This is a genomic window from Gemmiger formicilis, from assembly GCF_016900095.1.
Classification (GTDB): domain Bacteria; phylum Bacillota; class Clostridia; order Oscillospirales; family Ruminococcaceae; genus Gemmiger; species Gemmiger formicilis_A.
The window spans coordinates 57,672-115,342 of sequence record NZ_JACJJP010000006.1 but is presented as its reverse complement, the minus strand read 5'-3'; the positions used below and the strand labels follow the sequence as shown (position 1 = coordinate 115,342).

Sequence of the window (57,671 nt, the reverse complement as noted above, 5' to 3'; positions counted from 1 at the left end):
ACCGGCATCGGCTGCGGCGGGGCGGTGATCATGTCCACCCAGCAGGGCGCCGGCCACCAGGCCGTGTCCAACCGGGTGCGGGGCAACATTCTGCTGGCGCTGCTGGCGGCAGGGGTGCTGTGCACCGCCGTGACCCTGGCCTTTCTGGACCCGCTGCTGCGGCTGATGGGCGCCCAGGGCGAACTGCTGGACTACGCCCGGATCTACGGCCGGGTCATGCTGGGGGGCGGCATCCTGCAGGTGCTGTCCTGCGGGCTGACCCCCCTGCTGCGCAACGACAACCGCGCCGTCACCGCCATGGTCATCATGGTGGGCGGTCTGGTCGTCAACCTGAGCCTGGACTTTACTTTTCTCGCCTTCTTTGGATGGGGTATTGCCGGGGCGGCGGCCGCCTCCCTGTGTTCCCAGCTGTTCACAGTGGTGGCTTGTCTGGCGGTGCTGATCACCCGCAAACAGAACCCCCTGCGCTGCGACCAGCTGCGGTTCCATGCCCGGGTCTGGCCCAAGATTCTGCTCAACGCCATCTCCCCCTTCGGTATCTCCCTCACCCCGTCGTTGCTGATCCTCTACCACAACGTGGCCTGCCTGCATTCCGGCAGTGAACTGGCGGTCAGCGCCTACGCCCTGATCTCCTCCACGGTGGGGTCCTACCGCATCCTGCTCATCGGGGTGGCCGACGGCATCCAGCCCCTGGCCAGCTTCGCCCACGGGGCCGGGGATGTGCGGGCCCTGTGCCGCATCCGCAACAAAGGGATTCTCACCGCCATCGGCCTGAGCGTGGCCCTCTTCCTCTTTACCGTGGCCACCGCCCGGTTCTATCCCGCCCTGTACGGGTACACTGGGGAGGACGCCGTGCTGGGCGTCCACGCGGTGCTGCTCACCTCCTGGCAGCTGATCTTCACCGGCCTGGTCCGGGTGACCAACTCCTTCTTCTACGCGGTGGGCAAGATCCGGTATTCGCTGTTTATGATTTACTTTGACCCGCTGGTCATGACCCCGGTCACCATTGTGCTGCTGCCCCGTCTGCTGGGGCTGGACGGCATCTGGCTGACCGCCGTGGTCACCCAGCTGATTTTGGATATCGTGGCGGCCGGCATGTTCGTGCACCACGACCGGGAGCTGCGGGCCGCCGCCCGCCGGGTTCCGGAAGGAGAAAGGAGCATACAAAGGGCATGAAAGCCGTTGTGATTCAAGAACATATCATCCAGCCGGACATCACCCCCAAGGATTTGCAGGAGCACTGGATGGCCCTGAAGCAGCTGCCCGGGGTGGATGAAGTGGAAATCGTTGCGCCAGGGAACTATCCCAGCGTGGAAGAGCTGGGACGCCTGACTGGCGACGCCGAAGCGCTGTTCGGGGTCTGGATCGGGCCGGACCTGCTGAACCGGGAATTCCTGGACCAGCACCCCCATCTGCGCTATGTGGCCACACTGGGCCACGGGTGGGAAACCTTTGACACCGACCTGACCAGGAGCCGGGGAGTGACCGTGACCAACACGATCTACGGCGCCCAGACCATTGCGGAATACGCCTTTGCCCTGCTCATGGAGGTCTGCCACCACATTTCGGTGCAGGACCGGCGCATCCGGGACATCGACTGGACCCGGCCGGAAAACGGACCGGAGTTCTGCAAGGCCATTATTCCCCAGGTGGAACTGTACCAGAAGACCATCGGCATTGCGGGGCTGGGGGAGATCGGCTACGCCCTGGCCCGCATGGCCAAAGGGTTCGGGATGCATGTGATCGGGTTCAGCGCCCACCGCAAGACCGGGGAAAAATACGCCTTCATCGAGCAGGTGGACACGCTGGAGGAGCTGCTGCAAAAGAGCGATATCGTCTCGCTGCATCTGCCCCACACCCCCGCCACCGAGCACATCCTCAACGCCCGCACCATCGCCATGATGCGGGACGGGGCCATCCTGATCAACACCGCCCGGGGCGCGCTGATTGACGAGCAGGCCCTGGCCGACGCCATGGTGGCCCACAAGCTGCGGGCCGCCGCCCTGGATGTGCTGACCGAGGAGCCGCCCCGACACGGCACGCCGCTGCTGACCGCCCCCAACGTGACCATCACCGGCCACATTGCCTGGCTTACCCGGGAATCCCGGCTGCGGGCCATCGACATGGCGGTGGACAACTTTGCCTGTTACCTGCGCGGGCAGCCCAAATCGGTGATCGGGTAAGGGCGCAGGCGCCATCATTCTATCAGAAAAGAGGGAGTTTATCATGGAAGTAAGTGAACTGTTGCGTGAAAGTATCCGGCAGAAGCCCGCCAGCAAGCGCGGTGCCCGGCAAAAGCGTTCCAGCCCCAAGAATATGGTGCGCATGAACCTGAACGAGAACGCCTACGGCATGTCGGACCTGGTCAAGTCCACCCTGATGCAGGATGTGGCGGAAAACTACATGTACCAGGACTTTTACGCCTACGATATCCGCAAAAAGCTGGCCGACCTGTACCACCTCAGCCCGGACAACATCCTGATCGGCTCCGGTTCCAGCGCCGTCATCGACATGCTGGGCGAGGTGTTCATCAACTACGGGGACGAGATTCTCTACTGTTCCCCCACCTATGAGGCGTTCCCTGATATGGTCAGCGACAACGGCGGCAAGCGGGTGGAAGTGCCCCTGACTCCCGACTGGAAATACGACCTGGACGGCATGCTGGCCGCCGTGACCGACAAGACCAAAATGGCCATTGTGGTCAACCCCAACAATCCTACCGGCACCTATCTGCCCTCCGCCGAGGTGGAAGCCTTTGTGCGCAAGCTGCCGCCCCACGTGCTGGCCGTGGTGGACGAGGCCTACTTTGAATATGTGGACGATCCCAACCATTACAGCCTGATCCGGATGATCCAGGAAGGGTACGACCGCCCGCTGATCGTGCTGCGCACCTTCTCCAAGATTTATGGGTTGGCCGGGCTGCGCATCGGCTACGCCGTAGGCGACCCCGACCTGATTGACGAGATGATGAAAGCCTGCCAGGCCTGGAACGTGAGCCGCATTGCCTCCCTGGCCGCCACCACCGCCCTGGATGAGCAGGAGTACGTCCAGAAGGTCAAGGCGGAGAACGTGAAGAACCGCAAGATCGTGTACGAGGGTCTGCTGGCCCTGGGCTGCTATGCGGTAAAGCCGGCGGCCAACTTCATCTACTTCGACACCCACCGGGACCCCAAGGCCGTCTCTCAGGGAATGACCGAGCACGGCATCCTGATCAGCACACCCAATGCCTGCTTCAACCGGGTGACCGTGGGCACACCGGAGCAGAACCGGGACTTTCTGAAGGCGCTGGGGGACGTGATGAAGGCACTGCCCCTGCGGGACGGCGAAGCCCCCGACAAGGCTGTGTGACAAAGGAGGTTCCACCATGGCAAACTATTACATCACCATCAACCGCCAGTTCGGCAGCCTGGGCCGTCCCATCGCCATCAAGCTGGCCGAGATCCTGGGCATTGAATACTACGACCGGGACATTGTGGAGGAGACGGCCAAACAGATGAACATTCCCCTGTCCCAGGCCAGCGAACAGGAGGAAACCATCGCCAGCCGGTTCGGCCGGATGGCCTTTCCCCTGGGCCAGGGCAGCACCGAAAACCAGCAGCAGATGTTTGACGTGCAGACCAAGATCATCCAGGACCTGGCCGCCAAGGGTTCCGCCATCTTTGTGGGTCGCTGCGCCGACTACGTCCTGCAGAACTATAACTGTCTGCGGGTATTCATCTACGCTCCCAAGGCCAAACGATACCTGAACTGCGTCAACTCTTTGGACATGACCCCCACCGAGGCCAAACGGATGATTGACCGGGTGGACAAAGCCCGGGACCGGTACTGCAAAAAGTACGCCCGGCACCTGCCCTCCGACCCGGAACACACCCACCTGATGGTCGACAGCAGCCTGTTCGGGGTGACCGGCACTGCGGAATTGCTGGCCACCGTGGCCCGGGAATATTTCATGACGGACCTCTCCTGAGGTCCGCCCCGCCCCACACCGGGCGGTCAAACCGGAACCTGCACACTCCACTCCCCGGAATGTGCGGGTTCTTTTTGTGCGGCCCCGGCCCTTTGACCGCAGCCGCCGCCCCGGCTATAATGGATAGAAAAAGGGGGCTTGTCTATGCAACGGTTTACGGCAGGCGGCAAAACCGTGGAGGTGTTTGCCGCCGGGGTGCCCAAGGCACCGGCGGTTTATCTCAACACCTTTCCGGAGGAGGGACAGCGGATTTTTCAGCTGCTGCAAGGGGACGGCTGCCCGCCCTTCACCCTGGTGGCGGTGAGCGGCCTGCAATGGAACCACGATCTGGCCCCCTGGGACTGCCCTGCCGCTTTCCGCAGCGGCGATGCCTTCACCGGCGGGGCCGACGACCACCTGCGGCTGCTGACCGGCGAGATTCTGCCCCGGGCCGAGGAAATTGCCGGCACCCCCGCCTGGCGGGGCCTGGCCGGGTACTCTCTGGCCGGGCTGTTTGCGGTGTACGCCCTGTACGGCACCGACGCCTTCTCCCGCACGGCCAGTATGTCCGGCTCCCTGTGGTTTCCCGGCATCCGGGACTACCTGTTCACCCATACCCCCAGACGCTGGCCCGACCGGATGTACTTTTCCCTGGGGGACAAGGAGCACAAGACCCGCAATCCCCTGCTGCAATCCATCCGGCAGAGCACCCTGGAAATCCGGGACTTTTACCGGGACCAGGGTATCCGGACGGTCTTTTGCCCCAACCCCGGCAACCACTTTTCCCAGGCGCCCCAGCGCACCGCCGCCGGTATCCGGTGGCTGCTGGAGGAATAACCACGAAAAAACCAGCCTCACCGCAGGGTGAGGCTGGTTTTCTGTTTTCGGGGCATGGTGTCAGGGCTGTATGCCCTGCAGAATCTGCCGCATCTGCCCCCAATCCGTCCAGCTATGGTTCAGCACCACAAAGTAGCCGTTGTCGGCGGGCCAGCAGACCACGCTGTGCCCGGCAAGATCCTCCTCGGTCATATCCTCCACCCGGGAAAGCAGGCAGAAGTCCTCCTCGATGCCTTCCTTATCGTTCTGGGTCATGGTGCCGTCGGCATTGTCGCCGATGATCATGGCCCGGTGTTCCGGCGGATACAGCACCACGGTGAACTCCGCCGTTCCCTTCCGGACAGTGCAGGACCAGTACCCTTCAGCCGGATTCCAGGTCGCCTCGCACCCTTCCGGCAGGGACGGAAGGGTAAACCGCCGGAAATGACCGTCGCCCCCGTCGGTTTCGGTCAGGTATGCCTTGCCCCCCAGTACCTTCACCGCCACCGTGGGCCACACCGCACAGGCCACCGTTGTGAACAGCAGACAGGCGGCCAGGACAGCCGCTGCCACCTGTTTTCTCCGGCGGAAGGGCCGGTCCGGCAGCAGCGGCAGGGCGGCCGTATCCCCCGCCAGCGCATCAAACGCTTGCAGCTCCGCCTGCCGCTGCACCGCACAGGCTTGTTCCATCCGTACCGTAAATGCATCTTTCATTCCGACAGGCCCTCCTTTTCCAGACTCGCTTTCAGTTTCAGCCGGGCACGCCGTGCACGCTGGCGCACCGTGGCCGCCTTGATGCCCAGTACCCCCGCAATCTGCCGGCTGTCCAGTCCTTCCCCGTACTGCAGCTGCAAGATACTGCGGTCGGTTTCTTCCAGGGTTTGCATAGCCGCCAGCAAAGCCCGCACCTGCTCGTCCCGTTCGGCCAATTCCTGGGGCAGCGGCGCAGAATCGGGCACCATCCCCATCGTCTGGGTGTCCATCAGGCCGGGGAATTTTTTCCGGCGCATGTTGTACGCCGTGTGCCGCACCGCAATGACCACCAGATGCCGGAGTTTTTCCCGGTCACCGGTGTCCAGCCGGGGCAAAGCGCACAGCCGCAGCCAGCTTTCCTGCACCGCATCCTGGGCCAGGGCGTCATCTCCCAGAATCCGGCCCGCCAAAACACACAGACGGGCGTAGTCCCGCACAAACACCTGGTACAGCGGGGAATTTTCCATGCAGCCACCTCCTTTCACCTACTATAACACCCCGGAATCCAAACTGTGACACCGGCGGGAGAATGTCTTTTGCCCGAAGGGTGGTCGGCCATATTGTAACTATTGACATTACATCAAAGGCATGGTATACCGCACTCCGATGTAACAAATAAAATTATATTTCCATCCGGTTCCGATGTACCGGATGGGGAACAACGCAGGGAGGTTACGCCATGAAGGCAGTCCAGATAGACAGATATGCAAAAGAGACCCGCACCCGGCTGCGGGATATTCCCAAACCGGAAGCGGGCCCCACCGAAGTGCTGGTCAAGGTCAAAGCGGCGGCGGTCAATCCGCTGGAACTGTTGATCCTGACCGGCAGTGTGCGTCTGATTCAGGATTACCCGATGCCCCTGACCCTGGGCAACGAATGTTCCGGCGTTGTGGAAGCCGTGGGGGCACAGGTGACCGATTTTCGGGTGGGAGACCGGGTTTACTGCCGGCTGCCGCTGGCCGGAATCGGCGCTTTTGCGGAGTATGTGGCGGTGGACCACACAGCCCTGTCCCCCATGCCGGCGGGGTATGATTTTGCCACGGCTGCGGCCATCCCGCTGACCGGGCTGACCGCCTGGCAGGGCATTACCGAGGAGCTGGAAGCCCGGCCCGGCCAAACGCTGCTGATTCCCGGCGGCTCGGGCAGTTTCGGCCAGATGGCGGTCCCCCTTGCCAAAGCGCTGGGGCTTCGGGTCATTGTAACCGGCAACGATCGCGCCCGGGAAGCCATTCTGGCCGCCGGGGCCGACGAGTACCTGGATTACCGGAAGGAGAACTACTGGGAGATACTGTCCGGGGTGGACTGCGTCATCGACACCCTGGGAGCCGGAGAATTTGCGCGGGAACTCTCGGTGCTGAAGCCGGGGGGCCGGCTGCTGAGCCCGCGGACCGGCCCCAACAAGGCCTTTGCGGTGCGCAACCGGTTCGGCTTTGCCAAGCGTGCCCTGTTCACCGCCGCAGGTGCCCGGTACGACCGGGCCGCCCGGAAGCAGGGCAAATCCTACCGGTTTATTTTCGTGCGTGCCGACGGCGCCCAGCTGCGGCAGGTCACCCGCATCGTGGAGCAGCAGCACATTGTTCCCCCCGTCGACCCCCATCCCTTTACCCTGGAAACCGCCGGGGAAGCCCTGGCCCTGGTGCAGAACGGTCATACGGCCGGCAAGGTGATGCTTCGTCTGTAAGCAGACCGGACCCACGGAAATTTCATAAAAAACAGAAAAGCCCGCCCTTTGTCAGGGCGGGCTTTTCTGTTATGGATTTTGGATGGAAACGGAACCCGACGACGTTTCCAGAATCAGGGTGCAGCCGCTTCCCTGCCGGGACCAGGAGTCTACCCCCACACGCTGGCCGTTATACCGGATGCTGTTTCCTTCGGCCGTGACGGTGGGGTCTGCGGCTGTCACAAAAATGTTGCCGGAGACCATGTCCACCCGGACCTGCTCGGTCACCGTTCCTTCGATCCGGGCACTGCCGGAGGTGGCATCCATCGCCAGGGTGTCGGCCGTGCCGGTAAAGTCCAGGTCTCCCGACGTGGTGTTCAGCAGGACCGCATCGGCCTTTCCGGTAAAGTTCAGCCCGCCCGAGGTCGCATCCACCTCCAGCTGTCCGCACTGTCCGCCGAACCGCACCGTGCCGGAAATACTGTCCACCGTCACATTGTCCGTCACAACGCAGTCCAGCACGGAATTTCCCGCAATGTTGTCCACCCGGAGAGAATCACAGGACAGGGCCGGCATATCCACCCCGCCGCAGACCGTAGAAAACCGCAATTCGCCCAGATCGGCATCGACCGGCACGGTGATGCAGACCTCTCCGACCCCCGTGGAGCCGCTCTGGTTGGACTTGTTGTGGGAAGTGAGATACAGCGTCTGCCCTTCCACACCGGCCCGGTCCACAATTTCATTGTCGCACAGGGTGTAGCGCAACCCATAACCGTCGCCGGTTTCCACCTTGATTTCCGCCGACACCACATCGACGGCAATTTCGGTAAAGGGGTCCAGCTCCCCGTCATAGTGCAGCGGCAGATTGCCGTCCGCGTCCTTCCCATCCGACAGCGAAGCGGCATCGGTGGACTGCGGCGCCGGGGCATTGTCCGTGGGCAGCGGCCCTTCCACGGTGTTCTGTGGGTGCAGGGCCGCAAGCAAGGCGCTTGCCGCCACCACAACCGCAATGAACGATCCCAACAGCACCGGAACCAGGCGCACGCCCTTTTTCCCTGCGCTTTTGGGTGAGTCTTGCTGCGGATATTTGCCCGCCTCATCTTCCAGAATGCGGGCGGCCAGCGCCTCCGGCGGACCGAAATGCTCCCGCAGCTGTTCGGCGTCCAGCAGGCCGCCTTCCTGGGCGTATTCCCGATAATAGGTTATGGTCTGCGCCCGGTCTGCCGCCGGCATCTGTTTCAGGCACGCTTCCAGTGCCGCAAAATACTCTTCGGCCGTATGCATCGTCATTCCTCCAACAATCGATCCATATCCTGTTTGAATTGCTGCCACTCGTTTTTCTGCCGGGCCAGCAATTCCGCCCCTGCTTCCGTAAGATGATAATACCGGCGGTTGCGCCCCTGAAAGGGCTGGTCATAGATTGTCAGCATCCCCGACTTTTCCAGCCGCCGCAGGGCCGGGTACAAGGCGGTTTCGCTCACATCCAGAATCCGGCGAACCTGACGCGTGATCTCGTAGCCGTAGGTATCGTTGTGCTGCAGGATGCTCAGGACCACGAAATCCAGAATGGCGCCGCCGATTTGGAATCCCACCCCCGGATCGCCTCCCCTCCTATATTTATTACTTTACTGTATTATAAAACGAATAATATGAAACGTCAATAGGAAGGCACGCACCGGGCCTTTTCTTTGCCGAAGGAGGGTATGTCCCCTGTGCACTCAAAAAGGCCCCCTGTCATGGTTTTGGGACTTTCTCTTTACGGGCAGACGTCTTCCCGGGCTTCCCTTTTTGGAGTTTTTTTCTCAAAAAGTCATCCAATCATTGCCGCCATCGCAAAAATACCAAGCGAGCGGACAAAATTCAAGCCGCACTTCCCTTTTTATTCGGCAGTTTTTTCGGCAGGTACGCGGTACAGTGTATATGAATTTGCGGCGGGTGCCGTATCAAATACATAAGGAGACGCTGGGATGAACGTACTGTTCGCTGGGCCGTGGGATTTGGCGGGCAAAGCCACGGCGGAATATTTTTTGCGGGAAGGGCATGACGTCTGCTGGCTGACAAAGGACGGCAAACGCACCTTGTGGGATACAAAATTCAAAGGCACGGTATACCGGGGGCAATTTACCGTCCCGCAGATCCGGACCTTTCTGCAGGCCCACCGCGTGGACGTGGTGATCGTTCTGACCGCCGGATTGCGGGAAGGGTCTGACCGCTGCCCGGCGGAGGAACCGGACCTGCCGGGCCAGCTGCTGGAAGCTTTGCAGGGACATTCCCTGCAAAGCTTTGTATATCTTTCTTCGGTGGAGTTGTCCTGGCAATCCCCCCTGAATCCCCGGCAGGCCGCCCTGGCGTCCGGAGAACTGCGCTGCCGGGCCAGCCGGGACTATGACGGTCTGCCGCTGCTCATCCTGCGGATGGGGTATCTCTATGGGCGGGTGCCGCCGGAAGACATGGGGGTCACCGGGGCGGCGCTGCGGGCCATACGAAAGCAGCGTCCTGTCCGGTGCGCCTATAGCCCGGAGGACTGCATCGACGTCCTGGCCGCCTCCGATGCGGCGGCGGCCATCTACCGCATGGTGCTGCAGTCCATGACCGGGTGTTACCTGCTGGTCACAGGACATCCCCTGCCCCTGCAAACCTATTACCGCTGTCTGGAGCGGGCGGCAGGCCGCCCCGCCGTGGTGGAGTGGGCGGGCAAGCGCCACACCATGGCGGCGGCACAGTATTCCGCCGAGCCCCTCAAGACTGCCACCGGCTGGATGCCCTTCACCATCTTGGAGGAAGACGGCTGGCAGCTGCTGCGGGAAGCGGCGGACCTGCCCCGTCCCCAGCCCCGGGCTGCCGCCCCAAAGCACCGGCCCCACCCGGCGCTGCGCAGCGCCGCCGAACTGCTGGTGCTGTTCGGCATCACATTGCTGCTCCTGCGCTTTTCCAAGGATGTATCCGATCTCAAATATGTGGACATCCGGCTGATGTTCGTGGCCGTGGTTGCCAGCGGGTACGGCAGCGGCATGGGGCTGGCCGCCGTGGCCCTGGCCTCCCTGTCCTATCTGTACAGTCTGGCGGCCTCCTACGTAGATATCAGTTATCTGCTTTACAGCGTGGATACCTGGGTGCCCTTTGTGATTTACGCGGTCACCGGGTCGGTGCTGGGGTATCTGACCGGCCGACGTCGGGACGAAGCGGAGGGGCTGCGCCGCAAAAACCGCCTGCTGACCGAAAAATTTGATCAACTGCAGGCCGTGCAGGGCGAAACCCTGGAGATCAAGACCCAGCTGCAGCAGCGCCTTGTGGCGGAGCGGCACAGTTTTGCCGATCTGTACCGGATTGTGCGGGAGCTGGACGCGCTGGACCCGCCGCAGATTTTGCAGCACACAGTGGGCATTGTGGAAGATCTGCTGCAATGCAGCCATGTGGTGGTCTACCGCATGGAGGACGACGGCGGCGCGGCGCTGGCGGCCTGTTCCCCCGCCATGCAGGACCGTGCCCCCGCCGTTCCCGACAAAGAAAAGCTGGCGGCGCTGTGCGAAGTCCTGGCCCGGCAGCCCGTGCTGGTCAACACGGCGCTGGCTCCCGGCCGCCCCGATCTGGCCGCGGCCATCCGCTGCGAAGACCGGCTGTACGGCATTGTGGCGGTCTACGAGCTGGACCCGGAGCGCTTCACCACCTACTATCAGGACCTTGTCAAGGTGGTGGTGGGGCTGATCGAGCGGGACCTGGTGCGGGCGCTGGATGCATCCCATGGCGAGCCCGCCTGTGCCGGGGAGGTGCATGCATGATGCCCTGGATTTTCGCTGCAGGAGGGGGGCTGTACCTTCTGTTTTGCCTGTTGTATGCCCGGGCGGCGGCCCGCCGGGGTGCCAGCCTGCAAAAGGGCGTCTTTTGTCTGGTGCTCTGCCTTGCCCTGCCGGGGGTGGGGGTGCCGCTGTTCTGTCTTTGCGACCGCCTTGCCCGCCTGGGTCCGGCGGATTACAGCGAATTTTACCGCGGAAAGGAGTTCAGTCCCGACGACCTGCGCCGGTTGCAGAAACCGGACCTGTCCGCCGAGACCGACCGGGTCCCCATGGAGGAAGCGCTGCTGGTATCCGACCTGACCTACCGCCGGGAGATGGTCATGGGCCTGCTGGATGCCCGGGACCCGCTGGTCTGTCTGCCGGCGCTGCGCCGGGCGCTGGCCAATGAGGACGGCGAGACATCCCACTATGCCAGCGTGGCCATCATGGAGCTGCGGCGCAAGATGCAGCAGCAGCTGGATGAGGCCGAAGCCCGCTGGCGCCGGACCCCGGGGGATACCGAGGCCTGTGCCCGGCTGGAAGAGCTGCTCTACCAGGCCATCCGGACGGATCTGTTCGACCCGGATGTGCGCCGCCGGCTGCTGCGCCGACACACCGCCCTGACCGACCGGATGCTGCGCGCCAACCCGCCCGCCGAAACCTGTCTGCACCACCGCATCCGGACCGAGCTGCAGCAGGGCCATCTTGCGGCGGCCCAGCGCCTTTGCGCCCGGTATCTGAAAGCCTACCCCCACAGTGAACAGGCGGTGCGGGACCAGATGGAGGTGTGCGTGCAGGCCAAGAACGGCGCGGGACTGCAACAATTTTTACATGGTCTGCGAAACCGCCCGGTACTGCTTACGGCCTCCACCCTGGCCTGGGTCCGGGCGTTCAGAAAAGAGGAAGCCCAGTGAACAGAAATTGCAAAAATCTGATGGTGCTGCTGGGTGTGTGCGTGGCCTTTGCGGTGGTGATTCTCATCAGCAACAACGGCATGACCCTGCGGGGATTGGCCCTGCAGCCTGCGTCGGAGGCGGTGGCCCTGGTGGACCAGGCCGACGCCGAACCTTTGCAGGCCACCGAAGCCACCAGCCCCCGGGCGCTGGTCCTGTACAGTCCCCGGCGGCAGGATTCGGTGGAGTATGAGGAAAACGTCCGCATTGCCCTGGAACACCTGCGCATCGAAGCGGACACCCTGGAACTGGCACGCACCCAGAGCGTCAGCTACACCGACTACGACATGGTCATCCTGGCTTCGACCTACTGGGAGGAGGAGCTGACCGACTCTGCCGCCCGGCTGATGAACTATGTGGAAGACGGCGGCAAGCTTCTGCTGGCCACCGTGCCGGAATCCATCGGCGCCCAGTTCGATGCCGGTTACCGCCGCATGGGCATTGTGGATTACGGAGATTATCTGAACTACAACACCGTCACCTTTGCCCAGGAGCTGCTGCCCGGCCTGGCGGGGCGTTCCTTTGCCGGGGATACCTTCTCCGACGTGGCCTTGTCGGTCACCCTGGAAAACAGTGCCTGTGTCTACGCCTGGGCCGAAGACCCCGAAGGCCGCCGCACCCCGCTGATCTGGTCCTACGACTGCGGCCGGGGGCGGGTGACGGTGTTCAACTCCACCTCCGGCCAGGGAGATTTCTGGCGGGGCATTGTGGCGGGGTGCGTCAACACCCTGTCCGACACGGTCATGTATCCGGTCATCAACGCCCTGTGTCTGTTCATCGACGATTTTCCCTCGCCCCAGTACGAGAGCGAAAGCGACGTGGTGCGCCAGGAATACAACCGCTCGGCCCGGGAATTCTACCGGGACATCTGGTGGCCGGACATGCTGCAGATTGCCAACGCCTACGGAGATGTGTACACCGGCCTGTTTGTGGCCACTTACAACGCCGAGACCGCCCCTGCCCAGCAGACCTATACCGAATCTTCCACCGAACTGTATTTCGGCAACAGTCTGCTGAAAAACGGCTACGAGATGGGGGCCCACGGCTACAACCACCAGCCCCTGACCCTGGCCGGGGGTACCCCCGACGAGCTGCACTATACCCCCTGGGACAGTGAGCAGGATATGGCGGCGTCCCTGCAGACCCTGCGGGACATCACCGCCCGGATGTTCCCGTCCGTGACGCTGCGCAGCTATGTGCCGCCCTCCAACTATCTGAGCGCGGAAGGCCGCCGGGCGGTGGTGCAGGCCCTGCCCGATCTGGAGGTGATCTCGGGCATTTACACCAATGAGGAGGAGGAAGGCCAGGTGTATGTGCAGGACTTTACCGTGGCAGAGGACGGCATTGCGGAGTTTCCCCGGGTGACCTCCGGCATGGCGCCGGACGACTATGAGCAGATGTCCGCCCTGAGTGCCCTGGGGCTGTACGGTGCTTTTTCCCATTTCATCCACCCCGACGACATCTTTGACGCCGAGCGCGGCGGCGGCAAAAGCTGGGGGGAGCTCTACCGCAGCTACTGCGCCTGGATGGGCGACATCCACGAAACCTTTCCCTGGCTGCGGGCACTGTCCGCCACCGAGGCCGGGGACGCCCTGCGCATCTGCGAAGCGGCGGTGCCCCACCTTGTGTTTGCGGAAGACCGGATCACCGGCAGTGTGGAAAATCTGCTGGGGCCGGTGAGCTTTTACCTGAAAACCGACCGCATCCCCAAGGCCGCGGACGACGCCTGCACCATCCGCCGCATCAGTGCGGGCAGCGGCACCGGATACTATCTGGTCACGGTGCAGCGACCCAATTTTACCATAAGGCTGGTGACAGCATGAAGATCTGTTTGATTGTGGAGGGGTGTTACCCCTATGTGGTGGGCGGTGTTTCGGCCTGGGTCCAGATGCTGATCCGGCAGATGCCGGAACATCAGTTTCTCCTTGTGTCCATCGGGGCGCAAAGCAAACAGCGGGGACAGTTCCGCTATGAGATTCCATCCAACGTGACCGAACTGCGGGAATATTTTCTGGATGAAGCCATCGAGCCCGCCGGTTCTGCCGGACCCGTCCTGCCGCCGACAGAGGCCCAGCGGCAGGCACTGCTGGACCTGGTGCGGGGTACCGCGCCGGACTGGCCCCCGCTGTTTGAGCTGTTCGGCGGCAGTCATCCCCGGCCGGTGCAGGATTTTCTCATGTCGGCGGATTTTCTGGACCTGGTGCGGGGTGTGGCCGAAACCACCGGCCGCAACGTTCCTTTCAAGGATTTGTTCTGGACGCTGCGGTCCATGCTTCTGCCGGCCCTGGAGCTGCTGCGCTGTCCGGTGCCCGAAGCCGACGTCTACCACACGGTGGCCACCGGGTACGCGGGACTGCTGGGGGCCAAGTTCAGCTATTTCACCCGCAAACCCTTTCTGGTCACCGAGCACGGCATCTACACCCGGGAGCGGGAGGAGGAAATCCTGAAAGCCGACTGGGTGCCGGGGTACTTCAAGCCCACCTGGATCGGGTATTTCCGGGCATTGAGTCAGGCGGCGTACCGGCAGGCCGCCACCATTGTTTCCCTGTTCCGGGGCGCCCGGGAACTGCAGATCGGCCTGGGCGCCGACGAGGGGAAATGCCAGGTCATCCCCAACGGCATCGACATCGACCGGTTTGCAGCCATTCCGCCCCTGGACCCGGCGCCCCATCCCCTGCACATCGGGGCGGTGCTGCGCATCGTCCCCATCAAGGACGTGAAAACCATGATCTACAGCTTTCATCGCATCAAGTCGGTACGGCCCGACGCCACCCTGGACCTCATCGGTCCCTATGACGAGGACCCAGACTATTACGAGGAATGCAAAGAGCTCATCCAGCGGCTGGACTGCAGGGATATCCGGTTTGTGGGCCGTGCCGACGTAACCCGGTGGCTGCCCGGGCTGGACCTGGTGATCCTGACCAGCATTTCGGAGGGGCAACCCTTTGTGCTGCTGGAGGCCATGGCCGCCCACCGCCCGGTGGTGGCCACCAACGTGGGCGCCTGCCGGGAGATCATCGAGGGCGCGGACGACGGCCTGGGGCCGGCGGGCCGGGTGGTGCCGGTGATGAGCCCCGCCGCCATTGCGGAGGGGATTCTTTCCATCAGCCGCAGTCCGGCCCAGCTGCGCGCCCTGGCGGAAAACGGATACCGCCGGGTGGTACGGTTTTATCGGGACAAAGACTTTCTGGCCGCCTACCGGGCCCTTTACCGGGAAGCGGCCGGCAATCCGCACAGGGAGGTGACGCAGCCATGGCAGGCGTCGGCTTTGGGCTGAAAAAGATGTTCCGGGGCCGCGGGGTGCTGGCGGTGCTGCGGGGGTATTCGGTGGCCGCCGTGGTCACCGAAGGCCCCATGGTCCTGATGATTTTGCTGCTGTTGGCCCTGCAGCGACTGCTGGAAGGGTTTGGGACCGTCTACCGGCTGCGGGAACAGTTTCTCTTCTTTATGACCTACGCCATGATCTTTTCCCTTCTGCTGGCCGGCATCGTTCTGCTTTTTCTGGACCGGTTCATCTCGGACTGTATTTATCAGCAGCGCCTGCAGGATGTTCTGCCCGCCTTTTTCGGCATGGTATTCTTCCTGCTGCTGGCGGGCGCCCCCGCCATGGGGCTGTACCTGCTCACCCTGCCGGTGAGCTGGGCGGTGCGGCTGGCGGTGCAGCTTCTGTTCTGCACCCTGCTGGTCATCTGGGTCCAGATGTCCTGCCTGTCCACCGTCAAGCGGTACACCTTCCTTTTGCTGGGCTTTGCGGCGGGGGCCGGGGCGGCCCTGCTGCTGACGTGGGCCTTTCTGGCAGGCGGAATGGACCCGCTTCCCGCCGCTTTGTGGGGCATGGCACTGGGTTTTCTGGTGCTGCTGTTTCTGTACATGGTGCAGCTTCTGCAGTGCTACCCCGCCGGGGGATGGAACCTTCTGGTGTTCTTTCCGGCGCTGCAACGGTATCCCGATTTGCTGCTCACCGGGCTTTTGCTGGGGCTGGGCCTGTACGGCCACAACTTTGTTTTCTGGGCCAGCGGGTACCGGGGCCAGGTATTTCCCACCGGTGTCTACTGCGCCCGGTACGACGTGCCCGCCTTTTTTGCCACCCTGACCATCCTGCCCATGCTGGTGCAGTTTGTGGTGGGGCTGGAAACCCGCTTTGCGGCCAAACACCGCGCTTACTTTGACACCATCCTGTACGGCGGCCGGCTGGAAGACATCCGGGCCGCCAAGCAGGAGATGGAGACCGTCCTGTATGCGGAGTTTTCCCACATGCTGCAGATGCAGCTCATTGTGGCCATCGCCTCGGTGGCCTTTCTGGGCAACTTTCTGCAAACCGTGGGCCTGGACGAAACCATGGCCGGCACCTTCCGGGTGCTCTGCTTCGGCTACTGCCTGTACGGTGTGGTCAAGTGCGGCACCGTGCTGCTGCTCTATTTTGACGACCGCGCCGGGGCCTGCCGGGCGGCCGGCCTGTTTGCCGCCCTGAGTCTGGCCGGGTCCCTGGTCACCCTGGCCCTGGGTCCCGACACCTGGGGCGCCGGATTTCTGGCGGCAGGGGCTGTCACCGGATTCTGGGTGCTGCGGCGGCTGCGCCGGTATCTGGACGGGCTGGAATACCATGTATTCTGCGAACAGCCCCTGTTTGCACAACCGCAAAAGGGCGTGCTCTGCCGCGCCGAGGAAACCCTGGCCCGGGCCGATCGGACTTTTGCACAAAGGAGGCATCCCCGTGAAACAAACCGGGAACAAGATTGAGATTTTCCTGCTGGCGGTGCTGGCATTGCTGGCACTGGCCGTGGCGCTGGGGACGGCCGCTCTGCGGCAGCCCGCCGACACCGCTCCCCAGGGCTCCCCCGCCCCCACGGCCGAAGCAACCGCCACGCCGGAGACGGCGCAGGACATCAACACCGTGGGCATGACCGAAAACAAGACCATCTACAGTGAGGACGACCCCCAGAGTCTGGTCTACTTTTATGTCACCGTGCAGCGGGGCGACGCCGGTTCGGACACCGACCACACCTTCGCCCAGGTCAACAGCGCCGTTCGCTTTGCGGAGGACAGCCATGTGGACAACGACATTCTGGCCCGGGCCGTGGTGCAGGTAGGCAACGACGACGGCCCCCAGCCCGGCATGCTGGGCTACGACGCCACCGAAAGCAACGCCACCATCCGGGTGCGGGGAAATTCCTCCTCGGTGCGGCCCCAGAAATCCTACAAGCTGGAGCTGGACGACGAGGCCGGGCTGTGGCGCGGGCAGAGCAACATTGCCCTGAACAAACATAACTTCGACGCCACCCGGCTGCGCAACAAGCTCTACTTTGACCTGCTGCGGCCGGTGGAGGACATTTCCAGTCTGCGCACCCAGTTTGTGCGGCTGTACATCAAGGACGAAACGGCGGGCGAAACCACCTTCACCGATTACGGGCTGTTCACCCAGGCAGAGGTGCCCACCAAGAAATACCTGGCCAACCACGGTCTGGATTCCGAAGGGTATCTGTACAAGGCCATCAGCTTCAACTTTGAGATGTCCGACGGACTGAAAAACTTTGATGACCCGGACTTCGACCAGGCGGCCTTTGACAAGATTCTCAGCTGCAAGGGGCGGCAGGACAACCAGAAGCTCATCGACCTGGTCAACCTGATCGCCGACCGCAGCGTGGACATCAACGAGATTGTGGGCGACTACATCGACCGGGACAACTACCTGACCTGGCTGGCCTACAACATCCTGATGGGCAACAACGATACCACGGTGCAGAATTTCTACCTGTACAGCCCGCTGAACAGCCAGAAGTGGTTTTTCATCCCCTGGGACGGAGACAACTGTCTGCACTGGCAGGAAGACGAGGTGGAGGGCCTGACCGGCAACTACGGCAGCTGGGAGCACGGTGTGGCCAACTACTGGGGCGTGCTGCTCCACCAGCGCTTTCTGAAAAACGAGGCCAACCGGGCCGAACTGGCCGCCAAGGTGGACGAACTGCACGAGACCATCAACCGGGACACCGTCAACGCCCTGGCCCAACAGTACGACCAGGTGGTGCGCCCCTATGCCCTGGCCATGCCGGATTTCTATTATCTGGGCAACACGGCCGCCGAGCGGGACGCCATTCTGGCCGGGCTGGGGGACCAGGTGGAGCTGGCGTATCAGCAGTTCTACGACAGTCTCCATGAGCTGATGCCCTTCTTCCTGTACCAGCCGGTGCAGGACGGCCAGACCGTTCTGTTCCGGTGGGAGGACGCCTACGACTTCGACAACCAGCCCATCACCTACCGGCTGCGGGTGGCCGCCACCCCGGATTTCGCCAACCCGGTGGTGGATGTGGCGGGGCTGACCGGCACCGAATACCCGGTGCCCGCCGACCAGCTGCCCGCCGGGACCTGGTATTTTGCGGTAACCGCCGAAACCCAGGACGGCCGCACCGCCCCCGCCATGAACAAAATCCAGGTCAGCGACGTGTACTATCCCGGCGTGGACCGCATGGAGGTGACCCCATGACCCCCGCCTACCGCCACGAGCTGAAATACCTGGTGAACCAGGCCGAATACCGCCAGCTGCAGACCGTGCTGCACTCTCTGCTGGGGCACGACGCCCACGCCGGCCCCCAGGGCGAGTACCACATCCGCAGCCTGTACCTGGACGACCTGTACCACACCGCCTACCGCCAGAAGATGGCGGGGGTGGAGGTGCGCAAGAAATACCGGGTGCGCATCTACGACTGTCTGGACCGGCATATTGCGCTGGAGTGCAAATACAAAAACGGGGCGTACATTTATAAGGAATCCGTTCCCCTCACGGTGGCGGAATACGGAGACCTTTGCCGGGGGAACTGCGGATTTCTTCTGCAAAAGCCCCAGCCCCTGGCCCGGCAGTTCTTTCTGGAAGCCCGGGCCAACATCATCCGCCCCTGTGTGATCGTGGCCTATGACCGGGAAGCCTTTGTCAACGATGTGGGCACCGTGCGCATCACCTTCGACAAGGCCCTTACGGCCATGGAGCCCCGGCAGAATATGTTTGACCCGGCCTGTCCCGGTTACCATGTTCTGCCCCCCGGGCAGATGATTCTGGAAGTCAAGTTCACCGGCATTCTGCCGGAGTACATCCAAAGTATCTTTCGCGCCTACTCTTTTGTCAGGACGTCGGCCTCCAAGTTCTGCCTGTGTGCGGACCGGGTCCGGCATACCCTGCGGTGAGCAGCGCGCCGTGCAGGAGGAATTTTTCGTTATGACCTTTCAAGACCTGTTCAAGAAATCCGCGCTGGAACTGTTTCCCAACCAGATCGACCCCTTGACCCTGATTCTCACCCTGGCCATCGCTTTCCTCATCGGCATGGGGATTTTTGCGGTCTACCGCCGCTGTTTCATCGGGGTGGTGTACGACCATGCCCTGAACCTTTCCCTGGTGATCATGACCCTGCTGGTGGCCGTGATCATCGTCACCATCAGCACCAACATCACCCTGTCCCTGGGCATGGTGGGCGCGCTGAGCATCGTGCGCTACCGCACCGCCGTCAAGAATCCCCTGGACCTGATGTTCCTTTTCTGGGCCATCACCTCCGGCATCGCCATCGGGGCACAGTATTACTACATCGCCTTTGTGGCCTGGGTTGTGGTCACCCTGGCCCTGGTCTTTCTCAAGCGGCTCAAGGGCGGCGCCGGCACCTATGTGCTCATCGTCACCTACCGGTCCGACCCCGCCGTGGAAGAGGCAATCCGCCGCTGCCTGCACGCCCAGACAGGCAAATTCCGGTCCAAGGTGGTCAAGGGCGACACCACCGAGCTGACCATGGAACTCTACCTGAAAAACGACAACCTGAACATCACCCGGCCGGTGCAGAACATTGACGGCGTACAGGACGTGACGCTGGTGGAGTACCGGGGCAACCTGGAGGCATGATGCAGGCCCGCCGATGGATACCGCTGTTTTTGCTGGGTCTGGCCCTGGCGGCCGCCGCCGTGCTGCGGCCGCGCCCCCCGCTGGCAGCGGTCGAGATTCCCGCTTCGGACAAGCCGGTCACCAATCCCATGAAGGGGCTGGCCGCCTGGGGGGAAAATTACCGGCAGGACCCCTATGTGGCCTTTGCCTATGTGCCGGTGTACTGGAACGAGCTGGAACCCCGGCAGGGGGAATACGACTTTGCCGCCCTGGAAGAGCGCTGCCACTTTGCCCGGTGGCGGGCCGACGGGGTGCGGCTGATCCTGCGCCTGGTACCCGACACCCCCACCGAGGAAAAGCACATGGACATCCCCCAGTGGCTGTATGACGCCATGGACGGGGCAGGGACCTGGTACGACGGAGACTACGGGCAGGGGTTCAGCCCCGACTACGAAAACCAGGTATTCCGCCAGGCACACCGGGCGCTGATTGCCGCTTTGGGGCAGCGCTATGCGGAGGACCCCCAGGTCGCTTTTATCGAGCTGGGCAGTCTGGGGCACTGGGGGGAATGGCATGTGGATACCGGCGCCGGCATCGCCCCCTTCCCCACCCAGGCGGTCACCGATGGCTATGTGCAGGATTATCTGGCCGTCTTTTCCCCCAACCGGCTGCTGCTGCGCCGTCCCTATACCATAGGGCGGGAACAGGGGCTGGGGTTGTACAACGATTCCTTCGGGCTGCCGGATTCCCACGGGGAATGGCTTTCCTGGATTGCCGAAGGCTACCGGTCCGACCAGAACGGCGAGTGGCTGCCCGGCATGCCGGAATTCTGGCGCAAAGCCCCGTCCGGCGGGGAGCTTTCCCCCCAACAGGAGGACGGCTGGTACTTTTCCGCGGACCAGTTTCCCACCACCCTGGCGTTGCTGGAACAAAGCCACACCACCTTTCTGGGCCCCAACGCCCCGGCATACGGCGAGCTTTCCGGCACCGAGGCCGAAAATCTGCGCACCTTGCTGGCGGAGATGGGCTACACCCTGGGGGTGCGGAAATGCATCATCCGGCGCGCCGCCCTTTCCGCCGCTTTGCAGGTGGAGCTCATCTGGGAGAACACCGGCCTGGCCCCGCTGTACGCCGACTGGCCCGTCGCCCTGGAACTGCGGGACGAAACCGGGCAGACCGTCTGGTCCGGCCGGACAGAGGCCCCTTTCTCCGATTGGGGGCCCGGCCGCCACACCCTCGCCTGCTCCCTGCCGGGGGCCGGAGCCCTGCCCCGCGGAACCTACACCCTCTGGGTGGGCATTGTGGACCCCCTGACCGACGCGCCGGGGGTGGCCTTGCAGATGGAAACGGAGCATGACGGGGCGCTGTATCGCGCGGCCGCCTTTTCCCTTTGACAAGGGCCGGAAGCGCTGGCCACATCGGCGGCAAGGTCTTTGTCTGCAAACAGGCAGGGTACCGGAAATTTCATACAAAAGCCGAATCCTTCCGCGGGCGATCTGTCCACGGAAGGCTTCGGCTTATTCTGTTTGTGCAGGCGCCGGAAAGGGAGGCCGGATCTCGAACCGGATTTCGTTCTGGTAATAGGGGATGCTGGACGCCGTCACGGTGAACCGGTCCCCGAAGACAAAGCGCAGCCGCTGCACCACATTGTACAGCCCCACATGGTCGGACGGTAGGGTCAGCAGCCGTTCCACCGCCGCCGGGTCGAAGCCCATGCCGTTGTCCCGCACCAGAAGGAGCACCCTGTCCCCCTCCTGCCGGCAGATGACCGAGATGCGGGGGTCGGCCACGGTGGGGTCCCCCTGCTCGCCCCCGAAACCGTGGAGGATGCTGTTTTCGGCCAGGGGCTGCAGGATGGATTTGGGCAGCAGGAAGGTTTCCAGTTCCGGGGCGATGGTGTACACGAACCGCACCCGCGACCGGAACCGCAGATTGATGATGTTCACATACTCGCCGGTGTGCTGCAGCACCCCGGGCAGTTCCATCATCTCGTGGCCGTGGTTCAGGGTCAGGCGCAAGAACTGCGCCAGGCTGGAGATCATGTCCGCCGCATTTTTGGAATGTCCGTTCAGCACTTCCCAGTAGATGCAGTCCAGGGTGTTGTACAGAAAATGGGGGTTCATCTGGTCGGTGATGGCCTCCAGCTGAATTTTCCGCCGCAGTTCCTCGGTTTTCTGGATGGTGTCGATCTGGTTGGAGATCATGTGGGCCATATCGCACAGGGCAATGTCCATCTGGCGGAGCTCGTCGTCATACCGGGTCACCATCCGGATGTCGTAGTCCCCGGCGCGGATGCGCCCCACCTGGCCCAGCAGGCTGCGGATGGGCACCGTGATGGTGGAAGCCAGTTGCAGGGACAAAAACACCGCGGCCAGCATGGTAAGCCCTGCCGCCACCGCCGCCGTGGCATAGATGTCGGCCACGGCCCGGTGCACCGCCCGGTAGGGAAAGACGTGCACCAGATACAGGCTGCTGCCGTCCACCGGGCAGGCGCTGACCCGGTAATCGGCCCCGTCGATCCGGGTGTTGAAGCAGGAATAGTCCCCGCACTGCACAATCCGGGTGCGGAACGCTTCTTCCGTCAGGCTGGGGAAGAGGGGCGCATCCTCCTCCAGGGTGATGGGCCGGCCCAGGGAGTCGGCCAGATAGATGTCCGAGTCCGCCACCGTGTTGAACTGTTCCAGCACCGACCGCATGGTGTTCAGGTTCAGGTATACCGCCAGGGTCATGTCCGGGGACTGGTTGACGCAGAAAGATGCGGAACTGACCATCCGCAGGGGAAAGCAGATGGGGATGGTCTCGCCGCTGCTGATGAGGAAGACGCTTTCCCGGGGGCGCAGCCAGGCGATGGAGGTCTGCTCCAGCTCTTCGGAGAACTGGCCGGCGGTATAATTCCACCCGTTCTGATAGGTGGAGTAGACCTGCCCGCCGGGGCAGAGCAGGGCAATGTTTTCGGCCCAGGAAGTGTTTTGCAGAAAGGTAGTGAACAGGGTGTCCATCACCCGGAGGTTTTCCAGAAAGGCAGCGTCCTTTTTGCCCGTTTGGTCCTGGCAATAGATGGTCCGTACGGCAGGGTTGGAGGCCACGGCGGACACGCTGCGGTACAGGTGGTAGATGTTGTCCCGCAGGGTCAGGGAGGCGGTGTCGAACATGGCCGATACCTGGGTATCCACCTGGCGGATATACTGGGTGGAGTAGGCATGGGAGCAGCTCCAGGCCAGCAGGACGCTGCTGCTCAGCACCAGAAAGATCATGCAGGCGCTGATCTTGCGGGAGATTTTGCGGTTCATGAATCGGGTTTTGAGGAAATGGCACATGGCGGGACTCCTGTCTGCAAGCCGGGATGCGCCCCGGGGCCTCAGCCGCCGGAAGGGGGCGTGCCGGTTTTTTCGCCGGGGGACATCAGCATCTGCTGGTAGTCGGTGGGGCTGCAGCCCACAAACCGCTTGAAAGCGCGGGAAAAGCTGCGGTAATCGCTGTATTCCAGGGTTTCGGCAATCTCAAAGATGGAAAGGTGCTTTTGCAGCAGCAGTTCCTTGGCCTTTTCGATCTTGCATTGCAGGATGAACTCCCGCACGGTGATGCCGGTGTGTTTTTTGAACAGGGCGGCAAAGTAGCTTTCGCTCAGATAGATGCTGGCGGCCACGTCCTCCACCCGCAGGCGGGAAAGCACGTTGTTGCGGATGTAGCGCTGTGCCTCCTCAATGACCTGGGGGATCTGGTTGCCCCGCTTTTCCCGCAGGGCGGCGGAGGTTTCCAGCAGCCGGTTCTTGAGGAACTGCCGCAGCTCCGCCACCGAGGGGCAGTCTTCCAGCTGTTTGTGGGGGATCTGGCGGATCAAGGACCCATCGCATTGCAGCAGGTTCACCGCCTGTTTGGAAACATCGTTGAGCAGATAGGCACACATCCCCCGCAGATAGGCCGGCGGCGGCATGGGAATGTACAGGATTGTCTCAAAGAACCGTGCCAGCTCCGCCTCGATGCCCGCCTCGTCCCCCGCAATCACGTATTCGGTCAGAGCCGACAGGGCACAGTCCCGGGGCGGCACTGCGCCGGAAGAATCCCGGAACCGCTGGGGCGTGAACAGGTCGGTGTCGGTGCCGTAGATGTGATATTCCGAAAGCTCCCGGGCCTGCTGGCAGGCGGCGGGCAGTTCCAGCAGCGTTTGGGCGGGAAAGCTCAGCCCCGCGGTGATGTTGGTGTTGGCGCTGATGCCCTTGAGGGCGCGGATGCAGTCCCGCACAAAGGCTTCGGCGCCGTCGGGCGGGGAGATCAGCAGCCCCACCGCGTTGACCTGCTCGTAGAAGGATTCCAGGCGGTAGCGGCTGCCGGCCAGCTCGTCGGTCACATTACGGATGGCCGAGCGGAACAGGTACTGCTCGCTGCGGGAAAAGTGGGCCGAGTCCTGCTCCTGGGGCAGGGTGAACCGCGGCACGGCGGCAATGCAGGGCCAGGGTAACCGGGTACCGGCGGATGGGCTTGTACACCGGGTCCTGCGCCCGCAGCACCCGGCGGCCGTTGAGCCACACATCCAGCGCGTCGAAGGTCCAGAACACCGCCTGCACCTCCCGGTCCCGGTCCGAGCAGAGCAGGGTGGCCGCGTCCAGGCGCAGGCAGGTCAGCTGCCCGTGCGCCGAGCTCACATCCACAAAGCCGCTGCCCCGGGTATAGTGGTAGCGCCAGGGGGCCCCGCAGGGGCCGGGGACGCCCACCGTCCCGGGAAAGGCCGGCTGCCGTTCCAGCCGGGGATAGAACACACCACGCAAAGCCTTCTCGTAGCCCAGCTGGTCATCCCAGGTTCTGGGCAGGTCGGCGGGCGGGGTGTAGGGGGTGCACACCGTGCCGCTGACCAGCCAGCCGGTCACAAATCCCTGTTCGCTGTTGGAAATGTTGATCACAGAACTTCCTCCCGAAGGTCCCGCAAAGGACCCATTGATATTGGACAAAATGCAACAAGGTCATTTTTCGGTACGGAAACGGGCACGGACGGGGAAATTGAGTATCCATAGTATATCAATTTGACCTGAATCAGGCAACAAAGGGGTGGGGAATTCGTAAAAAATGTTACATTTTCCGTTCAAAATGATGTTATCGAAACCGGGAAAAGATGGTATGATGGGCACACGGAAAAGCGTGCGGAGCGGTACCGCCGCACGGGGAAACAGAAAAGAAGACACCTGGAAAGGACGATGACAGATGAAAAAACCAGTACTGTGTGCACTGACTGCCACCATGATGGCCGTGTCCCTGGCCGGATGCGGTTCCGCTGCTCCCTCCTCCTCCGCGGCCACCACCGAGACCGGCCACGCCATGCCCTCCGCCGCCGGCGGAAAGACGGTGGTGGAGGTATGGACCAACGACCGCCACGATCTGGATTATGTGAACAAGAAGACCGAGGAGTACAACGCCACCAACCCCGACAACATCGAGATCAAGCAGACGGTGGTCACCGACGACTACTTCAACATGCTGACCATGGCCAAGACCTCCGGCACCGCGCCGGACCTGGCCGCCCTCAACGGCGGGGCCGCCCAGTTTGACCTGAAGGTGTTTGCCGAAAGCGGCATCATCCGCCCGCTGAACGAGTATCTGGAAAACGCCTCGGAGGAATATGTCCGCAACACCGATTACAAGGACCGCCTGTTCGAGGGCATGAACGCGCTGGGGGACGACATCTACTGGGTTCCCACCGGGCAGCGCAGCGGCACCCGGGTGCTGTACAACAAGACCCTGTTCCAGGAAGCCGGCCTCACCGAGTTCCCCAAGACCCTGGACGGCATGGTGGAGGCGGCCAAGAAGATCACCGACGCCGGCGGCGGCAAGTTCTACGGCTATGCGGCCACGTCCAGCAGCCCGGCCGAGCGGTGCATGGAGGGTGTGGCCGAAAAGAGCGGCCAGAACCAGTACGGCTACGACTATGCCAACGGCAAGTTTGATTTCAGCGGGTACAAGCCCATTGTGGAAGGCTTCAAGCAGATGTTTGCGGACGGCAGCGTCCTGCCCGGTTCCCAGAACCAGCAGGTGGACGCCATGCGCGCCCAGTTTGCCGCCGGCACGGTGGGCATGTGGCCCAACGCGTCCCAGGAGGCGGGCGTCTTCACCACCCAGTTCCCCATCGATTCCTTTGAGTGGGGCGTGGCAGAAATCCCGACCCTGGACGGCATGGTTCACGGCGCCCAGACCGCCGTGCCCCAGAAAGGCTACATGATGTTTGCCGACACCGACGTGCCCGACGCCGCTTGGAAGGTCATCGAGTACTTTGCCAGCGAAGATTTCCTGAAGGGATACTTTGAGAGCGGCTTCTCCCTGCCCAGCTCCAAGCACATGCAGCAGGTGGTGGATTCCACCAAGAGCGGCCGCATCCAGGATTTCGGCACCTATGACTACGAGAGCGTGTATCCCCTGCCGCCGTCTGTCACCATCGAGGGCGAAGACCGCCGCACCGTGCTGTGGAGCGCCGCCATGGGCGAGCGGGACATCGACGAGGCCATCGCCGACCTGAACAAGCGCTACAACGAGGCTTTGGACCGGGATGTGGCCATGGGCAAGGTCAAGCGCCTGGTCATCAAGGACTTTGATCCCTTGCATCCCAACGAAGGCACGGTGGAATACCGGAACCAGTAACAAGGAACGGTCTGCGGAGTAGGGTTTTGGAACCGTACTCCGCAGACCAATGAAAAGGCATCTGTTCGCAAGGAGGCGTAAAGCAATGAAAACCAGGCACAAAAAGGGCGGAATCGAATCCGGCGGCGGGGTGTCTGCCGCGCTGATGATGTTTCCGGCGCTGTTTTTGCTGGTGGTCACTTCCATCTATCCGTTTTTGTGGATGTTCCGGTATATCTGCAGCGATTACAACGGGTTTGTCTCTTACTTTACCGGTCCGCAGAACTTCATCAGGATGATGAATGACCAGCTGTTCTGGCAGAGCGTGGTGCATACCTTTGAGTACGCTTTTCTGAAAATCCTGTTTGTCATGCCTCTGGCCCTGGTGCTGGCCGTGCTGCTGGGGCAGAAGATTCTGGGCAGCGGGTTCTTTCGGGCGGTGTACTTCATGCCCACCATCATCAGTTCCGCCGTGTACAGCCTGATTTTCGGGTTCATTTACGCGGTGTTCAACGGTTCGCTGAACGCCATCCTGAGCGCCATGGGCCTCATCAGCGCCCCCGTGGACTGGCTGGGTAATCCCGATATCGTCATGCTTTCCATCGTGATCGTGGCGGTGTGGGGCGGGCTTGGCAACTACATGATCCTGCTGTTGTCCGGCATGAGCAGCATCTCCGCCGACATCTACGAAAGCAGCAAACTGGACGGCGCCAACGGCATCCAGACCTTCTTCCGCATCACCTTGCCCATGCTCAGCCCCATCCTCAAGGTGGTGCTGATGCTGGCCATCACCACCGCCTTCAAGGACTACCAGTCCATCATGGTGCTGACCAACGGCGGCCCCAACAACCGTTCCCAGGTCATGTTCAGCTACATCTACCAGGTGGTGTTCGGCACCAACGCGGTGATTCCCCAGATCGGCTACGGCACCATGCTCAGCGTGGTATCGGCCCTGATCATCGGCGTTGTCACCGCCATCTATCTCTTCATCTCCCGCAAGCTGGATGATGTGGTATAAGGAGGTTTCCCCATGGAAGAAACAAGGGCAGTTTACTCAAGAACCCAGCGGTTTGTGCGGGGCATCATCTTTTTGTTCCTGGTCTTTGTGGCGGTGCTGGTGCTGTACCCCATTGTCTACATTGTGCTGGGCTCCTTCAAGGAAAACAGCGAGCTGCTGCGCGGCGGCGCCAATCCCATCCCCAGCCATTACGTGATCCAGAACTACATCCAGGCGTGGCGCCAGGCCAATTTTGCCGCCTACACCCAGAACAGCCTGTTCATCAGTCTGGGGGTCATGGTCATCACCCTGGTGGTCTGCAGCATGGCCGGGTATGTCTTTGACCGCAAGAAGTTCCGGGGCAAGGAGGTGCTGTACGGGCTGTTCATCGCCTTCATGTTCGTGAACGTGGGCAGCGTGGCCCTGCGCCCCTTGTTTGAACTGTCGGTGGCTCTTCACATGAACACCTCCCTGTTCACGGTGGTGCTCATCTCCGCCGGTATGTCCCAGGCAACCAACATCTTTCTGGTGCGGGGCTACATGGCCAGCATCCCCAGAGAGATCGACGAGGCCGCCAAGATCGACGGGTGTTCCTTCTTCGGCATCTACTGGCGCATCGCCCTGCCCCTACTCAAGCCGGTGCTGGCCACCATCGGCCTGCTGTCCTTCCGCCAGGGCTGGAACGAATACATCCTGCCTTTGGTGTTCACCATTTCCAACGACGGCATGCGCCCGTTGACGGTGGGCGTCACCATGCTGAAAAACGCCGGGGACGGCGCCGCCGCCTGGAACATCATGTTCGCCGGCTCCACCATCTCCATCCTGCCCATCCTCATTGTGTACCTGTTTGCCAGCAAGTATTTCATGAAGGGCATGACCTCCGGTGCCGTGAAGGGATAAGCGGTGAAAATATCCCCCGGCAAAGCCGGGGGCATAGACGAGTAAAACCCTGGAATACTAGCGCACATGTCACGTCGCGTTGGTACGGTCTGTCAGCCGCGAAGGGCTGTTCCCTGCCGCCCGTAAACAGGCTTTTTAGATGTTTCCCATCGTTAGCTGTTCACCGGCTTTGTCTTCTTCCAGCTGGCGCCGTATGTATTCCTCTATTTTCTTTGCATTTTTGCCTGCTGTGTCTACATAGTACCCTCTGCACCAGAACTCCCGGTTGCGGTATTTATACTTCAATTCCGGGTACTTCTCGTATATCATCAGGCTGCTTTTCTCTTTCAGGTATCCCATGAAACTGGATACCGAGTATTTGGGAGGTATCTCTACGAGCATGTGTATGTGGCCTGGGCATACTTCTGCCTCTATAATTTTCACTTTCTTCCAGTTACACAGTGTTCGCAGGATTTCTCCTACTTCTCTACGCTTCTGCCCATAAAACACTTTGCGCCAATATTTCGGCGCAAATACTATGTGATATTTGCAATTCCAGCTTGTGTGCGATAAACTATTTACGTCGTTCACTCCGAATGACCTCCCTTTGCTTGGCTTGTGCAGTTGGCAGACCGCACTTCCATTATAGCAAAGGGAGTTTTTCTTTCTGCAGTATCGACTATAGTCTTCTTTGGAACCACTCGCCTAGCGAGTGGTTTTCGTTATACAAAAAAACAGCCCCGCACACTGTGCAAGGCTGTCTTTGGTGCGCCATCAGCGGAAGGCCCCAGCCCCCTTTCCAGCCAATCAGGCACCACAGGGACCCGCGCTCTAAAAACGGTCCACTGGACCGTTTTTGCCCGCCGGTACGCAAGACGGCGGGCCCGAGCTGTTCTCGTCCCCGATGGCGCACCGGGTACTGCTTTCCCGAAGGCTGAACAAAAGAAAAAAGCCCTGCTTTCCAGCAAGGCTTCTTTTTGGTGCGCCATCGGGGACTCGAACCCAGGACCCACTGATTAAGAGTCAGTTGCTCTCCCAAACGACTAATACTAAGAGGACAGCTTCTTTCCCCTCACAGATCATCACACTACACAAAGATGAGTCATCACTGCAACCTACCATCTGCAATTTTCCACTTGCTATTGATGGGAAAGCGATTTCTATACAGAAAGATAAATGGCAGAGCCCCCTATCACAAAAAGGTGACGGAAGACTCTGCCATTTATTTGAAGAGAGGAAATATATGTTCCCCGGTGCAGATGCATTTACTGCATCACCCGAAGGATACCCCTTTGATCGTGCCCCGCCGGGCACTGGCAAAAGAACAGTTTACACGGTACCGCAGCAGGCTTACCCTTGCTGCTTTTTCTTTTTGGCGGAGAGGGCGCACCATGCCAAGGAAGCTGCCAGACCCAGCCCGGAAAGTATCTGTGCCAACAGAAGCGCCGTTTGCCACCAGGGGGTCACATGCTCGATGCTGGTGTTGACCGAGATTCCATTCATGGCATTGGAGTGCACCACCGTGTACAGGATGCGATGCATGGATTCCCGCAAGGCCCAGGCCACATCCGCATGGTTCTTGCCGGGGGCGCAGGCCGCCAGGTGTTCAGGCTCCATCATACCGTCGATGAGGTTAGCCCCCGCCAGCAGCATCTGGGGCAGGTTCATGTAGGTGGAAGCCGTGCCGTACCACATATCGGTGACCACAATGCCGGTCATGCCACATTCTTCCCGCAGGAAGTTGGTGCACATGCCCTTCTGCATGCCGCTCCAGTGCAGGCCCATCCGGTTGAAGGCCAGCATCACGCCGCTGGCACCCTTCAGGGTGACGGTCTCCCCGCTTTCGGTGGTGTATTCGGTGCCGTCGATGATGATGGGCAGTTCGAAAGCCCGCATATAGATCTCGCGGATGCTCTGCTCGTTGGCCCAGGTGCAGATACCACGGCGCAGGTCCTCCTGGTCGTTGAGGCCGATGTGCTTGTTGTACACATACAGGCCGTGGCCTTCCATGGCGGCGGTCTCATAGGCGCAGATCATGCCGCTGAGGTAGCCGTCCTCGGAATAATACTCGAAGTTACGGCCGGAATAGGGGGTGCGCTGGATGTTGGAGCCAGGACCGTACAGGCCGTTGTAACCGGCCCAGAGGGCGTCCTCGCCGATAAGGTCGCCGATGTTGTACAGCAGATCCACATTGAAGGTAGCGGACAGGATGCCGCCGCAGGGGTAGCACATGGCCTTGGATTCCTTCAGCGGGTCATTGGTGTCCGAAGCCAGGCCCCGGCTGTTGGCGGAATAGGATTCGGTCAGGCCGGAAGGACCGTTGTGGTCCAGCGTTTCGGGCTTGTTGATGGCCGGAATCTGGGCGGTGCGGCGCATGCCGAAGGTGACCAGGTCCACGCAGTCATCCCAGGACAGCTGATCCAGCAACGCATCCCAGCGGGGGTCATCATAGGGAATGACTTCCCCGTTTTCGTCCACCCGCAGGTCGATCAGGCTGATGATATCATCCTCGCCGTTGGCGTAGGTCTCATAGGCGGGGTACTCCCCTTCCACCTCGGGCACCTTGGTCTCGCCCTGGCGGCCGTACTTGTCCTGGTCGGCGGCGATCTGCTCACTCCAGTGCAGCACCACGCCGTCATCCCAGTTCTGGGGGGTAGTTCCCGCCCAGTCCTGGCGGGTCATATAGGTAACGCTGTCCTCGCCCCGGTTTTCGTAGAGGTTGAAGTCCGCATAGCTGAACTGGTTGGAGATCTCCACACCGGTGGCCGGAGAGGTGGAGTAGGTCTCGGCATCCAGGGCGTAGGTCAGGGCGTCGGTGACCAGGGCGCTGTTGCCCTCGGCATCCATGCGGTTGGCGGTGTTTTCCACCGTGTAGCCCTTCTTGGCCAGGAAGTTGTTGACGGCATCGTGGGCATTTTGGGCCGCCGTCAGGTAGTAGTTGCCTTCGGTGATCACATAGGTGCCCGCGTTGTAGGCATCGTAAGAGGCGAACTGCCGTTCGTCCACCGTGATGGTGAGCGTCTCGCTCTGGCCGGGCTGCAGCAGGCCGGTCTTGTCAAAGGCCACCAGTTCCGCCGAAGCCGCTTCCACATCATACTGCTTGTTGTAATCGCCGTAGGGTTTCTGCAGATAGATCTGGACGGTCTCCTTGCCTGCGGTGCTGCCGGTGTTGGTCACCGTCACATTCACCGTATAGACAGCTTCCTCCCCGGAGGTGTCCTTGGTGACCTGGAAACCGGAATAGTCAAAGCTGGTATAGGACAAGCCGTAACCGAAGGGATAGGAAACGGTCTGGGTGTAGTTATAATCCCCGGTATTGGGGGTACCCATGACAAAATCTTCGTACCGGCTTTCGGTGTAGCGGTAGCCCAGGTAAATACCTTCCTGGTAGACCACGTAGTATTTGTCCTGCTGGGGAGAACCGTCGGAGTTGACGGCGTCGGGGGCGCCTTCATAGACGGTGGTGCCGAAGTTGGCCAGGCTGGGGTTCTGGTCATGGGTGCGCCAGAAGGTGGTGCTTAGACGTCCGGAAGGGTTCACGTTGCCGGCCAGAATCTCGGACACCGCATACAGGCCGGTCTGGCCGGGGGTGCCGATCCACAGGGCCGCGTCAATGCCGTAAGCCGGGTCGCTGAGGAAATCCGCTTCCACCTGGTTGGCGAAGTTCAGGATGACCACGATCTTCTTGAAAGCACCGGCATCCTTCTGGGCCTTGACGCCCGCCAGCAGTTCCTTCTCCTTGGGAGAGAGCTTGAGGTAATCACCGTCGGTGGAATCCCCCGCCGAACCGTCGGCATCGTCCAGGGTGCTCAGGGAACGGTCGCCCCGGGGCATGTCGCTGCCTTCGCCGCCCACGCGGGAAAGTACCACAATGGCGGCATCTCCGTACTGGGCAAAGCTGGCGCCGTTGGCGGCTTCCACCTCACTCCAGGGGGCTTCGCCGATGACCTTCACGCCGGTAACGCCGGGGCCGGTCTCGCCCATCACACGCTTGTAACCGGCCTGCTCTTCAGCAGAATACCAGTTCCACAGGGTCTCGTTGACGGTAAAGTTGCCGTTTCTTTCCAGCGCCGCCTTGAAGGTGGGCGCAGTGGAAGCATCCACCGAACCGGAACCGGTGCCGCCGTAGACCGGGTCCACACTGCCAATGCCGAACAGGCTGACCTTGCGTTCCCCTTCGGTCAGGGGCAGGGCGTTGTTGTCATTCTTCAGCAGCACGGCGCCTTCGGCCATGGCCTGCTCGCCCAGTACCCGCCCGGCAGCGATGAGCTCTTCCAGACTGTTGAATCGGGACTTGAAATACTCGGTGTCCTCGGTGCCGTCGCCGGTGTCGATGGTGCGGAACGGCGGGGTGTTCAGCACACCGTTGATCTGGGGAGCGTTCTCCCCGGCGATCACACCGCCCGTCACGCTCACGCCGCACAGCACCGCCATGACCAGAGCCATCGGTTTGCACAGGCGGGAAACGGTGCCCACCGCGGCAAAGGCCGCCGCGATGTTGACCACCAGACCGGCCAGGTAAAGGATCAGGGTGATAAAGAAATCCACTTCCCAGGTGGAGTCGATGCCCACAAAGGCCGCGGAAATGTAAGGATACATGCCGTAAATATAAAACAGGAACGAGATAAGCTGGGCTGCGGCCAGAACCGGCGCGCCCCAACGAGCCTTTTTGATGGCAAACAACACTACAGCCAGTACCAGGCCGATTCCCACGGCCCATACCGCCTGCCAGGACATGCTGTCCATGCTGCGCTGCACCATGCCGTACAGCAGAACGTATGCGATCATCCCCACCAGGGAGAGTGCAGCTCCCAGAGCGGTAAGCCTGACCGCCCGGTCTTTGAACAACTCTTTCACTTGTTACCTCCTCTTTTTTGCCAAAAGCCAACACAGCGGCTGTATTTCCGGTCCTCCTTTCCCGAAAGATTCTTTTCTGGCAACGAGTATAGCCGCCCCGTACCCCGGGTACAATGGGTTTGGCCCGGTTGGTCGCTTTTCCGCCCTGGTTGGATTTTGGCACCGTTAAAGCGCACAATTTTCACACCCTGCATTTGTACATATGCGCCAACAGAAAAGCCGCATATCGGAGAGCGGTTTCCGATACGCGGCTTCGTTATGATTCGGTTTTATTGGCTGTTTCCAGCATCGGGAACAGGCAGCGCACAACGGCACAGCCGTGCTCTTTGGTGGAAAACAGTTCGGCGCCATATTTGTGCAGGATATCCAGAATACCTTCTGACAGAGCCTGCACCGGCTGCGGGCCTGCGCCGGACAAGGCAGCAGCGGCTTCCAGAACCACGACACCCTGGCGGCGGTAGACCTGCAGGTCCAGTTCCCGCTGCCCGGAATCAGGCTGGTTTTGAATATGCGCGATGGTCTGCTGCAAAATGCCGGTACACAGCACATACAGGTCGGAATCTTCCATGAACTGAAGCTGTGCACCGTCGGCCACACAGTGGACCTCTATCCCCTGTTCCCGGCAATACAGGCTTTGTTCCGCCAGGATCATATCCAGCACATCATGGCCGGTGGTCAGGCTGCTGTCATAGATTTCCACCGCCTCGCTCAGGCGGTCCAGGCACTGCTGCTGTTCCCCGAAAGTACGGGCCCGCTGCAGGTCTGCCAGCTGGACCTTCAGTTCATGGCAGCGGCGGTTGATCAGCGCCACATTCCGCTTTGCGGTCTCGTACCGCTCTTCCTGGCTGCGGCGCAGGGCGTTGGCCACCGCCAGTTCCGCCTCGGCCTGCCGCTTGACAAACAGGGTGTGCACCAGATACAGCGCCACCAGTAGGCAGATGCCGTTCATCAGCACAAACTGATAATTCTGCCCCAGGCCGGGGCTCCCCTCAATGCCGATCTTGATATCCGGCACGCCCTGTACCAGCTCAAATTCCGCAAACAGGACCCCGGCCACCGCCAGATGACGGCGTCCTATCTGGTAACTGCCGCTGAACAAAGGACGCGCCAGAAACCACCATGTCAGCGGCAGCGTCACCGCCATCCAGACAAGCAGGTAGAGCCCGTAATGGGGAAGAATCTCCCGCCCCAGCAGGTCATTCAGCAATACGCTGCTGGCATTCTGGAGGGTCTGCTGAGTCATCATGGCCCAGATCGCCCCATACAGTGCCCGGGCCGGGGCGGCGGTGCTGATCCACAGGAGCATCACCGCCGAGGCCAGCCCCATCACCGCCCGGATCACCAGCGGCACACTGAGCACATACGACTGTACCAGCAGCAGCTGCCGCCCTGCCAGAAACAGAAGAACCACCGCCGGGAGCATCCGCAGAAAGAACCGGGGCCTGCGGGGCAGGCACCACCCGAATACCAGGACCTGCAAGACCATCCACAGGCTGACATAATACCGGCCGTCCGGCAAAAAATCCATAAGGCTCATCCCTTTGCGGTCCCCCCGATATAGCGGCTGAAGGCCGCCAGCAATTCCTGGCGGCATCCCCGGCTCACCGGCAGTTCGGTGCCGCCCACCCAAAGGCTTTTGGCGCCGATTTCGGTGACCTGGGCCAGATTCACGAGGTACCAGTGGTTTCCTTTTGCAAAAGGAAAGGCCGTCAGTGCTTCCTCCGCGCTTTTCAGCGTTCCCCGCAGCGCATATTCGCCCTGCTCGGTATGGTAGCAAAGCTGCTTCTGCTGTACTTCCACATAGAAGATGCTGCGCACCGGTAAACGGATCTGGCGGCCGTGACAATCCAGAAGGATCTGAGCGTCTTTCTGCCGGTCGATCCGCCCCAGCGCCCGGGCAAACCGCATTTTGAAGGAGAGATACGACAAGGGTTTGAGGATGTAATCCAGCGCCTGCACCGCATATCCCTGGATGGCGTACTGGGCCATGTTGGTGATAAACACCAGCACCACCTGTTCGTCCACCTGCCGCAGACGGCGGGCGGTCTGCATGCCGTCTGCGCCGGGCATCTCAATGTCCATCAGGATCAGGTCAAACCGGCCGTCGTAGTCTGCCAGCAGGGCTTCCCCGCTGGGAAAGAACTGCACCGAGAAGGATTCCCCGGTCTCGTTTTCATAGCGCTGTATGTACTCTCCCAGCTGATTGCGGTTTACCGCCTCATCCTCTACCACCGCAACACAAACCATTCCAAGACCTCTTCTTTCCTTCGTTTGAATCACACCTATATCTGACATCATATCAGATATCCAAAGCCAAAGGCAAGAACAAGTCCGCAGTTCCTCCGCTTATTTCAGCCGTCCGCTGTATTCCAGCAAGGCCAGCACCCGGGCGGCGCTGCGCCGCAGGGTTTTGGCCGGGAGGCTGCCGGTTTCAATGGCCTGCAGAATCTGTGCAAGGTCGTAGGCGCTGCCGGGCATGACCAGGTCATTGCCCGCGGGAGCACAGTCTTCCGGGTTTCCGGCCCGCTCGTTGCAGCTGTTCCAGTCGGTCATCACAAGGCCCGCAAAGCCCCACTCGCACCGCGGGATATGGGTGAGCAGGTCGTGGTTGTTGGCCGTATACACCCGGTTGATGCGGTTGTAGCTGCTCATGAGGGTCCTGGGTGCGGCATCCCGCACCACGATCTCGAAGCCCTTGAGGTACAGTTCCCGCAAGGCCCGTTCGGACACGTTGGCGCTGATGCCGTTGCGGTTATCCTCCGAGTCGTTGCAGCAGAAATGCTTGACGCAGGCCGCACAGCCGGGATGGCTCTGCACACCGCCCACCAGGGCGGCGGCCAGAGTGCCGGTCAGGAAGGGATCTTCGCTGTAATACTCAAAGCAGCGGCCGCCCAGGGGGTTGCGGTGTAGGTTCATGCCCGGGGCCAGCCACACGCTGACGCCGAATTTCTCCATCTCGGTGCCCACTGCGTCGCCCACGGCCCGCAGCAGGTCCACGTCCCAGGTCTGGGCCAGCAGCAGTTCCACCGGCCAGGCCGTGGCGTAGCGGTGCACCACCACACCGTCGGAACCGTCATCCTTGCACATCCGGGCTTTCAGGCTGGCGGCCAGGGCGCCCCAGTTGTACCGTTCCGGGATATCCACCGCTTTGGGGGTGCCGTCCGGGGTGATGCAGACGCGGTTGACGATGTTCACACCCGCCGGGCCGTCGGCCATGACCAGGTTGGGGATTCCTTCCTGCAGCAGGGCGGTGGAGGTCTTGCCCCCGGCGCCGTGGATCTCATGGGTACCCGCCGGGACCCGCTGCAGTTCGCCGCCCCGCAGCAGTTCCGCCTGCTGGGCGGGGGTGAGCCGGTCCAGCGTCCGGCGCACCAGGGGGGATTCCTCCACCTCCGGGTCACCGTACACCACCGTGCGGGCGGACAGGCATCCGGTTTCGATCTCCACCACCGGCGCGCCGTCGGCGGCAAAAGCGGGAAGCGTTTCGGGCGGGGCCAGCTCTTCCAGTTCAGCAGGCGGGGTGCAGCAAGGCTGGCACTGCATCAGCACCTGGGTCCGGGACATGCGCAGCACCGCCGCGGCGGTCAGGTCCCGGCTGTGGCGGCCCACCCGCAGCAGGTAGTCCCCCTCTTCCAGCACCCAGCGGGATGCGGCCGTGTCGTAGGAGGCGCAGTCCTCCAGCCGTACCCGGAGGGTCACCTCGCAGACGGCGCCGGGGGCCAGTTCCGGGGTTTTGGCAAAAGTGGCCAGGCGCTGGGCTTCCTTGGCAAAGCTGCCCCGGGGCGCGCTGACATAGGCCTGCACCACCTCCCGGCCGGAAACCTTGCCGGTGTTGGTGACGGTCACAGGCAGTTCCACCCAGGCACCCTTCTGCACCGGGGTCCCGGAGCGGAGGGCAAACTCCGTGTAGGACAAACCGAAGCCGAAGGGATACCGCACCTCTTTGGCAAAGGTATCGAAATACCGGTACCCCATATAGATGCCTTCCCGGTAATATTCATCTTCCAGGTTGCCGTCCAGATAGCTGAAGGTATCGCCGGAAGGGATAGGTGTGCCGCCTTCCTCGGTCTCTTTCTCGTGAAATGCCACATCAACCGTCATGCCCCGGCTCACAAAGTTGTCCAACAAAAATTTCCTTGCCAGAGCGATATTTTCCTCAAGGGAAAACTCATTCTGCAATGAAATTTCAAAGCTGTATGCAAGCTGGGCTTTCTTCCCATGCTCGGCGTGTTCTACAGCGTTCCAGAGGGTTTCCCGGTCGGCAAACTCCCTCGGTGTATGGGACGGCAGGAGAATTTCGGAACAGATCACGCCTTTCTTTCTGGTGTAGTCGCTGTCCTCTCCATAGTAGTCGCTGTAGAGCTTTTCGCCGGAACGGTAAGCGGCGGAAGCCACAACGGATTGCCCCTCACTGCGTTTAATCTGGTCGGCTGTGAAGTGGAACAGAGCCATGTCCTGCGTCCTCCTTTCTGCTGGCAAAACTGCGGAGCGTGTGCTGTACCTCCGGCAGAGAAAAGACCGTTTCCAACAGCTCATACATTTCCTGCTTGGGCAGTCCTTTGAACACCGGGGCAAGGCTCTCCACCGTACCGCCGATGTTGCACAGCTCATGGGTTCGCTTCGCCCGTTCGCCTTTCTCATAATACTGCTTGCGGTTTTCCAGACGGGTCAGCCTGCGCTGCTCTTGAGCAAGCCTGAGTTCTGCCCGTTCTTTCTCCAAACGGAGCTGGTCGAGTGTTTTCTTCTCTGGCATAAAAATGACCTCCTTTTCTGAAAATGGGGATAAAAAAAGACCGCTGATTTCTCACACGGCAGTGTAGATCAACGGTCAGTTTTTCGGTATTCAGTTTTTACAAAACTTGCTGGCGGCGAACAGCATTTTATGCTGTTTGCGGACGGCAAGTACACAGGGGATAGCCGCATAAGCGGCGCAAGGGGGTGTAGCCACCTTGTCGGAACGAAGTGACGGAACATTCTCGGTCTGCTGGCTTTCCTGCTGACAGAGAATGCAGCTCCGCAGGACGCACGAATACTTCCGGCAGGAGAGTATAGAAGTGCGCCCTTAGAGTTCTAAGGGATTTTTGCTACTCAAGAAACAAGCTTTTTGAAGGAACCCATTCCGTCGCAAGCTCATCTGCCTTTTCAAGCCACCGTTTAATTCTCTTTTCTGGAGGAACACTTTCACCCCAATATTCTACAAAGAGTGCATCATCCATGCGGAGGGCAGCTTCTTTCATTTCAGATTCGATAAGTTTCAAAGCCCTCTCTATGTAGATTCCTCCTTCATCATCATTTTTAGGATTTGCAACACTCCCAGCGGAAAACAATTGAATTTGGGTTATGCAGCTTTGCAACTGCAAAAGCAAAAACCAGTAGCAACGGAAACACAGATAATAGTGCTTGTATAGCTGTTATGCTTGGGTCGGCACCTATTTGTTGCAGAAAGTAAGTTGACAATACCAACTGGCTATCTGTCTGCAAAAAGGTCATGGGTTGTTCAAGCATGTTCCAACTCTCAGCCACCGATAATAGGCTAGCTGCCAGTATGTAGGGGGAAAGCATTTGTTCCAGCCTTCCATCTGCCGGGATATGAACTTCCAGGATCATAGTCCCGCCAGGATATATCCTTTCTCCCACAAAAACTGGTTCTTTGAGAACCCGCGGCTGATATTGCAGCCGTCCCAGGCGATACACGCGCCTTTTAAGCGAGTGAAGCACCCATTCCCATTGGATAACACCGGCCTGCCCAGTAAGCCTTACACACTCCCGGCACCAAATGGCGATATCCCGCAATGTATCATAACAAACCATTTCGGGCAGCCCCTGCTCCAACCACCGCGGCGCCTGTTGAGCACCATACTGCATGAACAGCGCCAGCGCAAGCTGATTGGGGGCGACAGATTCCCCGAGTTCTTTCAGTATCTGCACATTTCTCGAGTATCGGCAAAAGGGTGTCTGCCAATTCAGATAGTTCTGCCGCACGGAGTTCTTCCTCGCTTGTACATTCATATTCTTCACATTCTTTGAGAAGGCGAACCATTTCACTTTTAAGGTCATCTACAGACGGCACACGACCATCATTCGTATGGAAGTTATACGAAAAACCCGATCCCAAAACAGGCACTAGCCGTTTTAAATCAATCGATTTTCGCATCTTTTCGAATATGGCATTTCCTTCTTTTAAGTCCGAAAAATTGCAAATTTCAAAACCCATTATTGTCCTCCTGTACATTAATACACATCTAAAACTTGCAAGGATATAATCTGCCTTATCCTGATTGGAGTTTCCTATACTGCGCCGGTGACTTCCCTATCTCCTTCTTAAACACCCTGCTGAAATACAGCGGGTTCTCATACCCTACGATTTCGGAAATTTCCTTGATGTTGTAGGTTGTCCGCTCCAGCAGGTTTTGGGCGTTGACCATGCGCAGGGAGAGGATATACTGGGCTGGGGACATACCTGCGTACTGTTTGAAATTGTGTATAAACCAGTTGGTGCTGATGTGCAGGGATTCTGCATAATCATCTATGCTGATTTTTGTGTTATAGTTTTCGTTGAAGTAAGCCGCCGCACGTTCAATTTGTTCTTGGACGTTGCCGGTGGCTTTTTTCTGTTCATGCTGCTGGCGATCCACCAACAGCAGAATATCGTTGAACAGCGATGCAATATAGTCCTCGTACCCATAGCGGCACAGCTGCAACTCCTGAATGATTTTGCGGAACAGCGCCTTGTAATCTGGCAGCACACCGCAGTAGAACACATGCTCATCCAGCGAGATGCCGTGATACGCCAGAATGTTCTTTACATCACTGCCTGTGAAGTGAATCCAGAAAACTTCCGGGTTATCCTCCAGATAATATACATATTTTTGGATTTCGTCCGGCTTGTAAAGCACCATATGACCCGCGCTGACGATTTCTTCCTTGCCGTCAAACCAGAAATGTGTCTTGCCGTTTGCTACATATAAAATCTGGTAATCCCTGCGCCCTTTCTGCCAGCAGGTCGGAAGTTTAGGGCGCGTTTTCAGCCGGTAGGTGCCGCAGCTGCCCACTACCAACGGCGTGGAGTTGTCTTTGAAATCTGTACGGGAATTGTTCAGATATCCAGAGTTAATGTACACAAAAATCTCCTCCTGTTTTTGTGAATATTGCGATGTGCTTCGTCCATTTTACCTTCACTTTACAAAAAGCCGTTGATTTTGTGCATATTTAGTGCAATAGCGTTTATATTTTATTGTATATAGAAATTGTATAATAATTTCAGACGAAACGCAATCAGAACTGTATAAATCACAGGAGGAGAATGGATGATTATTCCGCACTATTACGAGGACCCGCACACACTGCATGTGGGTACCATGCCGAATCGTGCCTATTACATTCCGGCATCCCAGCGCAGCGATACTTTAGTCGAGCACCGCGAGACCTCGGATCGCTTCCAGCTTTTGAACGGAAGCTGGAAATTTCGGTACTACGCCAGTATTTATGACTTGCAGGATGCTTTCTATGAGGTCGGCTATGATGCCTCCGCTTTTGACAGCATCCCGGTCCCCAGCGTGTGGCAGAACCACGGCTACGACCACCACCAGTACACCAACATCCGCTATCCGTTCCCCGCTGATCCACCGTATGTTCCTAAAGAGAACCCCTGCGGCGCTTACCTCTACGACTTCACTTACCAAAAAGATGCCAGCGCCCCGCGTGCATTTCTGAACTTCGAGGGCGTTGCCTCCTGCTTCTATGTCTGGCTCAACGGTCAGTTTGTCGGGTACAGTCAGGTCGCCCATTCCACAAGCGAGTTCGATGTAACGAAGTTTTTGCAGGACGGCACCAACCATCTGGCGGTCCTCGTGCTGAAATGGTGCGATGGCAGTTACATGGAAGATCAGGATATGTTCCGCATGAACGGCATTTTCCGTGATGTCTACCTGCTGCACCGCCCGGAGCAGTGCATCGAGGACTATTTCATCACCACCGACATCCACGGTAGCACCGCAGGGGTTGCTGTCCGCCTGCGTTACTACGATTCCGCTGTTGCCACCCGCATCACCCTCTACGATGCAGCCGGCACAATAGTCGGCAGCGTAACGCCCGTGGAAGCACCGGATGATGCGGCATTCCCCTATCATGCAGAAATCACCGTTGTTGACCCGACACTCTGGAATGCAGAACAGCCCTACTTATATACCCTTGTGTTGGACACCCCCTGCGAGACCATTACGGATCGTGTGGGCATCCGCGAGGTTCACGTTGCCAACAATCAGATTTATGTCAACGGCCAGTCCATCAAGTTCCACGGTGTAAACCGCCACGAATCCGACCCTATTACCGGCTATGCCGTTGGCTTTGAGCAGACGAAAAAAGACCTGCTCATGATTAAAAAGCACAGCTTTAATGCCATCCGCACCAGCCATTACCCGGATGTGCCTTACTTCTATCAGCTCTGCGACCAGTACGGCTTCTTTGTTATTGATGAAGCCGACAACGAGAGCCACGGCACATCCGAATACTATTGCGAGGGCAACGAAAGCTGGCCCAACCACGTTGAAAACTGGAACAAGCCCATCGCAGACAACCCGGAGTTCACCGAGGCCACCGTAGACCGCACCCGCCTCTGCGTGGAGCGTGACAAGAACCGTCCCTGCGTCATCATCTGGTCGATGGGCAACGAGAGCGCCTACGGCTGCACGTTCGAAGAAGCGCTGGCATGGACAAAGAGTTTTGACCCCCGCCGCCTGACCCACTACGAGAGCGCCCAGTACCGCAGCAAGAACCGTAAATACGATTTCTCGAACATTGATATGTTCAGCAATATGTACCCTTCTCTCGAAAGCATTCAGGAATATCTGGACAACGAGCCGGACAAACCCTATATCATGTGCGAGTACAGCCACTGCATGGGCAACGGCCCCGGCGATTTGGAGGATTACTTCCAGTTCATTCAGAGCCATGACTGCTTGGTCGGCGGTTTCCTGTGGGAGTGGTGCGACCACGGTATTTATAAAGGGAAGATGCCAGACGGCCGCGACATCTATTATTACGGCGGCGACCACAATGAGTGGCCGCATGACGGCAACTTCTGCATGGACGGTCTGGTTTACCCTGACCGCCGCCCGCACACCGGGCTGTTGGAGTTCAAGAACGTCTATCGCCCGGCGCGTGTTGTGAAGTACGACCGGGAATCCGGCATGCTCACGTTGCACAACTACATGGACTTTGTTGATTTGACCGAGTATGCCGCACTAACCTATCAGGTAAGTTGCGACGGCGAGGTCATCAACAATGGCTTCATCCCTTACCCTGACGGTTTCACCCTGCCGCCGCACAGCGAAAACGCCTTGCCGTTGGCCATCCATATTCCCGACAAGGGCAAGTGTTTCCTGAAAATCTTCTACCATTGCGATAAAGATCTGTCCTTGCGTTCGGAAGGTCATCTCCTGGGTTTTGATGAAATCCTGCTGGAAAACGAAGACAGCCGCAACCAGAAAACCTTGGCTATGTGGAGTGATGCCCCTTCCAACAGCACAATCACTGTTCAGGAAACGGACCGCCATTTGACGCTGCGCGGCAAGAACTTCACCTATAACTTTAATAAGCTGACGGGTCTGTTCGCCGCGATGCAGTACGAGGATTCAGTCCTGTTGGACAAGGAAATGGAGTTCAACATCTGGCGTGCTCCTACAGACAATGACCGCAAGCTGAAGCTGGATTGGCTGGCTGTCCGCTATGACCACTGTATGACCAACGCCTACCGCACCGAATATCAGGTGACGGACAGCAGTGTGACTCTGCGCGCCAAAGTCAGCATTGCACCGATCAGCTTGCAGAAATTCCTTGATTTGGATGTCTGCTGGACGATTTCCAACAGCGGTGCAGTAACGCTGGCACTGCACGCTGAGCGCAACACGGTATTCCCCGAACTGCCGCGCTTTGGCCTGCGCCTGTTCCTGCCAAAAGAAATGGCCCGCGTCAGTTACTTCGGCATGGGTCCGATGGAAAGCTACTGCGACAAGCACCATGCTGCCAGCCACGGCTACTTCAGTTCCACCATCTGGCAGCAGCACGAGGACTACATTCGCCCGCAGGAGAACGGCAGTCACTATGATTGCGATTATGTCCAGCTGGATGGCGCTGGCATCAAGCTTACCGCTGTCGGTGCAAAGCCGTTCTGCTTCAACGCCTCGCAATACACGCAGGAAGAGTTGACTGAAAAGGCGCACAACTATGAGCTGCATCCCTGTGACAGCACCGTTCTCTGCCTTGACTATGCACAGAACGGCATCGGCTCTGCCAGCTGCGGGCCGCGTCTGGCGGAGCAGTACCGCCTTGACGATGCTTCCTTCGATTTCAGCATCCGTCTGATTCCTGAAAAAGCATAACCTCTACACAAAAGAATGGAGAAAATCTCATGTCTGAAAACACAGAAAGACGTTATTTAAAATGGTATAACAAGGTCGGTTACGGCTCCGGCGATGTTGCGGGCAACGTGGTCTATGCGTTCCTCTCCTCGTTCGTTATGATTTACCTGACCGACACCGTCGGCCTGAATCCCGGCATCGTCGGCACGCTGATCGCTGTTTCCAAGCTGTTTGACGGCATTACCGACATCTTCTTTGGCTCGATGATTGACAAGACGCACTCCAAGCTGGGCAAGGCTCGCCCGTGGATGCTCTACGGCTACATCGGCTGCGCCATCACACTGGTCGGCACCTTCGCCATCCCCATGGGCATGAGCGAGTTTGCCAAGTACGCATGGTTCTTAATCTGCTACACTCTGCTGAATGCCGTGTTCTACACCGCCAACAACATCGCCTACTCTGCCCTGACCGCCCTTGTCACCAAGAACAGCGCCGAGCGCGTTGAGATGGGTTCCTACCGCTTCATGTTCGCATTCGCCACCAGCCTTGCCATCCAGTCCGTCACGCTGCTGGCTGTCTCCGCACTGGGCGACACCGCCGAAGCATGGCGCACCGTGGCTATCGTCTATGCCATTATCGGTCTGATTGTCAACACGCTCTCTGTTTTTTCCGTCAAGGAACTGCCGGAGGAAGAGTGGGTCGATACCTCGGATAAAGCAGAAATCGAGAAAGACGAGAAGTACAGTCTTGTCGAAGCTGCCAAGCTGCTGGTTTCCAACAAATACTACCTGATGATCTGCGTCACCTACATTTTGCAGCAGATCTATGGTGCCATGATCAGTATGGGTACCTTCTACGCCGCCCATATCCTTGGCGATAAGAACCTGTTCGGCGTGTTCTCTTGGGCCATCAACATTCCTTTGATCATTGCACTGGTCTTTACCCCGACCCTCGTTGCCAAGATGCACGGTATGTACAAACTGAACGTCGGCAGCTATGCCCTTGCTACCGTAGCCCGTGCGCTGGTTGCCGTGGCCGGCTATACTGGCACCGGCGATGTCAAGATGATGCTCCTCTTCACGGCTATTGCTGCACTGGGTCAGGGCCCGTGGCAGGGCGACATGAATGCCGTTATCGCCTCCTGCTCCGAGTACACTTGGCTGACGAAGCACAAGCGCGTAGACGGCACGATGTACTCCTGCACCTCGCTCGGTGTCAAGCTGGGCGGCGGTCTCGGCACCGCCATCACCGGCTGGCTGCTGGCGTTCAGCAACTACGATAAGGCGCTGGCTGTGCAGCCGGAATCCTGCATCAATATGCTGAAACTCATGTACCTCGTAATTCCCTTTGTGCTGGACGCCATCATTACCTTTATCCTCTCCCGCATGAAGGTCGAGGAGGCCAACGATAAAATCCGTGCCGAAATGAAAAACTGATATTCACTATTTTCCTTCTCAAAAAAGGCTTCCGCATCTGCTGGCGGAAGCCCTTTTTCTGTATAGTGCTTTACCCTCTAAAGTCGGCCAAAGCACTGGCTATTAAATCTATTGGCGGCGAAGATATAGATGGCTCATCTTTCTGCAAATTCGGGGTACGCCCCATGCTCTGCTTTTCTAAGTATTCCTGCACGACTTGCTCAATCAAGGTGCGGTCTACCCGCGGGAAAGAATTCGTCTCTGCCTTTTCACAGCATAGAATTGCATCGGTAAGGTACTGCGCCTTGCCTCTGTCGCGCTGCCGTTCCAAGTATTCTACGGCACGCACATGGTCTGGATTTTCCATATGAATGGTTGGAAACTGGTAAAAATGATTCCCCCTTGTTTCTTTATTTTCGAAAAGTGTACGCCAGCGGAAGTAGCGTACCGACTGGATTATAAAAACAATTCGGAAACCAGTAACTATTTCCAAATTTTCAGAGATTACGGTTGGGAATATATTGGTCGTTGTGTTGGATGGCTGTATTTTCGTAAACCGTCAACAGAGATGGATTCCGAGCGTGATGGCGAAATATTTTCCGATAATGAATCAGCAGACAATTTTTCACGAACTTATTGACTTTGCTTAACTGGTCTAGTATGTTAGTAAGTCCTATAATAGAAACTCACAAAAAAATTCTAATTATAAAATTAAAATTCATTTTCGTGTAAATTTCATTGCGTTTAAAAAGGAAAAAGATTATACTAACTACGAAGGAAAACTGACTGTGTGGTTTTTGATTTATCAGGAGGTAGCAAAAATGGATGAGGCCAAGATGGTTCTTTCTTACAATAAACTTTGGAAAATGCTTATTGACCGCAAATTAAAGAAAAAAGATTTACAGAAGATGACTCATCTCAGTTCATCAGTAATTGCCAAAATGGGGCGAGACGAATCGGTTCACTTAGATACGATTGTGAAAATTTGCATTGCCCTTCAATGCAATATTTCAGACATAGTTGAACTCCAAAGAAAGGAGGCGTAACGCATGGCCAGTTTTACTAAAAAAGCCATTCGGGATTCATTTGTGAAACTATTGAACGAGAAGCCTTTGAGCCAAATTACCATTCGGGATATTGTAGATGACTGCGGCGTGAACCGCAATACCTTTTATTACTATTACCAGGACCTGCCGCAATTGGTGGAAAGCGTTGTAGATGAGGATGCGGAGCGGATTATCCGGGGGCATCCTACCATCGATTCCCTGGACGATTGTATCAATGCAGCACTGGAATTTGCTCTGGCCAATCGGAAAGCGGTGCTTAATATCTATCATTCCGTCAACCGAGACATTTATGAGCAATACCAATGGCGGGTCTGTACTTATGTGGTCAGGACGTATGTAGACGGCGTTCTAGGCAACCGAAAAATGACATCTGAGGATTATACCACCGTTGTAGATTATCTGAAATGTGTCAGCTTCGGTATGATCATGGGCTGGCTGGAAACCGGTATGAACCCGAATGCTATGGCCCGGTTTCGGCGGATTTTAGAATTAAAGTGCGGTGATTTGGAGCATCTCATTGACCGTTGTGAGAAAATGCGGTCATAGTCTTTAGGCAAACCTACCCCCTGTGTCTGAATTTCAGACACAGGGGATATTTTGTCTGTGGAAAGTTTTTGAAAATGATTGATAATATGGTAACAAAATCCGAGTGGATGTTTTTCTTCGCTCTTATAACGAAAAGGAGGCAACATGAGAATCGAAAAAATACTTTCTGAGTTTGACGGACTGGGGCTGGAAATCGCAGTGATTGTGCCAGAGGGGAATCCCAAAGGCGTTATTCAGTTTTCCCATGGTATGGCTGAACACAAGGAGAGATACTACGACTTCATGAATTATCTTTCCGATCATGGATATGTGTGTGTTATTCATGACCATCGTGGACATGGTGGAAGTGTGGAAAAGGCAGAGGATTATGGCTTTTTCTATACCGAGAATGAACAGGCAATCATTGAGGATCTGCATACCGTTACAAAGTATATTAAACATATCTATTCTGGCCTTCCTGTATTTCTGTTTAGTCACAGCATGGGTACGCTTGTTGCCCGGGGTTATCTGAAAAGATATGATTCGGAAATTGACAAAGTTGTTCTGTGCGGTACGCCGACCTATAATGCGGCAGCGGGGCTTGGTCTGCTTCTGGCCAGGCTTTCAAAACCCTTCATTAAGGAAAAGGCTCCGAATAAAATGTTGAATGCTATGGCCTTTTCGCAGTTTAATGCCGGAAATTCGATTCCGAATGGCTGGCTCTCAGAAAACCAAGCCAATGTTGCACAATACAACCAAGATCCGAAATGTGGATTTATCTTTACCACAAATGGGTTTGTCAACCTTTTGAGGCTGCAAAAAGCGGCTTTTGAGAAAAGAAACTGGCATGTAAGCAACCCACATTTGCCAATTCTTGTCATTGCCGGTGAGGAAGACCCGGTTATTCGATCAAGAAAGCGATTTGAACAGCTAATCGCTTTTTTATCGGAGCTGGGCTATACAAATATCAGCAGCAAACTGTATGAACATATGCGTCATGAGATACTCAACGAAGAGAAAAAGCTGGATGTATATAAAGATATTTTGCTTTTTTATGATGAATTCCAGCATACAACTTCATATTCCCAGGTATAAGCAGGACTTCGGTCCTGCTTTTTTTGCGATACGAGTCAAAAAACCAGGCAAACCTACCCCCTGTGTCTGAATTTCAGGCATAGGGGGTATCTCTGTCCATAGGAAAGGAAGAATCTTCCCGATATAATGAGGGCGTAAACAAAAAAACACCTCTCAAATAGAGGATGCCAATATAACAAGGAGGAAAAATTATGTATTATTCCAGCGGTAATTACGAAGCCTTTGCCCGTCCCAGAAAGCCCGAAGGCGTGGACAACAAATCCGCCCACATCATCGGCACCGGCCTTGCGGCTCTGACTGCCGCCTGCTATCTGGTTCGTGACGGACAGCTGCAGGGTCAGAACATCCACATCTATGAGAAAGACCCCATTCCCGGCGGTGCATGCGATGGCTGGCAGTACCCCGATGTAGGCTATGTCATGCGGGGCGGACGGGAGATGGATAACCATTTCGAGGTCATGTGGGATTTGTTCCGCTCCATTCCGTCCATCGAGACAGAAGGGGTCAGTGTTCTGGACGAATACTACTGGCTGAATAAGAAAGACCCCAACTACTCCCTCTGCCGGGCAACCGTCAACCAGGGTCAGGATGCCCACACCGACGGCAAGTTCGGTCTGTCCGACAAGGCTGCAATGGAGATCATGAAGCTGTTCTTCACCCCCGATGAAGACCTGTACGATAAGCGCATCACGGATTTCTTCGATGATGAGGTGCTGAACTCCAATTTCTGGCTCTACTGGCGCACCATGTTTGCCTTTGAGAACTGGCACAGCGCTTTGGAAATGAAGCTGTATCTCAAGCGCTATATCCACCATGTGGGCGGTCTGCCGGACTTCAAGGCTCTGCGGTTCACCCGTTATAACCAGTACGAATCTATGATTCTGCCCATGGTCAAGTATCTGGAAGGCTTCGGTGTCCAGTTCCACTATAACACCAAGGTGGTCAATGTGGAGTTCGACATCCAGCCCGGTAAAAAGCAGGCAAAGCGTATTGAGCTGCTGTCTGAGGGCAAACATCAGTTTGTTGACCTGACGGAAAACGATCTGGTGTTCATTACCAACGGTGGCTGCGTGGAGAACGCCACCATGGGTTCCCAGAACACCGTGGCACCCTTCAACCCCGAAATCAAGCCCGGCGGCGGCTGGGATATGTGGCGCAGAATTGCTGCACAGGATCCTTCCTTCGGTCATCCCGACAAGTTCTGCCATGATCCTGAGCAGTCCAACTGGATGAGCGCCACCGTCACCACACTGGATCAGAAGATCATTCCCTATATCAAGAATATCTGCAAGCGTGACCCCTTTACCGGCGGCGTGGTTACCGGCGGCATCGTGACCGTGAAGGATTCCGGCTGGCTCCTGAGCTGGACCATCAACCGTCAGCCCCAGTTCCGGAATCAGCCCAAGGATCAGTGCCTGGTGTGGGTTTACGGCCTGTTCTCCGACAAACCCGGCGACTTCGTGAAGAAGCCCATGCGGGAGTGCACCGGTAAGGAAATCTGTATGGAGTGGCTGTACCACATCGGCGTGCCGGTGGGGGAGATCGAGGAGCTGGCCGAGCACAGCGCCAACACTGTGCCGGTGATGATGCCCTATATTACCGCTTTCTTCATGCCCCGTGCCGCCGGTGACCGCCCTGATGTGGTGCCCGAGGGTGCTGTGAACTTTGCGTTCCTGGGTCAGTTTGCCGAAACCAAGCGGGATACCATCTTCACCACCGAGTATTCCATGCGTACCGGCATGGAGGCTGTCTACACCCTGCTGGACATCGACCGTGGTGTGCCCGAGGTCTGGGGCAGCGTCTACGACATCCGTGATCTGCTGAACGCCACCATCCAGCTTCGGGACGGCAAGCCCCTGACGGAAATGAACCTGGGTTTCAAGGAGAAAATGGTGGTCAAGAAGCTGCTGGAGAAGATCCGCGGAACAGATATCGAAAAGCTGCTGAAAGAATATCATGTAATTGAGTGATAGAAGCTTCACTGCGGGGAGGCGTTGCCTCCCCGCTTATATAAGGAGAGATAAAGATGTCATTTACAAATCAACTGAAAAAAGCAACTCTGCGTACTGCTTTTGGCTACTTGGAGAAAAATCCGGAAGAAAATGCTCTGAAACTGATGTCCTGGGTGGATAAGCTGGCTGGCGATGGCCCAGACAGTTTCCCAGTCCAGCGTGCCGCAGTCCGAAATGTTCTGGAAGATCCCCAGAACAATATGTACCAGCTGGTCATGAGCATTCTGAAAGAAACCGATCCCGGTGTTCTGAAGGCGACCTTTGAGAACTTCTTCCTCAACGCCAACATCATCGGCTGGCCCAAGCAGGAGGAATATCGAAAGAAATACAACTGCAATATCCCCTGGGCAATCCTGTTGGACCCCACCTCTGCCTGCAACCTGCACTGTACCGGCTGCTGGGCAGCGGAGTATGGTAATAAGTTGAACCTGACCTTCGACGAAATTGACTCCATTATCACCCAGGGCAAGGAACTGGGTGTGTATATGTACATCTACACCGGCGGCGAACCGCTGGTGCGCAAAAAGGATCTGATTGCCCTTTGTGAAAAGCACAGCGATTGTCAGTTCCTCTCCTTCACCAATGCCACTCTCATTGACGAAGCCTTTGCAGACGAGATGCTCCGGGTGAAGAACTTCATTCCAGCCATCAGCATCGAGGGCTTTGAAGCCGCCACCGACGGCCGCCGTGGCAACGGCACTTACCAGAAGGTCATCAAGGCTATGGCAATCCTGAAGGAGAAGCATCTGCCCTTCGGCCTGTCCTGCTGCTACACCAGCCAGAATCTGGATTCTATCAGCTCCTATGAATTTATTGATCAGATGATTCAGTGGGGGGCTCGGTTTGTCTGGTACTTCCACTACATGCCCGTGGGCAATGACGCAGTGCCGGAACTGCTGCCCAATCCTGAGCAGCGGGAATTCATGTATCACAGGATCCGGGAGATCCGGGCTACCAAGCCGATCTTCGCCATGGACTTCCAGAACGATGGCGAGTATGTAGGCGGCTGCATTGCCGGTGGACGGCGGTATCTGCATATCAACGCCAACGGTGACTGTGATCCCTGCGTGTTTATCCACTATTCCAACGCCAACATCCGGGACATGAGCCTGCTGGATGTACTGCGCAGCCCCATTTTCATGGCCTATCACGATGGGCAGCCCTTTAACGATAACCATCTGCGTCCCTGCCCCATGCTGGAGAATCCGGAAAAGCTGCGGGAAATTGTGAAAGCTACCGGCGCTCATTCCACAGACCTGCAATCCCCGGAAACGGTGGATCACCTGTGCGATAAATGCGAGGCTTACGCAAAGAACTGGACCCCCACCGCCACCGAGTTGTGGAGCTGCAGCTGTGCGAAGAAAAAGGGAGAAGCGGCAAAATGACAACCTTCTTTACCTCTGAAAGTGTCACAGCGGGACACCCGGATAAGGTATGTGACCAGATCGCCGATGCCATTTTGGATGCCATTTTGGAAAACGATCCCCATTCCCATGTAGCCTGCGAAGTAACTGCCATTCCCAACGGGATCCACATTTTCGGCGAGATCACCTCGGCTGCCCGTGTGGACTATGCCGCTATTGCCCGGCAGGTGGTTCGGGATATCGGGTATGTGAAGCACGGCTATGGCTTTGACGCAGACACCTGCCAAATCACAGTGGATATCCATGAGCAATCCCCCGATATCAACATGGGTGTGGAGAAGACGGATTCTATGGAAAACGGCGCAGGAGATCAGGGCATGATGTTTGGTTACGCATGCAAGGAAACGGAAAACCTGATGCCGCTGCCCATTGAGCTTGCCCATGCGCTGACAAAGCGCCTTGCCTTTGTGCGGCAGGAGGGAATTCTGCCCTATCTGCTGCCAGATGGGAAGGCCCAGGTCACCGTGGAGTACCGGGACGGAATCCCGGCACGGGTGGACACTGTTGTAGTTTCTTCCCAGCATGAGGCGGATGTGTCCATGGAGCAATTGCGGGAGGATATTCTCCGCCATGTCATCCGCCCGGTGATCCCAGAGGGCATGCTGGACAGGAACACAAAATTCTTTATCAATCCTACAGGCCGTTTCTGCATTGGCGGTCCCGCCGGTGACAGCGGCCTGACGGGCAGGAAGCTGATCGTGGACACCTACGGCGGCTACGCCCGGCATGGCGGCGGCGCGTTCTCTGGTAAAGATCCCTCAAAGGTCGACCGAAGTGGTGCGTATATGGCCCGGTACTTGGCGAAGAATGTGGTTGCGGCGGGATTGGCGGATCGGTGTGAGATCCAGATCAGTTACGCTATCGGCGTTGCCCAGCCGGTATCCCTCCTGGTAGACACCTTCGGTACGGGAAAGCTCCCGGCAGACCGGATCCGGGAACTGATTCTTAAAACGGTTGACCTGCGCCCCTCTGCTATCATAGACCGCCTTTCCCTGCGAACACCGTTTTACAGACACACCGCAAGCTATGGTCACTTTGGCTCAAATACTGCGGAATTACCTTGGGAACAGACAAACTTGCCGCAGCTTTGGCAGGATATAATCTGATTTCGTGATAGAAGATCCTAATAGCCGGATTGCCCCAAGGGTTGCATTGGGCAGTCCGGCTATCTGTGTTATGGAGGGGTCAAAGTCCTGTCGGTTTTAAATGAAAAGGGGGACTTATTATGGACTTTGAAAGAATCCTGCAAATGACGACAAGTGAGCGTAATCTGGCGCTCTTACAGGACGAGGCTTTCGTGGATGATGTGACAGAGTTTCTCGCAATCCGTCAGTTGTACAATGCTGCAATTAAGCAAGTAAGGACCAAACTTGAGATTCTTAATGATGGATTCCAAGTAGAGCACTGCCACAATCCTATCCACCATATTGAATGTAGGCTGAAGTCTCCAGGAAGTATGCTCGAAAAGCTCAGACGAAAAGGATACCCCATAGAAATGCAATCCCTTCGTGAGGGTATTCTTGATATTGCTGGAGTTCGGGTCGTGTGCAATTACCTAAATGATGTAAATCTAGTCGCTGACCTGCTCCTTTCTCAAGATGACATTCGTTTGCTTAAGAAAAAGGACTTTATTTCTAATCCAAAGTCAAACGGATACCGGAGTCTCCACCTAATTGTTTCAGTTCCCATTTTCTTGGCGGGGACAACAGAACACATTCCTGTTGAGATCCAAATACGGACAATTGCTATGGACTATTGGGCGAGTTTAGAGCATCACCTAAAATACAAGACTGAAAACGATGTGTCAGATTCCCTTAAATGTCGTCTGAAACATGATGCAGATTTGCTGTCTGCAATTGATGCCGATCTGCAAGATATTTTTTGTCAAATGAATGCTTAGTCTGCTCTACATTCAGATTGGCAGTATAGACGGAAGAGTTGGCTGATATGTCAGCTCATGTAGTAAATTACGATGCGAAATCACACTTTTTATATATAAAAAGATTGTCTATGAGGTACGTGACCTTCACGCAACCATGAGAATATTGACAAAACGAGGAGGTATTTTTTGTGCAACTGAACAACCGGATTAAAGCCGCAAAAATTGGCTATATCATGATCTCTATTCTGTTATGTGTATTGGGAATTGTACTGATTGCTGTGCCTGATTTCTCGGTGACGCTGCTATGCAGGCTCGGCGGAGGAATCATGGTTCTATTCGGCTTGGTAAAGATCGTCGGCTATTGTTCCAAAGACTTATACAGGCTGGCATTTCAATTTGATCTGGCCTTTGGCATTCTGCTCGTGGCACTTGGCGTCATTCTGATCATCCGTACAGATGCAATGGTTAATCTTATCTGCATTGTTATGGGCATCTGTGTTCTGGCAGACGCGCTCCTCAAAATACAGATTTCCATTGATTCCAAAGCCTTTGGCATTCAAAAGTGGTGGCTGATTCTCGCTGTAGCAATTCTGACAGGGGCTGCCGGTTTCCTGCTGCTCTTACGCCCATCGGAAAGCGCCCAGGTCGTGATGATCTTGCTGGGGGTGACGCTCATAACCGAAGGTGTGCTAAATCTGATCACCATTCTGACCGCCGTTAAGATCATTCGTCACCAGCTGCCGGAGGTCATCGATGCCGAATATTGCCAGATAGACCCTAACAGAAAGGATATGTAATCATCTATGCGTTTTTCAAAGGCGGTTGCAAAATACCGCATACCGATCTTAATTCTAACCGTTTTGCTGATGATTCCGGCAGTGATTGGCATTGCAAATACCAGAATCAATTATGACATGCTGAATTACTTGCCGGAGGATATGGATATCACATCTCTGGAGACAATCTGGCAATATAGGAAAATACGTTTGTATTATATCACTATTGATAAAAGACTTCAATGTTCATGGGTGAGTCCGACTTACCTTATTAACCAAATATTGATTATTTTTTCGGCCTCATGTCCTTAGTTTTTATACGCTTTCCACCATCGTTATAGTATAAGTTATCTACTGTTTGTTGGGCCCTGTACTCCTTATCATTGTGTGGTTCTTACTCAATTTTCAGAAACTGCTTATAGCTCCCCTTCACATGGATCGTCACCTTATATCCCCTACCAACTTCCACTTTTTCAAACAACTCCGCTAAAATGGCTCGCTTTCGTGGGATAGACGCCAAGTCAAACTCGTTGGCCCACCCCAGGAACTCATTATAGTAACTGCGGATCTGTTGGACAGTTGCTCGATGGTCGTTGTTTTGTAATAAGGTGGCATATTCATCTTTTGCTTGCCTGACCTCTGCTTCCGCCTGCGCAATCAGCCGAGCCAGCATCTCCTGCGAGAAGGCACTCCTTCCATCCAAACATTTCAGCACTTCATCCTCATAGCGTTGCTGCTTATACTGGGCTGCCTTGATTTTCTTCTCGGCAGCCTGTTTTTGTCTGTTATGTTCAGCATCCTGCTGCCGGATTCTCTGTTCAATGCTCTTGTCATACGGCTCACTTTTGATCTTGCGGAACAGTTCATCAGCGTAAGCAAGCACGATCCTGTCCACTCTCTCTGCGAGATAGAGAGCCTGCCCATCACATTCCCGCAGATGCTGGCCGCGTTGATAACAGTTGTACTTGGCCTGCACCCGTTCTCGAATACTTCCATCAGCCAGCTTATACCTATCTTTATGCAAAAAGGCCGACATCTTCGCCCCGCAATGTGCGCAGACTACGATGCCGGCCAATAATGTTGGATTGCTGCTCTTTTGGGCAGCGTTTTTATCTTTCAGAGCCTTTTTGCTCCTTTTGCTGATCATCTCGTTGGCCTTGGCAAACAAAGCCTCGTCAATGATCTGCAGCTGCGGCATAAACTCCGATCTTGCCGCCTTAGTAATGATATATCCAGTATAGCCTTCATGCTGAATCATTCTTTTGATGTTGGAAGACTGGAACTCCGCCCCCTGGCGGGTACGCAGTCCTCGTTGGTTCAGCATCTGTGCCATGGCATATCCACTGGCACCTTCTTCCGCCACTTTCGTAAATACTTCCCGGACCCATGCCGCTTCATCTGGATTGATTTCCAGATCCTTTACGGGCTGGTCTCTCTTGTTGACTCTACCTTTATTAATAGCTCGATACCCGTAAGGGACAAAGCCTCCGGCAAAGTGTCCGCTGGAAACGATCTGACGGATACGATCTCTGGTTCGCATGGAGGTCTTTTCGCTCTCCCCTGCTGCCTGCCAGAACCGGATATAGTTCATCAGCTTATCGCCATGGCTTTCAATTCGCTGCTGACCTTCGTGTGTGCTCCACATCTGAATACCGTGCTGGACGAACCATTCAAGTACAAAGGGTGTTTCACTCTCAATGCGTCCCAGCCGGTCAAACATATACACTAGAAGGATATCGAAGTTTCCCTTGCTTGCCTCACTGCGCAATTCCTGAATGACATCTCGCTTACTGGCGGAGACTTTGGAGCCCGAAACACCTTTTTCCGCCTTCTCCAGCACCACACGCCACCCATGCTCCTGGGCGAACTTCCGGCAGGCAATCTTCTGCATGGGAATATCGTCGTGATCCACCTGGCCCTTGGTCGACACCCGGTAGGACAAAGCGGCACGCGGTGAATCCACGGGCAGCCGCATCTGCTGGGTAGTAAAATAGGCATCATCCAGCCACTTCTGATCCGCTTGCGAGATTTCCACTTCCTGACCATGCTGGTCCCAAAAAGTCATCGTTGTTCCTCCCCTATTCACTTAGTTCTGGTTATTTCCTCATCCCAACAATACTCAATCAACAGGAGGAAAGCTATCACCAAAACGGAGAAACATACTCTCTACTGCTGGTCACAATTTGACAGTTTACCCTCACGGTGTTTTCTCTCTGCGTAGGCATCCATGATCATGGATTTCACTTTTTCAAGCGTATCCCCATCGTCCTTTTCCGAAAAGTATATGGTAACGAAGCCCCCCTCTACTTCCCGTTCTATCCGAGTACGTCCGTCAGGCATCTGCTGTATGTATTCCTGCACACCGGTTCCTTCCTTTCGGGCAACTTGCAATCACTCGATCTAAACCATAAAGGTGCAGCTGATACCGCAAGCTCGCATCGGTGGTAATGAGCGCCACATCGTTTGCCTGTAATTTGGCAAGGATCTTGCATAATTTGCTTTTCTTACAGGCAAATCGAGAAAGCCGTGTTACTGCCACGGCATCGATATCTCCCCTGCGCACGGCCCGGAGCATGGAAAACAAACCAGGCCGCCAAAAGGAATTGCCCTTTGCACATTCGCAGCTTTGCCCAACTATACAATACCCGTTGCAATTGGCCCATTCGCGAAGTTCATCCAGCTGCTGTTCAGCAGCAGAGCGATGCCCGCTACCTGTGCGCGCATACAGCCAAATACGCGGGAAGAAAAGCACATCTTCTTTCTTGTGTTCCATTTCACACCTCCGAATCGTAATTCGGAAGCACCATCCAGTGCCTGCCACACGGCTCGATCCAACCGCACTGGACACCGAAAGTGTGCACACCGTACTGCAGCAAAGATGCAAGCAACCCCTCCAGTTCGGGTCGGCCACAATACAGGTGGTTGATATCCACCACGATCAAAACATCGGCCTCATCGTTTGCAGCTGCGTGAAGTAAATCCATTACCCCAGGGCGCAGCGTCAGCGGTTGTTCTTCGGTTCCTGCCTGAGCGTACAACTCCTGTACGCAAGGCCAGCGCAGCTTACGAAGTGCTTTACGGCAGATCAGAATCTGTTGCCGTAAGGTGAGATCACTGTTTCTGACTTCCTGGATGAAGCAAATTGCCCTCATGAAAATCAACCTCCTTAGGGAATCGGGGCTCGAAATAACTGGGATTTTTCTTTGATTGTAAAAAGCTCTGGATATCTGTTAGTTTGTCCGAAACCGGCATTTCCGGCAATGCGTCCAGCACTGCCCGATGGTAGCGCCCACCTGGGGCCGCACGAGGGTCGAGGATTGCCACCACACAGCTATCCGTTTCAGTGCGGATGGCACGGCCAAACCCCTGACGCAGCTTGATCTGCATTTCGGGCACGATCTCAGTCTGGATGTAACTGTGAAGATTGCCGTATTGCTTTCGCATGGCCTCTCCCAGTGGGTCTGGTACCTGAAATGGCAGCTTCACAATGATGAGCAAGGAGACCATGTCCCCGGGGAAATCAACGCCTTCCCAACAGGCTCCACTGGCGAACAGGACGGCGTTGGGAAGCTGTTTGAAGCGTTCCAGATAGATCTGAGGGTTGCGCTGAGCCTGCAGCACAGGCACCGGGAACTTATCTTTCAGTTTTTCATAAACACGGCCCATCTGATCGTAGGATGTGAACAGCACCAACGTGTGTCCGTTGGCGGTGTTGATCAGATCCTGGATCTGATGGGCCACGCGGTCCGTATTCTGTTTGGAATGGACCTTCTTTCTGTGTGTCGCTGGAAAATAAAGCAAACAGTTTTCTTCGTATCTAAATGGAGATACGATGCGCAGTGTGCGCAATGATGTTCCTCGATCCAACCCGAATTGCTGTTCCGTATGGGTGAAATCCTCCCCCACTGCCAGGGTCCCTGATGTAAGGATGGCAGGCTTATGCTCCCTCCAGAGCGCGTCATAGACGCACCGGGGCAGATCGAAAGGCACTGCACACAGATCAATGTCCAGGTCCCCATTTT

Annotated in this window: 51 protein-coding genes and 1 pseudogene (2 of these 52 cut by a window edge); 29 read left to right on the top strand and 23 right to left on the bottom strand. The window is 57.6% G+C overall.

The features are described from left to right. The 5 genes from H6B15_RS04715 to H6B15_RS04695 all read left to right on the top strand — a co-directional run. Nucleotides 1-1,176: the 3' portion of an MATE family efflux transporter gene (locus tag H6B15_RS04715; protein WP_204646619.1), read on the top strand. It extends 189 nt beyond the left edge of the window; 1,176 of the gene's 1,365 nt are visible here — the last part of the coding sequence; its start codon lies beyond the left edge, outside the window; its stop codon occupies nt 1,174-1,176. 8 nt (nt 1,177-1,184) lie between these two features. After that, a complete protein-coding gene (locus tag H6B15_RS04710; protein WP_204646618.1) occupies nt 1,185-2,183 on the top strand; it encodes an NAD(P)-dependent oxidoreductase in 999 nt (332 codons plus the stop codon). 43 nt (nt 2,184-2,226) lie between these two features. Beyond that, nucleotides 2,227-3,348, top strand: a complete 1,122-nt coding sequence (gene hisC / locus H6B15_RS04705; protein WP_204646615.1) for a histidinol-phosphate transaminase — start codon at nt 2,227-2,229, stop codon at nt 3,346-3,348. 16 nt (nt 3,349-3,364) lie between these two features. Beyond that, on the top strand, nt 3,365-3,967 hold the full coding sequence (locus H6B15_RS04700) for an AAA family ATPase (protein ID WP_204646613.1): 603 nt from the start codon (nt 3,365-3,367) through the stop codon (nt 3,965-3,967). 144 nt (nt 3,968-4,111) lie between these two features. Further along, complete coding sequence (locus H6B15_RS04695) at nt 4,112-4,783, top strand: alpha/beta hydrolase (protein WP_204646611.1); 672 nt, start codon at nt 4,112-4,114, stop codon at nt 4,781-4,783. Nucleotides 4,784-4,843: 60 nt separating this feature from the next. Here H6B15_RS04695 and H6B15_RS04690 read toward each other — a convergent pair whose 3' ends face one another. After that, complete coding sequence (locus H6B15_RS04690; protein ID WP_204646610.1) at nt 4,844-5,476, bottom strand: hypothetical protein; 633 nt, start codon at nt 5,474-5,476, stop codon at nt 4,844-4,846. After that, entirely contained in the window at nt 5,473-5,982 is a 510-nt protein-coding gene (locus H6B15_RS04685; protein ID WP_204646609.1) for an RNA polymerase sigma factor, read from the bottom strand. The genes H6B15_RS04690 and H6B15_RS04685 overlap by 4 nt, the downstream gene beginning before the upstream one ends. Nucleotides 5,983-6,194: 212 nt before the next feature. On the opposite strand from H6B15_RS04685, the gene H6B15_RS04680 reads away from it, so the two are divergent. Then, a complete protein-coding gene (locus tag H6B15_RS04680; protein WP_204646608.1) occupies nt 6,195-7,196 on the top strand; it encodes an NADP-dependent oxidoreductase in 1,002 nt (333 codons plus the stop codon). A gap of 69 nt (nt 7,197-7,265) precedes the next feature. Here H6B15_RS04680 and H6B15_RS04675 read toward each other — a convergent pair whose 3' ends face one another. Both H6B15_RS04675 and H6B15_RS04670 read right to left on the bottom strand, forming a co-directional pair. Next, nucleotides 7,266-8,465, bottom strand: coding sequence for a DUF4097 family beta strand repeat-containing protein (locus tag H6B15_RS04675; protein WP_204646607.1), 1,200 nt, complete (start codon nt 8,463-8,465; stop codon nt 7,266-7,268). Next, nucleotides 8,462-8,767: a helix-turn-helix transcriptional regulator gene (locus H6B15_RS04670; protein ID WP_204646606.1), complete on the bottom strand. Its 306-nt coding sequence runs from the start codon at nt 8,765-8,767 to the stop codon at nt 8,462-8,464. Before H6B15_RS04670 ends, H6B15_RS04675 begins: the two co-directional genes overlap by 4 nt. Before the next feature lie 375 nt (nt 8,768-9,142). On the opposite strand from H6B15_RS04670, the gene H6B15_RS04665 reads away from it, so the two are divergent. From H6B15_RS04665 to H6B15_RS04625, 9 genes are read left to right on the top strand one after another with little or no spacing between them, the layout of a single operon-like run. Beyond that, nucleotides 9,143-10,954, top strand: coding sequence for an NAD-dependent epimerase/dehydratase family protein (locus H6B15_RS04665; RefSeq protein WP_204646604.1), 1,812 nt, complete (start codon nt 9,143-9,145; stop codon nt 10,952-10,954). After that, nucleotides 10,951-11,862, top strand: a complete 912-nt coding sequence (locus H6B15_RS04660; protein WP_204646603.1) for a hypothetical protein — start codon at nt 10,951-10,953, stop codon at nt 11,860-11,862. Before H6B15_RS04665 ends, H6B15_RS04660 begins: the two co-directional genes overlap by 4 nt. Next, on the top strand, nt 11,859-13,724 hold the full coding sequence (locus H6B15_RS04655) for a DUF2194 domain-containing protein (protein WP_204646602.1): 1,866 nt from the start codon (nt 11,859-11,861) through the stop codon (nt 13,722-13,724). The genes H6B15_RS04660 and H6B15_RS04655 overlap by 4 nt, the downstream gene beginning before the upstream one ends. Next, complete coding sequence (gene pelF / locus H6B15_RS04650) at nt 13,721-15,178, top strand: GT4 family glycosyltransferase PelF (RefSeq protein WP_204646599.1); 1,458 nt, start codon at nt 13,721-13,723, stop codon at nt 15,176-15,178. The genes H6B15_RS04655 and pelF overlap by 4 nt, the downstream gene beginning before the upstream one ends. Continuing rightward, on the top strand, nt 15,154-16,641 hold the full coding sequence (pelG, locus tag H6B15_RS04645; protein ID WP_204646598.1) for an exopolysaccharide Pel transporter PelG: 1,488 nt from the start codon (nt 15,154-15,156) through the stop codon (nt 16,639-16,641). The genes pelF and pelG overlap by 25 nt, the downstream gene beginning before the upstream one ends. Further along, nucleotides 16,616-18,382, top strand: a complete 1,767-nt coding sequence (locus tag H6B15_RS04640; RefSeq protein WP_204646596.1) for a CotH kinase family protein — start codon at nt 16,616-16,618, stop codon at nt 18,380-18,382. The genes pelG and H6B15_RS04640 overlap by 26 nt, the downstream gene beginning before the upstream one ends. Then, nucleotides 18,379-19,077: a polyphosphate polymerase domain-containing protein gene (locus H6B15_RS04635; RefSeq protein WP_204646594.1), complete on the top strand. Its 699-nt coding sequence runs from the start codon at nt 18,379-18,381 to the stop codon at nt 19,075-19,077. The genes H6B15_RS04640 and H6B15_RS04635 overlap by 4 nt, the downstream gene beginning before the upstream one ends. A 31-nt stretch (nt 19,078-19,108) precedes the next feature. Then, nucleotides 19,109-19,780: a DUF4956 domain-containing protein gene (locus H6B15_RS04630; RefSeq protein WP_204646592.1), complete on the top strand. Its 672-nt coding sequence runs from the start codon at nt 19,109-19,111 to the stop codon at nt 19,778-19,780. Then, nucleotides 19,777-21,153, top strand: coding sequence for a DUF4832 domain-containing protein (locus H6B15_RS04625; RefSeq protein ID WP_204646590.1), 1,377 nt, complete (start codon nt 19,777-19,779; stop codon nt 21,151-21,153). The genes H6B15_RS04630 and H6B15_RS04625 overlap by 4 nt, the downstream gene beginning before the upstream one ends. 123 nt (nt 21,154-21,276) lie before the next feature. Here H6B15_RS04625 and H6B15_RS04620 read toward each other — a convergent pair whose 3' ends face one another. The 3 genes from H6B15_RS04620 to H6B15_RS04610 all read right to left on the bottom strand — a co-directional run bounded on the left by H6B15_RS04620 (nt 21,277) and on the right by H6B15_RS04610 (nt 24,657). Continuing rightward, the gene (locus tag H6B15_RS04620; protein WP_204646588.1) at nt 21,277-23,049 is read right to left on the bottom strand and encodes a sensor histidine kinase; all 1,773 of its coding nucleotides are present in this window, start codon (nt 23,047-23,049) and stop codon (nt 21,277-21,279) included. Nucleotides 23,050-23,117: 68 nt separating this feature from the next. Next, on the bottom strand, nt 23,118-24,194 hold the full coding sequence (locus H6B15_RS15770; protein ID WP_204646586.1) for a helix-turn-helix domain-containing protein: 1,077 nt from the start codon (nt 24,192-24,194) through the stop codon (nt 23,118-23,120). Next, nucleotides 24,109-24,657 (bottom strand): hypothetical protein, encoded by a 549-nt coding sequence (locus H6B15_RS04610; protein WP_204646584.1) that lies wholly within the window; start codon nt 24,655-24,657, stop codon nt 24,109-24,111. Before H6B15_RS04610 ends, H6B15_RS15770 begins: the two co-directional genes overlap by 86 nt. Nucleotides 24,658-24,955: 298 nt before the next feature. Between H6B15_RS04610 and H6B15_RS04605 the strand changes: the two genes are divergently transcribed. The 3 genes from H6B15_RS04605 (at nt 24,956) to H6B15_RS04595 (ending at nt 28,259) form a co-directional block, all read left to right on the top strand. Beyond that, nucleotides 24,956-26,383 (top strand): ABC transporter substrate-binding protein, encoded by a 1,428-nt coding sequence (locus H6B15_RS04605; protein WP_204646582.1) that lies wholly within the window; start codon nt 24,956-24,958, stop codon nt 26,381-26,383. A gap of 85 nt (nt 26,384-26,468) precedes the next feature. Beyond that, nucleotides 26,469-27,380 carry a carbohydrate ABC transporter permease gene (locus H6B15_RS04600; RefSeq protein ID WP_204646576.1) on the top strand — a complete coding sequence of 304 codons (912 nt, stop codon included), beginning with the start codon at nt 26,469-26,471 and terminating at the stop codon, nt 27,378-27,380. A 12-nt stretch (nt 27,381-27,392) separates the two neighbouring features. Beyond that, nucleotides 27,393-28,259, top strand: coding sequence for a carbohydrate ABC transporter permease (locus H6B15_RS04595; RefSeq protein ID WP_204646575.1), 867 nt, complete (start codon nt 27,393-27,395; stop codon nt 28,257-28,259). Nucleotides 28,260-28,394: 135 nt separating this feature from the next. Here the strand turns inward: H6B15_RS04595 and tnpA are convergent, their stop codons facing one another. From tnpA to H6B15_RS04550, 11 genes and pseudogenes are all read right to left on the bottom strand, one after another. Beyond that, nucleotides 28,395-28,829, bottom strand: a complete 435-nt coding sequence (gene tnpA / locus H6B15_RS04590) for an IS200/IS605 family transposase (RefSeq protein WP_204646574.1) — start codon at nt 28,827-28,829, stop codon at nt 28,395-28,397. Nucleotides 28,830-29,588: 759 nt separating this feature from the next. After that, nucleotides 29,589-33,095, bottom strand: a complete 3,507-nt coding sequence (locus H6B15_RS04585; protein ID WP_204646572.1) for a glycoside hydrolase family 3 C-terminal domain-containing protein — start codon at nt 33,093-33,095, stop codon at nt 29,589-29,591. Between the two features lie 256 nt (nt 33,096-33,351). Further along, nucleotides 33,352-34,623 (bottom strand): hypothetical protein, encoded by a 1,272-nt coding sequence (locus tag H6B15_RS04580; protein WP_204646571.1) that lies wholly within the window; start codon nt 34,621-34,623, stop codon nt 33,352-33,354. A 5-nt stretch (nt 34,624-34,628) separates the two neighbouring features. Continuing rightward, on the bottom strand, nt 34,629-35,342 hold the full coding sequence (locus H6B15_RS04575; protein WP_204646570.1) for a LytR/AlgR family response regulator transcription factor: 714 nt from the start codon (nt 35,340-35,342) through the stop codon (nt 34,629-34,631). A gap of 99 nt (nt 35,343-35,441) precedes the next feature. After that, the gene (locus H6B15_RS04570; protein WP_345941934.1) at nt 35,442-37,070 is read right to left on the bottom strand and encodes a glycoside hydrolase family 3 N-terminal domain-containing protein; all 1,629 of its coding nucleotides are present in this window, start codon (nt 37,068-37,070) and stop codon (nt 35,442-35,444) included. Nucleotides 37,071-37,136: 66 nt separating this feature from the next. Next, a pseudogene (locus tag H6B15_RS15765) lies at nt 37,137-37,547 on the bottom strand (MobA/MobL family protein); the annotation flags it as partial. Continuing rightward, nucleotides 37,513-37,848: a DUF3847 domain-containing protein gene (locus tag H6B15_RS04565; protein ID WP_204646567.1), complete on the bottom strand. Its 336-nt coding sequence runs from the start codon at nt 37,846-37,848 to the stop codon at nt 37,513-37,515. The gene H6B15_RS04565 and the pseudogene H6B15_RS15765, both read right to left, overlap by 35 nt. Nucleotides 37,849-38,179: 331 nt before the next feature. Then, nucleotides 38,180-38,353, bottom strand: coding sequence for a hypothetical protein (locus H6B15_RS04560; protein ID WP_204646565.1), 174 nt, complete (start codon nt 38,351-38,353; stop codon nt 38,180-38,182). Between the two features lie 37 nt (nt 38,354-38,390). Continuing rightward, a complete protein-coding gene (locus H6B15_RS04555; RefSeq protein WP_243424279.1) occupies nt 38,391-38,960 on the bottom strand; it encodes an acyltransferase domain-containing protein in 570 nt (189 codons plus the stop codon). Continuing rightward, nucleotides 38,893-39,309 (bottom strand): hypothetical protein, encoded by a 417-nt coding sequence (locus tag H6B15_RS15445; protein WP_243424287.1) that lies wholly within the window; start codon nt 39,307-39,309, stop codon nt 38,893-38,895. Before H6B15_RS15445 ends, H6B15_RS04555 begins: the two co-directional genes overlap by 68 nt. 55 nt (nt 39,310-39,364) lie before the next feature. Next, nucleotides 39,365-40,216 carry a helix-turn-helix domain-containing protein gene (locus tag H6B15_RS04550; protein WP_204646562.1) on the bottom strand — a complete coding sequence of 284 codons (852 nt, stop codon included), beginning with the start codon at nt 40,214-40,216 and terminating at the stop codon, nt 39,365-39,367. A 186-nt stretch (nt 40,217-40,402) separates the two neighbouring features. On the opposite strand from H6B15_RS04550, the gene H6B15_RS04545 reads away from it, so the two are divergent. Together H6B15_RS04545 and H6B15_RS04540 are read left to right on the top strand one after the other, a co-directional pair. Next, nucleotides 40,403-43,474, top strand: a complete 3,072-nt coding sequence (locus H6B15_RS04545; RefSeq protein WP_204646560.1) for a glycoside hydrolase family 2 TIM barrel-domain containing protein — start codon at nt 40,403-40,405, stop codon at nt 43,472-43,474. A 29-nt stretch (nt 43,475-43,503) separates the two neighbouring features. Beyond that, on the top strand, nt 43,504-44,889 hold the full coding sequence (locus H6B15_RS04540; RefSeq protein ID WP_204646558.1) for an MFS transporter: 1,386 nt from the start codon (nt 43,504-43,506) through the stop codon (nt 44,887-44,889). 70 nt (nt 44,890-44,959) lie between these two features. Here H6B15_RS04540 and H6B15_RS15440 read toward each other — a convergent pair whose 3' ends face one another. After that, a complete protein-coding gene (locus H6B15_RS15440; RefSeq protein WP_243424286.1) occupies nt 44,960-45,361 on the bottom strand; it encodes a hypothetical protein in 402 nt (133 codons plus the stop codon). Between H6B15_RS15440 and H6B15_RS15850 the strand changes: the two genes are divergently transcribed. The 9 genes from H6B15_RS15850 to H6B15_RS04495 all read left to right on the top strand — a co-directional run bounded on the left by H6B15_RS15850 (nt 45,260) and on the right by H6B15_RS04495 (nt 53,670). Next, entirely contained in the window at nt 45,260-45,508 is a 249-nt protein-coding gene (locus H6B15_RS15850) for a DUF2812 domain-containing protein (protein ID WP_243424278.1), read from the top strand. The genes H6B15_RS15440 and H6B15_RS15850 overlap by 102 nt on opposite strands. A 181-nt stretch (nt 45,509-45,689) precedes the next feature. Next, a complete protein-coding gene (locus tag H6B15_RS04530) occupies nt 45,690-45,914 on the top strand; it encodes a helix-turn-helix domain-containing protein (RefSeq protein ID WP_235899620.1) in 225 nt (74 codons plus the stop codon). A gap of 3 nt (nt 45,915-45,917) precedes the next feature. After that, nucleotides 45,918-46,481 carry a TetR/AcrR family transcriptional regulator gene (locus H6B15_RS04525; RefSeq protein ID WP_204646556.1) on the top strand — a complete coding sequence of 188 codons (564 nt, stop codon included), beginning with the start codon at nt 45,918-45,920 and terminating at the stop codon, nt 46,479-46,481. A gap of 144 nt (nt 46,482-46,625) precedes the next feature. Further along, a complete protein-coding gene (locus H6B15_RS04520) occupies nt 46,626-47,555 on the top strand; it encodes an alpha/beta fold hydrolase (protein WP_204646555.1) in 930 nt (309 codons plus the stop codon). Nucleotides 47,556-47,746: 191 nt separating this feature from the next. Then, the gene (locus H6B15_RS04515) at nt 47,747-49,525 is read left to right on the top strand and encodes an oleate hydratase (protein WP_204646554.1); all 1,779 of its coding nucleotides are present in this window, start codon (nt 47,747-47,749) and stop codon (nt 49,523-49,525) included. Between the two features lie 56 nt (nt 49,526-49,581). Next, a complete protein-coding gene (locus H6B15_RS04510; RefSeq protein ID WP_204646553.1) occupies nt 49,582-50,952 on the top strand; it encodes a radical SAM protein in 1,371 nt (456 codons plus the stop codon). Next, entirely contained in the window at nt 50,949-52,097 is a 1,149-nt protein-coding gene (metK, locus tag H6B15_RS04505) for a methionine adenosyltransferase (protein ID WP_204646552.1), read from the top strand. The genes H6B15_RS04510 and metK overlap by 4 nt, the downstream gene beginning before the upstream one ends. A 119-nt stretch (nt 52,098-52,216) precedes the next feature. After that, a complete protein-coding gene (locus H6B15_RS04500) occupies nt 52,217-52,891 on the top strand; it encodes a GTP pyrophosphokinase (RefSeq protein ID WP_243424276.1) in 675 nt (224 codons plus the stop codon). A gap of 170 nt (nt 52,892-53,061) precedes the next feature. Further along, a complete protein-coding gene (locus H6B15_RS04495; protein WP_242957537.1) occupies nt 53,062-53,670 on the top strand; it encodes an HdeD family acid-resistance protein in 609 nt (202 codons plus the stop codon). Nucleotides 53,671-54,043: 373 nt separating this feature from the next. On the opposite strand, the gene H6B15_RS04490 is transcribed toward H6B15_RS04495, so the two are convergent. From H6B15_RS04490 to H6B15_RS04475, 4 genes are all read right to left on the bottom strand, one after another. Beyond that, nucleotides 54,044-55,714 (bottom strand): recombinase family protein, encoded by a 1,671-nt coding sequence (locus H6B15_RS04490; RefSeq protein WP_204646551.1) that lies wholly within the window; start codon nt 55,712-55,714, stop codon nt 54,044-54,046. A 267-nt stretch (nt 55,715-55,981) separates the two neighbouring features. Continuing rightward, nucleotides 55,982-56,422, bottom strand: coding sequence for a recombinase family protein (locus tag H6B15_RS04485; RefSeq protein WP_204646550.1), 441 nt, complete (start codon nt 56,420-56,422; stop codon nt 55,982-55,984). Nucleotide 56,423: 1 nt separating this feature from the next. After that, the gene (locus H6B15_RS04480) at nt 56,424-56,801 is read right to left on the bottom strand and encodes a hypothetical protein (protein ID WP_204646549.1); all 378 of its coding nucleotides are present in this window, start codon (nt 56,799-56,801) and stop codon (nt 56,424-56,426) included. Next, on the bottom strand, nt 56,761-57,671 hold the final stretch of the coding sequence (locus H6B15_RS04475) for an ATP-dependent DNA helicase (protein WP_204646548.1). The gene runs 1,111 nt beyond the window's last position; the window shows 911 of its 2,022 coding nt (coding positions 1,112-2,022); its start codon lies beyond the right edge, outside the window; it ends in the stop codon at nt 56,761-56,763. Before H6B15_RS04475 ends, H6B15_RS04480 begins: the two co-directional genes overlap by 41 nt.

Excerpts from the sequence above, each read along its gene's own strand:
- hisC (WP_204646615.1), top strand. The coding sequence starts at position 2,227 with ATGGAAGTAAGTGAACTGTTGCGTGAAAGTATCCGGCAGAAGCCCGCC.
- H6B15_RS04700 (WP_204646613.1), top strand. The coding sequence starts at position 3,365 with ATGGCAAACTATTACATCACCATCAACCGCCAGTTCGGCAGCCTGGGC.
- H6B15_RS04695 (WP_204646611.1), top strand. The coding sequence starts at position 4,112 with ATGCAACGGTTTACGGCAGGCGGCAAAACCGTGGAGGTGTTTGCCGCC.
- H6B15_RS04690 (WP_204646610.1), bottom strand. The coding sequence starts at position 5,476 with ATGAAAGATGCATTTACGGTACGGATGGAACAAGCCTGTGCGGTGCAG.
- H6B15_RS04685 (WP_204646609.1), bottom strand. The coding sequence starts at position 5,982 with ATGGAAAATTCCCCGCTGTACCAGGTGTTTGTGCGGGACTACGCCCGT.
- H6B15_RS04680 (WP_204646608.1), top strand. The coding sequence starts at position 6,195 with ATGAAGGCAGTCCAGATAGACAGATATGCAAAAGAGACCCGCACCCGG.
- H6B15_RS04675 (WP_204646607.1), bottom strand. The coding sequence starts at position 8,465 with ATGACGATGCATACGGCCGAAGAGTATTTTGCGGCACTGGAAGCGTGC.
- H6B15_RS04665 (WP_204646604.1), top strand. The coding sequence starts at position 9,143 with ATGAACGTACTGTTCGCTGGGCCGTGGGATTTGGCGGGCAAAGCCACG.
- H6B15_RS04660 (WP_204646603.1), top strand. The coding sequence starts at position 10,951 with ATGATGCCCTGGATTTTCGCTGCAGGAGGGGGGCTGTACCTTCTGTTT.
- pelF (WP_204646599.1), top strand. The coding sequence starts at position 13,721 with ATGAAGATCTGTTTGATTGTGGAGGGGTGTTACCCCTATGTGGTGGGC.
- pelG (WP_204646598.1), top strand. The coding sequence starts at position 15,154 with ATGGCAGGCGTCGGCTTTGGGCTGAAAAAGATGTTCCGGGGCCGCGGG.
- H6B15_RS04635 (WP_204646594.1), top strand. The coding sequence starts at position 18,379 with ATGACCCCCGCCTACCGCCACGAGCTGAAATACCTGGTGAACCAGGCC.
- H6B15_RS04630 (WP_204646592.1), top strand. The coding sequence starts at position 19,109 with ATGACCTTTCAAGACCTGTTCAAGAAATCCGCGCTGGAACTGTTTCCC.
- H6B15_RS04625 (WP_204646590.1), top strand. The coding sequence starts at position 19,777 with ATGATGCAGGCCCGCCGATGGATACCGCTGTTTTTGCTGGGTCTGGCC.
- H6B15_RS04620 (WP_204646588.1), bottom strand. The coding sequence starts at position 23,049 with ATGAACCGCAAAATCTCCCGCAAGATCAGCGCCTGCATGATCTTTCTG.
- H6B15_RS04605 (WP_204646582.1), top strand. The coding sequence starts at position 24,956 with ATGAAAAAACCAGTACTGTGTGCACTGACTGCCACCATGATGGCCGTG.
- H6B15_RS04600 (WP_204646576.1), top strand. The coding sequence starts at position 26,469 with ATGAAAACCAGGCACAAAAAGGGCGGAATCGAATCCGGCGGCGGGGTG.
- H6B15_RS04595 (WP_204646575.1), top strand. The coding sequence starts at position 27,393 with ATGGAAGAAACAAGGGCAGTTTACTCAAGAACCCAGCGGTTTGTGCGG.
- H6B15_RS04580 (WP_204646571.1), bottom strand. The coding sequence starts at position 34,623 with ATGGATTTTTTGCCGGACGGCCGGTATTATGTCAGCCTGTGGATGGTC.
- H6B15_RS04575 (WP_204646570.1), bottom strand. The coding sequence starts at position 35,342 with ATGGTTTGTGTTGCGGTGGTAGAGGATGAGGCGGTAAACCGCAATCAG.
- H6B15_RS04570 (WP_345941934.1), bottom strand. The coding sequence starts at position 37,070 with ATGGGGTACCGGTATTTCGATACCTTTGCCAAAGAGGTGCGGTATCCC.
- H6B15_RS04565 (WP_204646567.1), bottom strand. The coding sequence starts at position 37,848 with ATGCCAGAGAAGAAAACACTCGACCAGCTCCGTTTGGAGAAAGAACGG.
- H6B15_RS04555 (WP_243424279.1), bottom strand. The coding sequence starts at position 38,960 with ATGCAGTATGGTGCTCAACAGGCGCCGCGGTGGTTGGAGCAGGGGCTG.
- H6B15_RS15445 (WP_243424287.1), bottom strand. The coding sequence starts at position 39,309 with ATGGGTTTTGAAATTTGCAATTTTTCGGACTTAAAAGAAGGAAATGCC.
- H6B15_RS04545 (WP_204646560.1), top strand. The coding sequence starts at position 40,403 with ATGATTATTCCGCACTATTACGAGGACCCGCACACACTGCATGTGGGT.
- H6B15_RS04540 (WP_204646558.1), top strand. The coding sequence starts at position 43,504 with ATGTCTGAAAACACAGAAAGACGTTATTTAAAATGGTATAACAAGGTC.
- H6B15_RS15850 (WP_243424278.1), top strand. The coding sequence starts at position 45,260 with ATGATTCCCCCTTGTTTCTTTATTTTCGAAAAGTGTACGCCAGCGGAA.
- H6B15_RS04530 (WP_235899620.1), top strand. The coding sequence starts at position 45,690 with ATGGATGAGGCCAAGATGGTTCTTTCTTACAATAAACTTTGGAAAATG.
- H6B15_RS04525 (WP_204646556.1), top strand. The coding sequence starts at position 45,918 with ATGGCCAGTTTTACTAAAAAAGCCATTCGGGATTCATTTGTGAAACTA.
- H6B15_RS04520 (WP_204646555.1), top strand. The coding sequence starts at position 46,626 with ATGAGAATCGAAAAAATACTTTCTGAGTTTGACGGACTGGGGCTGGAA.
- H6B15_RS04515 (WP_204646554.1), top strand. The coding sequence starts at position 47,747 with ATGTATTATTCCAGCGGTAATTACGAAGCCTTTGCCCGTCCCAGAAAG.
- H6B15_RS04510 (WP_204646553.1), top strand. The coding sequence starts at position 49,582 with ATGTCATTTACAAATCAACTGAAAAAAGCAACTCTGCGTACTGCTTTT.
- metK (WP_204646552.1), top strand. The coding sequence starts at position 50,949 with ATGACAACCTTCTTTACCTCTGAAAGTGTCACAGCGGGACACCCGGAT.
- H6B15_RS04500 (WP_243424276.1), top strand. The coding sequence starts at position 52,217 with ATGGACTTTGAAAGAATCCTGCAAATGACGACAAGTGAGCGTAATCTG.
- H6B15_RS04490 (WP_204646551.1), bottom strand. The coding sequence starts at position 55,714 with ATGACTTTTTGGGACCAGCATGGTCAGGAAGTGGAAATCTCGCAAGCG.
- H6B15_RS04485 (WP_204646550.1), bottom strand. The coding sequence starts at position 56,422 with ATGGAACACAAGAAAGAAGATGTGCTTTTCTTCCCGCGTATTTGGCTG.
- H6B15_RS04480 (WP_204646549.1), bottom strand. The coding sequence starts at position 56,801 with ATGAGGGCAATTTGCTTCATCCAGGAAGTCAGAAACAGTGATCTCACC.